Annotated in this window: 42 protein-coding genes, 3 tRNA genes and 2 rRNA genes (2 of these 47 running past the window's edge); 34 read left to right on the top strand and 13 right to left on the bottom strand. The window is 32.5% G+C overall.

Annotated elements, in window-relative coordinates; genetic code table 11:
- The 3 genes in view from PBN93_RS01735 to PBN93_RS01725 are tightly spaced (at most 20 nt apart) and all read left to right on the top strand, a layout consistent with a single transcriptional unit that may run on beyond the window.
- Window positions 1–433, top strand: partial view of a gluconate 2-dehydrogenase subunit 3 family protein gene (locus tag PBN93_RS01735; RefSeq protein ID WP_271081273.1) — the 3' portion only. It extends 128 nt beyond the left edge of the window; the window shows 433 of its 561 coding nt (coding positions 129–561); its start codon lies off the left edge, out of view; the stop codon is at window positions 431–433.
- Window positions 434–453: 20 nt separating this feature from the next.
- Window positions 454–1371 (top strand): hydroxypyruvate isomerase family protein, encoded by a 918-nt coding sequence (locus PBN93_RS01730; RefSeq protein ID WP_271081272.1) that lies wholly within the window; start codon window positions 454–456, stop codon window positions 1369–1371.
- A gap of 12 nt (window positions 1372–1383) precedes the next feature.
- Window positions 1384–2322 (top strand): sugar phosphate isomerase/epimerase family protein, encoded by a 939-nt coding sequence (locus PBN93_RS01725; protein WP_271081271.1) that lies wholly within the window; start codon window positions 1384–1386, stop codon window positions 2320–2322.
- Between the two features lie 43 nt (window positions 2323–2365).
- Here the strand turns inward: PBN93_RS01725 and PBN93_RS01720 are convergent, their stop codons facing one another.
- Window positions 2366–5098 (bottom strand): outer membrane beta-barrel protein, encoded by a 2733-nt coding sequence (locus tag PBN93_RS01720; protein ID WP_271081270.1) that lies wholly within the window; start codon window positions 5096–5098, stop codon window positions 2366–2368.
- A 222-nt stretch (window positions 5099–5320) separates the two neighbouring features.
- Here PBN93_RS01720 and PBN93_RS01715 point away from each other — a divergent pair, with 222 nt between their 5' ends.
- The 11 genes from PBN93_RS01715 (at window position 5321) to PBN93_RS01665 (ending at window position 24401) form a co-directional block, all read left to right on the top strand.
- Complete coding sequence (locus tag PBN93_RS01715) at window positions 5321–6661, top strand: glycoside hydrolase family protein (RefSeq protein ID WP_271081269.1); 1341 nt, start codon at window positions 5321–5323, stop codon at window positions 6659–6661.
- A gap of 103 nt (window positions 6662–6764) precedes the next feature.
- A complete protein-coding gene (locus tag PBN93_RS01710) occupies window positions 6765–8177 on the top strand; it encodes a sulfatase (RefSeq protein WP_271081268.1) in 1413 nt (470 codons plus the stop codon).
- A gap of 12 nt (window positions 8178–8189) precedes the next feature.
- The gene (locus PBN93_RS01705) at window positions 8190–9611 is read left to right on the top strand and encodes an arylsulfatase (protein WP_271081267.1); all 1422 of its coding nucleotides are present in this window, start codon (window positions 8190–8192) and stop codon (window positions 9609–9611) included.
- 4 nt (window positions 9612–9615) lie between these two features.
- Window positions 9616–11154: a sulfatase family protein gene (locus PBN93_RS01700; protein ID WP_271081266.1), complete on the top strand. Its 1539-nt coding sequence runs from the start codon at window positions 9616–9618 to the stop codon at window positions 11152–11154.
- Between the two features lie 12 nt (window positions 11155–11166).
- The gene (locus PBN93_RS01695) at window positions 11167–13512 is read left to right on the top strand and encodes a glycoside hydrolase family 2 protein (protein ID WP_271081265.1); all 2346 of its coding nucleotides are present in this window, start codon (window positions 11167–11169) and stop codon (window positions 13510–13512) included.
- 343 nt (window positions 13513–13855) lie between these two features.
- Complete coding sequence (locus PBN93_RS01690; protein ID WP_271081264.1) at window positions 13856–15760, top strand: alpha-1,3-galactosidase-related protein; 1905 nt, start codon at window positions 13856–13858, stop codon at window positions 15758–15760.
- An 82-nt stretch (window positions 15761–15842) separates the two neighbouring features.
- Window positions 15843–18956 (top strand): SusC/RagA family TonB-linked outer membrane protein, encoded by a 3114-nt coding sequence (locus PBN93_RS01685; RefSeq protein WP_271081263.1) that lies wholly within the window; start codon window positions 15843–15845, stop codon window positions 18954–18956.
- Window positions 18957–18966: 10 nt separating this feature from the next.
- Complete coding sequence (locus PBN93_RS01680) at window positions 18967–20715, top strand: RagB/SusD family nutrient uptake outer membrane protein (protein WP_271081262.1); 1749 nt, start codon at window positions 18967–18969, stop codon at window positions 20713–20715.
- A gap of 18 nt (window positions 20716–20733) precedes the next feature.
- A complete protein-coding gene (locus PBN93_RS01675) occupies window positions 20734–21216 on the top strand; it encodes a hypothetical protein (RefSeq protein ID WP_077402849.1) in 483 nt (160 codons plus the stop codon).
- Window positions 21217–21309: 93 nt separating this feature from the next.
- Complete coding sequence (locus tag PBN93_RS01670; protein ID WP_271081261.1) at window positions 21310–22875, top strand: sulfatase family protein; 1566 nt, start codon at window positions 21310–21312, stop codon at window positions 22873–22875.
- A gap of 29 nt (window positions 22876–22904) precedes the next feature.
- The gene (locus PBN93_RS01665) at window positions 22905–24401 is read left to right on the top strand and encodes an arylsulfatase (protein ID WP_271081260.1); all 1497 of its coding nucleotides are present in this window, start codon (window positions 22905–22907) and stop codon (window positions 24399–24401) included.
- 72 nt (window positions 24402–24473) lie between these two features.
- Here PBN93_RS01665 and PBN93_RS01660 read toward each other — a convergent pair whose 3' ends face one another.
- Window positions 24474–25487 carry a LacI family DNA-binding transcriptional regulator gene (locus PBN93_RS01660; protein WP_271081259.1) on the bottom strand — a complete coding sequence of 338 codons (1014 nt, stop codon included), beginning with the start codon at window positions 25485–25487 and terminating at the stop codon, window positions 24474–24476.
- A gap of 152 nt (window positions 25488–25639) precedes the next feature.
- Between PBN93_RS01660 and PBN93_RS01655 the strand changes: the two genes are divergently transcribed.
- From PBN93_RS01655 to PBN93_RS01640, 4 genes are all read left to right on the top strand, one after another.
- Window positions 25640–26662: a sugar kinase gene (locus PBN93_RS01655; protein WP_271081258.1), complete on the top strand. Its 1023-nt coding sequence runs from the start codon at window positions 25640–25642 to the stop codon at window positions 26660–26662.
- 33 nt (window positions 26663–26695) lie between these two features.
- The gene (locus PBN93_RS01650) at window positions 26696–27367 is read left to right on the top strand and encodes a bifunctional 4-hydroxy-2-oxoglutarate aldolase/2-dehydro-3-deoxy-phosphogluconate aldolase (protein ID WP_271081257.1); all 672 of its coding nucleotides are present in this window, start codon (window positions 26696–26698) and stop codon (window positions 27365–27367) included.
- Between the two features lie 293 nt (window positions 27368–27660).
- The gene (locus PBN93_RS01645) at window positions 27661–28032 is read left to right on the top strand and encodes a hypothetical protein (RefSeq protein ID WP_271081256.1); all 372 of its coding nucleotides are present in this window, start codon (window positions 27661–27663) and stop codon (window positions 28030–28032) included.
- A gap of 218 nt (window positions 28033–28250) precedes the next feature.
- Window positions 28251–30293, top strand: a complete 2043-nt coding sequence (locus PBN93_RS01640) for a hypothetical protein (protein ID WP_271081255.1) — start codon at window positions 28251–28253, stop codon at window positions 30291–30293.
- A 302-nt stretch (window positions 30294–30595) separates the two neighbouring features.
- Here PBN93_RS01640 and PBN93_RS01635 read toward each other — a convergent pair whose 3' ends face one another.
- Window positions 30596–31222 carry a LysE family translocator gene (locus PBN93_RS01635; protein WP_271081254.1) on the bottom strand — a complete coding sequence of 209 codons (627 nt, stop codon included), beginning with the start codon at window positions 31220–31222 and terminating at the stop codon, window positions 30596–30598.
- A 109-nt stretch (window positions 31223–31331) separates the two neighbouring features.
- Between PBN93_RS01635 and PBN93_RS01630 the strand changes: the two genes are divergently transcribed.
- From PBN93_RS01630 to PBN93_RS01605, 6 genes are all read left to right on the top strand, one after another.
- The gene (locus PBN93_RS01630) at window positions 31332–32204 is read left to right on the top strand and encodes a LysR substrate-binding domain-containing protein (protein ID WP_077402820.1); all 873 of its coding nucleotides are present in this window, start codon (window positions 31332–31334) and stop codon (window positions 32202–32204) included.
- A 189-nt stretch (window positions 32205–32393) separates the two neighbouring features.
- Window positions 32394–33095, top strand: a complete 702-nt coding sequence (locus tag PBN93_RS01625) for a hypothetical protein (RefSeq protein ID WP_271081253.1) — start codon at window positions 32394–32396, stop codon at window positions 33093–33095.
- Between the two features lie 56 nt (window positions 33096–33151).
- A complete protein-coding gene (locus tag PBN93_RS01620; RefSeq protein WP_271081252.1) occupies window positions 33152–34159 on the top strand; it encodes a hypothetical protein in 1008 nt (335 codons plus the stop codon).
- 190 nt (window positions 34160–34349) lie between these two features.
- Entirely contained in the window at window positions 34350–34847 is a 498-nt protein-coding gene (locus PBN93_RS01615) for a hypothetical protein (protein ID WP_271081251.1), read from the top strand.
- Between the two features lie 11 nt (window positions 34848–34858).
- The gene (locus PBN93_RS01610; protein WP_271081250.1) at window positions 34859–37378 is read left to right on the top strand and encodes a YARHG domain-containing protein; all 2520 of its coding nucleotides are present in this window, start codon (window positions 34859–34861) and stop codon (window positions 37376–37378) included.
- Window positions 37379–37426: 48 nt separating this feature from the next.
- Window positions 37427–38428: a tetratricopeptide repeat protein gene (locus PBN93_RS01605; RefSeq protein ID WP_271081249.1), complete on the top strand. Its 1002-nt coding sequence runs from the start codon at window positions 37427–37429 to the stop codon at window positions 38426–38428.
- Window positions 38429–38523: 95 nt separating this feature from the next.
- Here the strand turns inward: PBN93_RS01605 and PBN93_RS01600 are convergent.
- Window positions 38524–38597, bottom strand: a tRNA-Arg gene (locus PBN93_RS01600).
- Window positions 38598–38677: 80 nt separating this feature from the next.
- Here PBN93_RS01600 and PBN93_RS01595 point away from each other — a divergent pair.
- Window positions 38678–39190, top strand: coding sequence for an adenine phosphoribosyltransferase (locus tag PBN93_RS01595; RefSeq protein WP_077405412.1), 513 nt, complete (start codon window positions 38678–38680; stop codon window positions 39188–39190).
- Here the strand turns inward: PBN93_RS01595 and PBN93_RS01590 are convergent.
- Window positions 39187–39339, bottom strand: a complete 153-nt coding sequence (locus PBN93_RS01590; protein ID WP_013621954.1) for a hypothetical protein — start codon at window positions 39337–39339, stop codon at window positions 39187–39189. The genes PBN93_RS01595 and PBN93_RS01590 overlap by 4 nt on opposite strands.
- A 578-nt stretch (window positions 39340–39917) precedes the next feature.
- Here PBN93_RS01590 and PBN93_RS01585 point away from each other — a divergent pair.
- On the top strand, window positions 39918–40853 hold the full coding sequence (locus PBN93_RS01585) for a calcium/sodium antiporter (protein ID WP_077405410.1): 936 nt from the start codon (window positions 39918–39920) through the stop codon (window positions 40851–40853).
- A gap of 87 nt (window positions 40854–40940) precedes the next feature.
- Here PBN93_RS01585 and PBN93_RS01580 read toward each other — a convergent pair whose 3' ends face one another.
- Window positions 40941–41951, bottom strand: coding sequence for a glutamine synthetase beta-grasp domain-containing protein (locus PBN93_RS01580; RefSeq protein WP_077405407.1), 1011 nt, complete (start codon window positions 41949–41951; stop codon window positions 40941–40943).
- A gap of 205 nt (window positions 41952–42156) precedes the next feature.
- Here PBN93_RS01580 and PBN93_RS01575 point away from each other — a divergent pair, with 205 nt between their 5' ends.
- The 4 genes from PBN93_RS01575 (at window position 42157) to PBN93_RS01560 (ending at window position 48514) form a co-directional block, all read left to right on the top strand.
- Entirely contained in the window at window positions 42157–44343 is a 2187-nt protein-coding gene (locus PBN93_RS01575) for a glutamine synthetase III family protein (RefSeq protein WP_077405405.1), read from the top strand.
- Window positions 44344–44464: 121 nt separating this feature from the next.
- Complete coding sequence (locus PBN93_RS01570; protein WP_077405402.1) at window positions 44465–45418, top strand: acetyl-CoA carboxylase carboxyltransferase subunit alpha; 954 nt, start codon at window positions 44465–44467, stop codon at window positions 45416–45418.
- 168 nt (window positions 45419–45586) lie between these two features.
- Window positions 45587–47137 (top strand): replicative DNA helicase, encoded by a 1551-nt coding sequence (dnaB, locus tag PBN93_RS01565; RefSeq protein WP_077405399.1) that lies wholly within the window; start codon window positions 45587–45589, stop codon window positions 47135–47137.
- 117 nt (window positions 47138–47254) lie between these two features.
- Window positions 47255–48514, top strand: a complete 1260-nt coding sequence (locus PBN93_RS01560) for an asparagine synthetase B (RefSeq protein WP_077405396.1) — start codon at window positions 47255–47257, stop codon at window positions 48512–48514.
- A gap of 3 nt (window positions 48515–48517) precedes the next feature.
- Here the strand turns inward: PBN93_RS01560 and PBN93_RS01555 are convergent, their stop codons facing one another.
- From PBN93_RS01555 to thrS, 7 genes are all read right to left on the bottom strand, one after another.
- Window positions 48518–49315 carry a Cof-type HAD-IIB family hydrolase gene (locus PBN93_RS01555; RefSeq protein WP_077405393.1) on the bottom strand — a complete coding sequence of 266 codons (798 nt, stop codon included), beginning with the start codon at window positions 49313–49315 and terminating at the stop codon, window positions 48518–48520.
- A 105-nt stretch (window positions 49316–49420) separates the two neighbouring features.
- Complete coding sequence (locus PBN93_RS01550; protein WP_077405390.1) at window positions 49421–49807, bottom strand: DUF4870 domain-containing protein; 387 nt, start codon at window positions 49805–49807, stop codon at window positions 49421–49423.
- Window positions 49807–49950, bottom strand: a complete 144-nt coding sequence (locus PBN93_RS01545; RefSeq protein ID WP_171974514.1) for a hypothetical protein — start codon at window positions 49948–49950, stop codon at window positions 49807–49809. Before PBN93_RS01545 ends, PBN93_RS01550 begins: the two co-directional genes overlap by 1 nt.
- Window positions 49951–50155: 205 nt before the next feature.
- Entirely contained in the window at window positions 50156–50500 is a 345-nt protein-coding gene (rplT, locus tag PBN93_RS01540; protein WP_013621964.1) for a 50S ribosomal protein L20, read from the bottom strand.
- Between the two features lie 95 nt (window positions 50501–50595).
- Entirely contained in the window at window positions 50596–50793 is a 198-nt protein-coding gene (gene rpmI / locus PBN93_RS01535; protein WP_077405387.1) for a 50S ribosomal protein L35, read from the bottom strand.
- 106 nt (window positions 50794–50899) lie between these two features.
- Entirely contained in the window at window positions 50900–51448 is a 549-nt protein-coding gene (gene infC, locus PBN93_RS01530; protein WP_075695343.1) for a translation initiation factor IF-3, read from the bottom strand.
- 39 nt (window positions 51449–51487) lie between these two features.
- Complete coding sequence (thrS, locus tag PBN93_RS01525) at window positions 51488–53431, bottom strand: threonine--tRNA ligase (protein WP_271081248.1); 1944 nt, start codon at window positions 53429–53431, stop codon at window positions 51488–51490.
- Between the two features lie 809 nt (window positions 53432–54240).
- Between thrS and PBN93_RS01520 the strand changes: the two genes are divergently transcribed.
- From PBN93_RS01520 to PBN93_RS01505, 4 genes are all read left to right on the top strand, one after another.
- Window positions 54241–55760 (top strand): 16S ribosomal RNA (locus PBN93_RS01520).
- A gap of 115 nt (window positions 55761–55875) precedes the next feature.
- Window positions 55876–55949, top strand: a tRNA-Ile gene (locus PBN93_RS01515).
- A 181-nt stretch (window positions 55950–56130) separates the two neighbouring features.
- A tRNA-Ala gene (locus PBN93_RS01510) sits at window positions 56131–56207 on the top strand.
- A gap of 214 nt (window positions 56208–56421) precedes the next feature.
- Window positions 56422–57671 (top strand): 23S ribosomal RNA (locus tag PBN93_RS01505) (it continues 1578 nt past the right edge of the window).
- Together the 16S and 23S rRNA genes with 2 tRNA genes alongside form the textbook arrangement of a ribosomal RNA operon.

Here is a 57671-nt window from a genome sequence, read left to right as displayed (position 1 = left end):
TACAGCAGCGCAGGGTAGTACTTTGGTTTTTGTGGTAGATTCTATTTTACCAAAAACCGATACACCGTCTGCATCAGAAGTAAACGTACATGTGTTTTTAGATGGTTTTGTGGGGAATGTTATGGATACAAAACAACAAAAAGATTTTAAAAAGACCCTAGATGCAATGGCACAGAGTGCACTAACTAAGTCTAATAAAAAAGAAGAAGCAGAATTAACACAAGAAGATGTAGAACCTGTTGTGCGTGAGTTTTTAGAAGCTAAAGGAAAAGAAAATGCTTTTGCAAAAAAAATTAGAGAATTAACTATTTGGGGCTACAAATGCAATGAGTATGTGGGAGAAAAAGTATTAGCCTATTTACCTGTTCCAGGAGAATTTATAGCTTGTGATAGTGTAGAAAAATTAACTAAAGGCAAAGTTTGGTCTATTTAACCAATGCTAATTAAACTTATATGAAAAGAAGAAACTTTATACAAAAGTCTGCCTTGTCTGCTAGTGCATTAACATTAGGGAGTTCTGTTGTTTACGCGGCAACTAAGCAGCAGAAGATAGTAAAACCTACTTTTAATTTAAAGTATGCACCACACATAGGAATGTTTGAAAATAGTGCAGGGAAAGACCCAATAGACCAATTAAACTTTATTGCAGACCAAGGTTTTACGGCTTTTGAAGATAATACAATGCGTAAAAGAGATGTTGCCTTGCAAGAGAAAATGGCTAAAACAATGCAAAAAAGAGGCTTAGAAATGGGTGTTTTTGTAGCTGTTTTTTTAAAAGAAGGTAATGTAGCTTCTGGAGATAAAAATGCACAAGAAGCTTTTATAAAATACTGTAAAGAGTCTGTAGAGGTTGCAAAAAGGGTTAATGCTAAGTGGATGACAGTGGTGCCAGGAAATACAGCTAAAAAAGTAAAAGAAGGATATCAAGAAGCAAATGTAGTAGAGACCCTAAAACGTGCTTCTGCTATTTTTGAACCCCATAATTTAACAATGGTATTAGAGCCATTAAACTTTTTTAATCATCCTGGGGCATTTTTAACAGATTCTCCACAGGCATATAATATTTGTAAGGCTGTAGATTCTCCGTCTTGTAAAATTTTGTTTGACATTTACCATCAACAAATACAAGAAGGTAATTTAATACCAAATATGGAAGCTTGTTGGGATGAGATTGCATACCTGCAAATAGGAGATAATCCTGGGCGTAATGAGCCTACCACAGGAGAAATAAATTACACTAATGTGCTTAAGTTTATAAATGATAAAGAGTATACAGGTATTTTAGGAATGGAACACCGAAATTCTAAACCCGGAAAAGAAGGCGAAAAAGCGGTGATAGAAGCGTACAAAAAAGTAGATAGCTTTAAGTAAAAACAGTATAAAATGAAGAGAAGAAACTTTTTACAGAAATCTGTACAAACAGGAGCTTTACTTACCTTGGGTAGTTTATTGCCAAGTACAGTTTTAGGAATGCCTGTTACCAAAACAGAATCTGACTTATTTTTTAAATTGTCTTTAGCAGAGTGGTCTTTTCATAGGGCTATTAAATCTGGAGAAATGGATCATTTAGATTTTGCTGCCAAAGCGCAAAGTTTTGGTTGTACAGGTGTAGAGTACGTATCTAACTTATTTAAAACTAAAGCAAAAGATAAAGAGTACTTAAAGCAAATGAATTCTAGAGCAGCAGATGCTGGTGTAGAAAATGTTCTAATAATGATAGGTGGCGAAGGTGGTTTAGCTCATACAGAAACTAAAGAGCGATTAAAATCTATAGAAAAGCATTACAAATGGATTGATGCGGCTCATTTTTTAGGATGTAAAACGGTACGTGTAGACTTAAGAGGTGGAACAGATAAAACAGAAGCAGCAAAAGCATCTGCAGCTTCTTTAGCAACATTAGCAGATTTTGCCAAAGACGCTAACATAAATGTAGTTGTAGAAAATCACGGAGGTTTTTCATCAGATGGTGTATGGCTCGCTAATGTAATAAAGCAAGTAGCTTTAACTAACTGCGGAACGTTACCAGATTTTGGTAATTTTTGTATAAAAAAAGATAAAGATAAAAATTGTTTAGAGTCTTATGATCTATATAAAGGGATGAAAGAGTTATTGCCCTTTGCAAAAGGTGTAAGTGCTAAAAGTAGAAATTTTGCTGCCGATGGTACAGAGGCTGATATAGATTTTTATAAAATAATGAAATTGGTTAAAGAATCTGGATATACTGGTTTTGTTGGTATAGAGTATGAAGGTACCTTATTACCGGAAGAAGAAGGAGTACAAAAAACAAAAGATTTGTTGCTAAAAGTAGCAAAACAACTGTAAGATTATTGTTTGTTTTAAGTTTAAAAAGAAGGCTAGATACCTGTTATTTAGTCTTCTTTTTTGTTCCTCTTAGTTTATGCGTAAAGCTTAAAATAATATAACGTCCTAGGCTTTCAGATTCTGTTTCTTCAAAGTAGTTTATAGTACTTCTTCTTTCTATATTAATATTTTTATCTAATAAATCTATCAGTACTAATTTTAATATATTGCTTTTATTTTTAGAAAAAGCATAAGAGATAGTTGAGTTCCACAGGGGTAGTTTTTGGTTAGATTTAAATTTATCATCAACAAAAACAAGATAATCTAACTGTGTGTTAAAACTAAGCTTTTTGGTAAAGTCCTTATCAAACATTACAAAGTATTGCTGTTTTGTATATTTTCTGTCTAAGTTGTTTTCTATAGAAAAAGTGGTATTGTTAGTGCTGTATGTTGCACCAGCTTTAACATCTAAAGTACTTTTAGTATTGTTTTCTAAAAGTAGGCTTAACATAATATCTGTAGATTTTACTTTATTGGTTTGTAAATTAACAATAGAGTTGGCACTGGTGTAGGTGTTTTTGTTTTTAAAAGTATACCTAAGTCCAATATCTTTTAGTTTTTGACTAAAGCTTATGTTGCTATTAAAACGTTCTTTTTTGCCACTGTTTTGGTAACTAATAGTCCTTATATAATCGTCATCTATGGTAATACTCCTAATAATTGCATCTGCTGTGTTTTGGTAGTCAAACCGGGTGTTAAAACTTAAGTCAGATTTAAAGTTATGTACTACCGTATTTATAGTAAATGCATTTGTTTTTTCTGCATTTAAGTCAGGATTTCCTTTTCGTATATTATATGGGTTTATATCATTAATAACAGTAGAACTCTGAAAACTATTAGGGTTGCGCACCGTTTTTCTGTAATTCAGTCTATATTTTTGACCTCTAACTGGTTTGTAAACAATGTTTGCCATAGGGTTAACATACAATTTGCTAGAAACTATATCTGCTTCTGTTAGTACACCAAACGTTCTGCTTAGTTCTTGTAATTCTATTGCAGCATAGGTATTTAATTTGTCTGGGTTGTAGCTGTGTACCAGTCTTGTTTGCGTGCTATTTTCTATATGCTTGTACTTGTAAGCAAGCAACTCGTCTTTGGCAGTTGTACTTATTGTAGTTTTAGATTGATGGACATCTTCATTATTAGTTCTGTTTCTTACATATGTTTCTAGTTTAATATAGTTATTGTTGCCCAAAGGTTCTGTATATTTAAAGTTGAGGTTTACCATAGTGGTTGAAAAACCTTCATCTCTAATGGCATCAATATTACTAGTAGTTGGGCTATTTGTATTTTGTTTTCTGGTAATTAATGTTGTTTGGTTATTTAACCTGTTAGAGTTGTTAGCCGTGGTTCTTAATCCAACATTAAAACTACGACCAAGTTTAGCCAAACGTTGGTAAAAATTAATAGTAACGTCTGCAAGGCTTTTATCTCTTTTATTATTTGACGCCAGTATATTAGAGGTAGCTAATTCATTTAACTCGTTAAAATAAAAACCATCTCTATTGGTTGTATAGTCAATATTATCTTTGGTAAATTTGCCTTTAACTAACAAGCTATTGTTTTTGTTAGACTTGTTTTTATAATCAAAATTTAGATTGTAATTGTTAGAGCTGTTATTAAAAGTATTTTCTGTTCTAAAATCAAAATTAGAGTTATTAGAAAAATTTATTCGTTTTGTGTTAGAAACTCCTTCATTATCAGACAAGTTGTAAAAAAAATCTATGTTTAAAGATTCTTTGTCTTTAAACTCGTGTCCAATATTTATACCTGCAACACCAGTTTTTAAATACCCGCTTAAGCTTTTGTTTTGTTGGTTGTTATCTTCCTCATCTTCAGATTCATCTGCAATACCATTTGCATTCTTTAAAAAGCCCTGTATGTTAGAGCCAGTGATATTTATATTATTAAGTTTGCCTATTACAGAAAACTGAGTTTTAGAAGTAAATTTATTGTAATTAAGGTTACTAAAATACTTACTGTCTAAACCCATACCGGCAGATACTTTGCCAAAACCATTATTCTTTTTTGTTTTTTTAAGCGTAAAATTTATTACCATTTGCTTGTTGCCATCATCTACACCTGTAAGTTCTGCCTCATCACTTTTTTTATCTATAATTTCTATATTGGCAATAGCATCTGCAGATAAATTTTTTAAAACAATAGATGGGTCACCACCAAAAAACTCTTTACCATCTACCATTATTTTGGCAACTTCATTACCTTGAGCATTAATATTTCCGTCTGCATCAATTTCTAATCCAGGTAGTTTGGTTAGTAGTTCTTCTAAATTATCATCAGGATTTGTTTTAAAAGAGTTTGCGTTGTAGGCTATAGTGTCTTGCTTTATTTGTATGGGTACAACAGCAGTTAATGTTATACCGTCTAAAGCAAAGGACTCTTCTTTAAGTACAATTGTTTTAAGGTCTAGCAAATCTGTATTATAATTAATATTCTTAAAAAAAGACTCAAACCCCATAGATGAGATTTGTAAAATGTAGTTTCCTTCCTTTGCTTTATCTAAATTAAAATAACCAGTAGTATTTGTAATAGTATAATCTATATAAGTAGAATCTTTTGGGTTAAGTAATGTAACTGTTGCAGCTTCAATTGGTTGGTTGTTTTCTTCAAAAACTTTGCCTATTATTCCATTTTTAGTTTGTGCTAAGCTTACAAATGATGTAAAAAGTAATAATAAAACAATAAATGCTTTGGTATAAAAGACGTTAATTGTCATAATTGTTTTTGGTTGTAATTATGGTAAGGTTTGGTCAAATATATAGTGTTGTATGTAACAAAATGTAGTTAAAGGTAAATAGTATGTCTCAGTTAATTATAGTTTAGTTAAACTATGTAGGTTATAAAATTACGGTAAAATACAGTTTTTTTACTTGTGAGTACAATCTTACTAAATATTCAGTTTAGATTTGAGCAGTAATTAAACAACCTTAATTTTACTATGATGAAAAACAATAACAATGCAAACAAAAAATTAAATTTTAATGGTTTAAAAACAAACTACTTTATTTTAGGGCTTTTAGCAATAGCTCTAATTTCTTGCTCTAATGATGAAAAAGATACTTTTACAGACGAGTTAAGTATTTTAGAAGAGAACAGTACAGAGGTAAAAGTTTTAATGCTTAATGAGACTGATTTTTACACACCTCCTAATAATTATGCTGTTACTAAAAACTTGGTACAGGATTATGGTGTTGATAAAATTTTTGCCACAGATGATAGTAAAAAACTACAAGAAGCAATAAATGATGTGTCCTCTAAAGGAGGAGGCAAATTACTTATACCTAAAGGAGAGTATACAGTATCGGAAATAAAACTAAAGTCTAACGTACATATAGTTGTAAATAGCGAAGCTGTTTTTAGACCGTCTACAAGGCCTGATAACAAAAATTATGCAATGTTTACGTTTGGCAAAGAATCTGCGGTTGTTAAAAATGTAAGCATATCAAGTTCTAACGGAGATAAGTTTACTGTAGACCTAACCAAGGCTAATAACAGTAACGTAGCTGTATTTAACTTAAATAATATATCTAATTTTTTAATTTCAGATTTTAGGGTTAAAGATGCGCTTACAAAGTTTTCTGCGGTTACAATGGGTATTACCGAGTTTAACAATAAGTATATGTGGCCAACAAACGGTGTAGTAAAAAATGCAGTTACTTTAAACTCAGATTATGGGTATGGTTTGGTGCAAGTACAAGCTGCTAAAAATGTATTGTATAAAAATTTAAAAGGTACGGGTGGTGTAACGCTTCGTTTTGAAACTGGTTGGACATTTATGAACGACTTACAAATTGGTGGAGTACATGATATGTACGGTGAAAACATTTCATGTACAAATGGTAATGCAGCTGTAATGGTGTCTCCTCATGCTATGCATAATGGTAAAGTTTATGTAAATGGCATAACAGCAAACAGTTGTGGTTTTGCTGTACGTATAGAGGGAGGCTTTGTTTCTAAAAAATACAGTGCACCAGGTTTGGTAGATGGCACTTTTAGTAAAGTTACAATTAACAATGTTAATGCAACTTATGGTAATAAAGATGCTCAATTAAAACCAAAACATTACAAATTTATGCCGTGTGATTTAAGAGATTTAATAGATGAAAATCCAATTACAGCAGGAGGCGAGTCATACTGGGGGCCATCAATAAGTGCGGTACTAAATACACCAAATTACAAAGTTGTTTTAAATAAAAAGACTGTTTCTGGAACAGGATTTAAAAATGGTTTTATTGTACAAACAGAAGAAGATGCCGTGAGTGATACAGACTGTAACTAAATAACAATGTGCATTATAATTTACGGAAAAATACATTTTGTAAACCACCAGATACATTTACTGTACACATATTAAAGATATTTACAATAAACATTTTTAAATTTTGAAAAGAGCATACATTTACAAAAACTCATTACTTGCTGTAATGGGTTTTGTATTTGTTTTTACAGCATGTAAAAACAAACCAAAACAGACAGAAAATATAGTTGTTAAGCAACCAGAAATAACATCTAAAAAACCAAACATTGTATTGTTGTTTGTAGACGATTACGGTTGGTCTGATATTGGGTATAGAAATCAAACTTTTACTACACCTAACTTAGATAAATTTAAAAAAGAAAGTTTAGACTTTACAAGGGCATATATACCAACACCTACTTGCAGTCCAAGTAGGTTGTCTTTGCTTACCGGTAAAGAAGCTATTAGGCTTGGTATGCCTAGGCATATTTCATTAGATAAAGATAATCCAGAAGCAGAATATAATTTATGGCCTACAGACCCTGTACAAATGCCTTCTAGAAATTATTTGCCATTAAAGGAAATAACGTATGCAGAGCGTTTAAAAGAATTTGGGTATTATAACATGTTTATTGGTAAATGGCATTTAGGTCACCCAGGACGTTACCCAAAAGATCAAGGTTTTGATGCAGAATATGGTACAACCAATGCAGGACACCCCAAAAGCTATTACTACCCATTTTTTAAGGCAGAAGATGATCCAAGAGGGTTTTTAAAATCAGGAGTTAAAAAAGGAGATTATTTAACGGATGTGCTAACAGATGGTGCGGTTAACTTTATAAAAGAGTATGATAAAGACCAGCCTTTTATGCTATCTTTTTGGTATTATTCTGTTCACGGGCCATCTATAGGTCGTAAAGACTTGCTAAAAAAATACCAAGATGCTGGCCTAAAAGGAAAATATGCGCACCACGCTGCAATGGTAGAGGCTATGGATGAGTCTGTTGGCCGTGTACGCAAAGCATTAGAAGATAAAGGAATTGCAGATAATACAGTAATCATAGTATTATCAGACCAAGGAGGTGCTTATACCAACGCGCCGTTAAGTGGCGGTAAAAAGGGCGGAAATACGTTGGGTGAAGGTGGTGCACGTGTACCATTATTAATAAATTATCCGGGTGTTACTACAGCAAATACAGAAACAAATGTACCAGTACAATCTATAGATATTTATCCTACTTTAATAGAAATAGCCTCTGGTAAAAAATGCGAAGACACTCAAATTAACGGTGTTAGTTTATTGCCAATTTTAAAAGGTGAAACTCTAGAAAAAAGAAATTTATACTTTTTTAGAAGTTATGAAGATCAATATGCTGCTGTAATGGCAGGCGATTATAAATTGATTAAATATCACAGTGGTACCTACCAATTATTTAATGTAGCTAAAGATATAAGCGAGCAAGATGATTTAATGGGTAAAGGTCTTCAAATAGAAGAAGAGCTTAAAAATGACCTTGCAAATTGGGAAAAGGAAGCTGTTCCTGTTTATACAAAATAGAATATTAAATTTATGAAAAATATTATTTTATCAACCTTAGTACTTGCAATTTGTATTTCTTGCGGTTCTAAAGATAAAAAAGACCTTGCTTTAACTGATAGTGAGCAAAAGGAAAAACCTCAAACTAAAAAGCCAAATATTATTTTTTTATTGGCAGATGATATGGGTTATGGAGAGCTGGGTTCATACGGACAAAAAGTAATTAAAACCCCGTTTTTAGATAGTTTGGCTTCTGTAGGTATGCGTTTTACAGAATTTTATGCGGGTACATCTGTATGTTCGCCTTCTAGAGCTGTATTAATGACAGGCTTACACACAGGCCACGTTAGTATTAGAGGTAATAAAGGAGAGTACCCTAACAAATATGATAGGGTTCCTTTAAAAAAATCAGAAAAAACTATTGGAGAAATGCTACAGCAATCTGGCTACCAAACAGCTATGATTGGTAAATGGCATTTGGGTGTACCAGAAGATGTATCTACCTGGGCAAAAGGCAGAGGGTTTACCTATGCCGTACAGGAACAATGGGGAGAAGATGCCAATGGTAATGAAATAGATGAGCGTGTACATTGGGTAAATAATAACCAAGATTCTATTTTTTACAACTATAATAATTACAGTTGCTTAGATGAGTTTAGAACCAATTTTGCACTAGAGTATTTAGATAAAAAGGATGCTAGTAAGCCGTTTTTCTTATACATGTCTTATAGAACGCCACACGCACACGAGTTCTTTTTAAGTAAAAATGATTTGTACAGTGATAAAATACAAGAGTGGCCAGAGATAGAGCGCAGACACGCAGCTAGCATTACAATGTTAGACACACAAATAAAGCGCTTATTTATTAAACTTAAAGAAAGCCGTGAGTTAGAAAATACGTTAATTGTATTTTCTAGTGATAACGGACCAACCAATGAAAACCATCATGATTATACTTTTTTTAATAGCTCTGGCAATTTACACGGTTACAAGCGAGATTTGTATGAAGGAGGTATAAGAGTGCCAATGATAGCCTACTGGAAAGGAAAAATAAAAGGAGGAGTAACCACTAATCATCCCAGTACTTTTTATGATGTTATGCCAACATTGGCAGAAGTAGCAGATGCAAAAGTACCTAATAAAACAGACGGTATTTCTTTTTTACCAGAACTTTTAGGCAACAAACAGCCTAAACATGATTTTTTATATTGGGAAATTCAGGAAGGTAAATCTGTAAAAGGATTTAAGCAGGCTACACGTTTTGGTCACTGGAAAGCAGTACGTTATAAAGATAATTACCAAACAGAATTGTACAATTTAGAAACAGATTTGTATGAGAAAGAAGATGTATCTACCAAGCATCCAGAAATAGTAGCCAAAGCAAATAAAATTTTAAAGGAGCAGAGTGTGCCAATAGCGCATTATCCATTTTCTGGAGGCGTATTTAAAAATTAAGATTATGATTAAAGTAAAAGAAATTTTATGGTGTATGGCCTTGGCTTTAATGCTAATGGCTTGTGGAGGTAAAACCGATAAAAAAGCAACTGCTGTAAAAACACCTACAGAAACTAAAAAGCCAAATATTATTTGGATTATGGCAGAAGATATGAGCACAGATTTAGCGTGCTATGGTATGCCAGATGTTAAAACCCCGTTTTTAGATAAAATGGCAAAAGAAGGTGTGCTTTTTACCAATGCCTTTGTTACAAACCCTATATGTTCTCCTAGTAGATCTGCTATGATGGTGGGTACACATCAAGTTAAAACAAATACGCATAATCACCGTAGTAATAGAGAAGTTCCTTTAAATGCACAGTTTACACCTTTTACTAAGTTGTTAAGAGATGCTGGCTATACAACCATTTTAGGTAATCACGCTGTTTTAAATAAAGGAAGAAAAATAGATGTAAATTTTAAGCATGAAGCTATTGGTGAGTGGGATGGAAAAACTCAATTTGGTTTGTTTGATAAATATGATACTATTAAAAAAACTGATGAACCATTTTTTGCTCAAATACAATTACAAGTAACACACAGAGGAGATTGGTGGGACCAAATAAGAGAAGAATCTAAACACCCAGTAAATCCAGAAACACTTACACTACCTCCATATATGGCAGATCATCCTGCGGTAAGACTAGATTGGGCTAAATATTTAGACCAAATAGAGTATATGGATAATGAGGTGGGTATGTTGTTTAAAGAATTAGAGGATAAAGGTTTGGCAGACAATACTATTGTTATTTTTATTGGTGATAATGGGCGTTGCAATATTCGTGGTAAAGGGTATTTGCAAGATCCAGGTTTGCGTATTCCTTTGTTAGTGCATTACCCAGCTAAATTTAAAGGAAACCAAGTTAGAGAAGATGTTGTTAGCGCAACAGATATTACAGCTAGTATTGTAGATTTTGCAGGTATAGATGTGCCAAGTTATATGACAGGGAAACCTATTTTTAGTGAAAATTTTAATAGAGAATACAATTATGGAGCAAGAGATTTGTGGGATGAAATAGAGGAGAAATCTAGGTCTGTAACCACAACAGAATGGTCTTATATACGTAATGATATGCCAGAGGTTCCTTATGATGCTCACCAAGCATATTTAGAATTTTACAGACCAGCTGTACATGTTATGCGTACCCTTTATAAAGATGGGAAATTAAACAAAAATCAGGCTCCGTTTTTTGCTTCTACAAAACCAAAAGAAGAGCTGTACAATTTAAAAGAAGACCCTTATGAGTTGGTAAATTTAGCAGAAAACCCTAAGTACAAAGATGTATTGCAAAAGCTACGCAATAAAACGGCTCTTTTAGATGAAGAAATGAAACCAGTTAGTGACATCTACAATCCTGTTATTACTAATGGACCAGAACTAATAGAGTGGGTTAAAAAGGAAAAACCAGAAGAGTATAAAAAAATGCTTGCCGGCGTAGAAATTGGACATAGTAAATTAAATAAAGAGTATAAGCAGGCATTAAAAAAAGAAACTAATAAATAAGAAATACCAAAAATGAATTACCTGAAAACTAAAACAGCTTATACTTTTTTTATTTTAGTATTAAGTTTAACAATACAGTCTTATGCTCAAGATAAACCCACTACAACTAACATTAATAAAAATTGGAAATTTAAAATAGTAGACGAGTCTAAAGTTGCTACTAAAGAATTACTTACAGCAGATTTTAACGATAAAGATTGGCAAAATGTACAATTACCGCATACTGCAAACATAGAGCCGTTGGTTGTTAACAACCAATGGCAAGGCATTTGTTGGTACAGAAAAGTAGTAAATATTTCTAAAGCAGATGCAGCAAAAAAAGTATTTTTTGAGCTAGAGGCTGCTATGAATTTTTCAAAAATTTGGGTGAATGGAAAATTAGTTTCTGAGCATCATGGCGGTTATTTACCTATAGCATTAGATTTATCAAACTATATAAAAGCAGGTGAAAATACTATTGCTATTAGATTAGATAATACTGATAACGAAATTACAGGTCCTAAACCATTAAAAAGGTTAGACTTTAATATGTATGGTGGTTTGTATAGAAACGCAAAACTATCAGTAAAAGAAAACGTATATATTTCTGATGCTGTATTAGCAAATAAAGTAGCTGGTGGAGGTATTTTTATAACATATCCTAAGGTAAGTAAAGCATTATCTACAATTAAAATAAAAACAAATATTGCTAATGATAGTAATAAAGAGCAGAATGTAACTGTTGTGCAAAACATTATCAATAATGGTAAGGTTATAAAAACGTACACGTCACCAATACTAAAAATTGAAGCTACTAAAAATGTAGATAATATTGCAGAATTAAGTTTAAACAATCCTAATTTATGGTCTCCAGACACACCTAATTTGTATGTTTTAGAAACTAAAATACAAGTTGATGGTAAAACGGTAGATTCGCAAAAAACAAAATTTGGTATTCGTGTTTTTGAATTTAAAGAAAACCAACTATATGTTAACGGCGAAAAAACATTTTTACGTGGTGTAAACAGGCATCAAGAGTATCCGTTTATTGGTTATGCGTTATCTGATAATGCGCAGTATCGTGATGCTAAAAAAATAAAGGAAGCAGGTTTTAATTATATAAGATTGTCACACTACCCACAATCACCAGCTTTTATGGATGCTTGTGATGAGCTTGGGTTAGTAGTTATTGATGCAATAATGGGCTGGCAATATTATAATGACACAGATGCTTTTAGAGAATATTGCTACCGTTCTGCATCAGAATTAATACGTAGAGATAGGAATAGACCTTCTGTTTTAGCATGGGAAGTATCGTTAAACGAAACTAAAATGCCTATCTTTTTTATGGAGGAATTGCACAAAATAGTACATGCAGAATATCCTGGAGACAATGTATATTCTTGTGGTTGGATGGATGATGTGTATGATATTTATTTACAAGCTCGCCAACACAGAATTTTACATCCGCATGAGTTAAAAAACAAACCATACTCTGTTTCAGAATACGGAGATTGGGAGTATTACTCTAACAATGCAGGCTTAAATCAGCATAAATTACCAAAAGATATTAGACTAGAAAAAAGTAGTAGACAATTAAGAGCAGACGGAGAGGTTAGGTTGTTGCAACAAGCATATAATGTGCAAGAATCTCATAATGACAATTTAAATACTCCTGCATATTCAGATAGTTATTGGGTTATGTATGATTATAACCGCGGTTACCATGATAACATTGAAGCATCAGGAATAATGGATATTTTTAGATTGCCAAAATTTGCGTATTACTTTTATCAAAGTCAACAAAGTGCGGAGCAAAATAAGATACTAAAAATTGCAACTTATTGGAACCAAGATTCTCCTACAGACGTAACAGTTTTTTCTAATGTAGATGAGGTAAAGTTATATGTAAACAATAAATTAATTGCAACTCAAAAGCCAGACGTAAATAATATTTCTACTAATTTAAAACACCCACCTTTTACGTTTAAGTTAAATTCGTTTACACCCGGTACGCTTGTAGCTAAAGGGTTTATTAACGGTAAACAAGTAGCAGAAGATAAAGTATCAACTCCAGAAAAAGCTACAAAATTAAAAATTTGGGTAGATGAAAGCGGAAAACCTGCTACCGCAAATGTAAACGATGTATTGTTTGTTTACATAGCTGCAGTAGATAAAAACGGTACTATAGATCCTAATTTTAAAGGAGAAATTGCCGTTAATTTGGGTAATGGCTTAGAGTTAGTAAATGTTGGTGCTGTTATTGCCGAAGCAGGTATTGCTACAGCAGTAGTAAGAGTTGGTAATGTATCTGGAACCGTACCAATTAAAGTAACCTCTGGTAATTTGCAAACCACTTACAATTTTAAGATAAAATAGACTGTTTGGGGAACAATCTGTTAACAAAAGACAGTTTCTATGGGCTTAAAAACCTAATAGAGGCTGTTTTTTTTTGTAGAAGTTTAAAGTTATTAAGGTTCTACTTATTTATAGTTGTTTTTTAAAGCCGTTTTCTGTTTTAAATAAACAAATTTTTAATCTTTTTACGTGTTTTATAGAACTTAAATATTATTAATGTATAATAATTTTATAGTGTAAACAATTGTTTTTTAGATGTTTATGTGTTGTTTTACGGAAAGATACATTTCTTTTACGCGTGTAGACAATACTATTGTATAGAATTATCAATTTTATAAAACATTTAACAAATTAATAGTAAATAATGAACAAGCATTCTAAAAATAATACAAGTCTTAGGTTAGCGCTACTTTTTATCTTAGTTACTTTTGTAACTAGTTTTAATTATGGGCAAGTAGGAGCATTAGACAAAGTACTATTTAAATTAGATATAGCTAAAGATGCAACACCAAATGTTTTAGCAAGAATTTTAAAGGCCGATAAATTACCAATATCAGAAATTAGTTTTGAAAAAGGTACATATCATTTTTATCCGGACCTAGGTTTAGAAAAATATGTACATATATCTAACCATAATGATGTAATTATAAAAACTGCTTTTCCTATCCAAAATTTTAAAAATTTAACAATAGATGGGCAAGGATCTACTTTTATTTTTCACGGAAGAATGATACCTTTTTTAATAGATAATTCTACAAATATTACAGTTAAAAATGTAACGGTAGACTGGGCAGTGCCCTTCCATAGTGAAGCTACTATAATTGCTAATAATAAGGAAGAGCATACTTTTGATATTAAAATATCTGATGAGTATCCTTATGAAATTAGAAATCAGCAATTAATTTTTGTTAAAGAATATTATGAGCATGATTTTGGACAAGCAATTTTGTTTGACCCAAAACGTAAAGCAATTTCTTTTAATACAGAAGCGTATACTTCTTTGGCATTGTATAAAAAGGTAAGTGTAAGTAGAAATTTAGATAAAATAAACTATAAATATCCTACAGATAAGTTAGATCCAGATAAAAGAATTATTAGTCGTGAGTCTAATTTAATTTTTAAAGAAATAAAACCGGGTATTGTACGCATTTACAACCATAAAAAGAAACTGCCAGAGGTTGGTAAAATTATAGTTAGTAAAGGAGAACAACAGCATAATAGATTAGCACCAGCATTTAGAGTGTCTAACGTTATTGGTTTTTTTGCTACTAATGTAAATGTACACCACGCTGGTGGTATGGGATTAATTGCAGAAAACTCAGAAAACTTAATTTTAGATGGTTTTAATGTAACAGCTTCTAACGGGCGTATGGTATCTACAAGTGCAGATGCTACACATTTTGTAGGTTGTAGAGGTAAAGTGGTATTAAAAAATTCTACTTTTTCTAATCAGTTAGATGATGCTACAAATGTACACGGTACGTACCAAATTGTACAGGATATTAAAGATGAATATACCTTGGGTATTAGAATGGGACATTTTCAGCAGCAAGGTTTTGTAATAGGTAGAGCTAATGATAAAATAGGTTTTTTACGTTTAAGTAATTCTTTTTTCCCTTATGCAGAAAATTCTATAAAGAGTATTCAAAAAATAAATAGTAGGTATCAAATTATCACTTTTAATAAAAAATTACCAGAAAATCTTAACGTAGGAGATTTAATAGAAAATTTAGATGCGTATCCAGAGTTAACAGTAGAAAACTGTACAATAAAAAATAACAGAGCACGTGGTTTATTAATATCTACACCTAAAAAAACAGTTATAAAAAATAACTTTTTTAGTACAGAAATGGAAGCTGTTTTAATTCCTGTAGAAAGCGGACATTGGTATGAGTCTGGCAGTGCTAATGATTTGTTAATTACAGGAAACACTTTTCAAGATTGCCAACACAGTGGTTTTAATAGAGGAGTAATTAGGTTTGATACAGATGATGATAACGCTAATATTGCTTTTAAAAATGTAACCATAGAAAACAATACTTTTAACCAGTTTGATAATTTAATACTTCAGGTTAAAAATACAGATGGGTTGTTGTTTACAAAAAACATAATTACCAATTCGGGTACTTTTCCTCAGTTGCACACAAATAATCCTGCAATACGTATAAGTCATTCAAAAAACATTCAGTTTAAAAAAAATATTTACAAGGGTAAAGCATCTAAAATATTAGAAACAGATGCATCTGTAGGTAAATTAACATTTAAATAAGTAGTAACTAAAACAAAAAAATATGAATTAAAAATGCATTGATAATAAAACTAACAAAACTAAAAAACTAAACTTAAAGGAAATGAAAAACAAAACAAAAACAATAAAACCAAGTAAGGCTATTGGTTTAAAAATGCTACCAACGGTATTGTTGTTGTTCTTCACATTTACAGCAATTGCACAAAATATTGAGGTAAAAGGAACAATTACAAGTTCTGATGATGGCTTACCAATTGCAGGAGTATCTGTAGTAGAAAAAGGAACTACTAATGGTGTAGCAGCAGATTTTGATGGTAATTATGCTATAAATACTAAAATAGGAGCCATTTTAGAATTTAGTTTTATAGGTATGGAGCCAAAATCTATAAAGGTAACTAGCAGTAAATTAAACGTTGTTTTAGACACAGATTTAGAAACTTTAGATGAAGTAGTTGTTATTGGCTACGGTACTGTTAAAAAGAAAGAACTTACTGGTGCTGTAGCACAAATAAAATCAGAAGCGGTAGAACAATTTATAACACCAGATTTAGCTTCTGCTTTACAAGGCCAAGTAGCAGGTGTTAATATTACTGCAAACTCTGGGGAACCAGGAGAACAGTCTAGCATACAAATTAGAGGTATAACATCTTTATCTGGTAGTAATACACCATTATTTGTAGTAGATGGTATACCACAACAAGGAGACCCTAGGTTAAGTGCTAATGAAATAGAAACTATAGATGTACTTAAAGATGCCGCTTCTGCCGCTGTTTACGGTACACGTGGTGCTGCAGGTGTAATATTAATTACAACTAAAAAAGGTAAAGAAGGTGCAATGCGTGTAGAGTTTAATCACTCTTACGGAATACAAGATTTAGGTAAAAACATACCGTTACTTAACACTAAAGAACAGGTGTATTTTGAAACTCAAATAAAAAGATACTATCCGCAAGCTTTTGATCCGGGACCAAACAGACCAGAATGGTTAAATAATGATAACGATTTAAGAGATATTGTATTAATAGATAATACAGAAAGTAAAACATACAATTTAAATATCTCTGGCGGTACAGATAAGTTTACGTACAACGTAGTAGGTGGTTATTTTGATGCCGATGGTGTTTTGGTAGGTTCTTCTTTTAAAAGGTACAATGGTAGAGCAAATACTACATACAATACAAAAAACTGGAAAATAGATACAAGTATTGGTTACATTTTAGAGGACCGTAACAGAGCAACAAATAGTTTGTTAACCAATGCAATACGTTACAAACCCTATTTTCCTATAATAGATAGGGACTCTGATGTATTTTTTACAGAATCTGGACAAGGTGGTGTAGAAACACCGTTAAATACACTTGCACAAAACCTTAAAAGAAAGGATAACCAAAAAACAGATAAAATAAATGTAAGCTTAAGTGTAAACAGAAGAATTACAGACGAATTAGATTTTACTACTAGAATTGGTGCCAATATAAATAACTCTGTAAGAAACATTTTTAGACCTAGGTTTGAACTTTTTGATGTTACTACAGAGACTTCAGAAGTAGACCCATTAAAAAGTGGTGTATCTGCAGAATCATCTAGATTAAGCGTTTTTAGTTGGGATGGTAGTTTAAACTATAAAAAATCTTTTGGAGATCATACAGTAACTGCACTTGCAAGTACTTCTTTTGATGAAAGAAATTTTCAATCTTTTATAGCATCAAGAAACGGTGTTATTTCTAATGAAGTAGAAGTTATAAATAACGCTGGGCAAGATCCATTAGCAGAATCTGGTATTAATTATGTTAGAAAAAACATAGGTTTAATAGGAAGGGTACAATACAACTACAAGGGCAAATACTTATTATCTGGTTTAATAAGACGAGATGGGTCTAGTAAGTTTGGAGAAAATTACCGTTGGGGTAACTTTCCTTCTATTTCTGGTGCTTGGAACGTTTCTAGTGAAAATTTTTGGAAATCTTTAAAGGCAACAGTTAACAATTTTAAAATAAGAGCCAGTCACGGTACCGTTGGTAATGATAGTTTTAACGATTACCAATTTGCATCTGTAATAGCAGGTGAAAGAGACTATATTTTTGATCCTAATGATGCGGTTGTAAATTTAGGTTCTGCTGTAGTTGCTTACTCTAATCCTCAAGTAAAGTGGGAAACATCAATATCAGACAATATTGGTATAGATTTAGGTTTCTTTAAAAATAAATTTACCTTATCTGCAGATTATTACGTTACAAAAAAGGAAGATATGTTGTTTCCTGTTAGGTTACCTGGTTCTACAGGTGTAGTATCTGGTCAACCACAAAATGTAATTTTAAATATTGGTAATATGACCAATAAAGGTTTAGAAATAGGAGCACAGTACAATGAGAAGATAGGAAAAAGTAAAATTACTATTGGCGCTACATTTACTAAAAACTCTAATGAAATTACACATATTGTAGATGGTGTAGATATTATTTACAATTCTAATTCACAAGTATTACTATCTCCAGTAACCGTTTTTAAGGTGGGTAGAGAAGCTGCCTCTTTTTGGCTGCACCAAACACAAGGAACTATTAAAACCGAAGAGCAATTATTGGCCTACCAAGAATTAGACGCTAATGCTAGACTGGGAGATTTAATTTACACAGACCAAAAAACTGTAGATACAGATAATGATGGTATTGCAGATGCTGGTGATGGCAAAATTACAGATGATGACAGAGTGTACTCTGGTAGTGGATTACCAGATTTTGAAGCTGGTTTAAATTTAACTTGGGCTTATAAAAACTTTGATTTTTCAATGAACTGGTATGCTTCTGTAGGTGCAGAAATTATTAACGGTACCAAAGCAGATGCTTTTACAAGAGGGCGTCATAGAGATTTGTATAATATGTGGACACCAGACAACCCTACGTCTAATATTCCTTTTTATATAGATCGTAATGGTAGGCACCCAAATTATGATGGTGATACAGATTTATGGGTAGAAAACGGAGATTATTTAAGACTAAAACAAGTTTCTTTAGGCTATAGCTTAGATAAAGATATGCTAATGAAAAATGGAATTTCTAAATTAAGACTTTATTTTTCTGCGCAAAACCCATTAACAATTACTGGTTATGATGGTTATGACCCCGAGGTAGGTGGGGGCAATGTAGCACAAAGAGGACTAGATTTATCTAGGTTTCCTTTAACGTCTTTGTATTCACTTGGTATTAATATAAGCTTCTAAACACAATATTATGAAAAAATATATAATTATAATCGTATTAATTGCGGCAGGACTTTTTCAATCTTGCTCAAATTACCTAGAAGAAACCAACCCTAACTTTTTGTCTTCAGATACTTATTGGAGAACATTAGAGGAATCAGAATCTAACCTAACATCAATATATGGCGGTATGTTAGATCATTATATATTAGATTTAGAAGAAGAGTTTTACCGTACAGATTTGGCACATCCAGGACCAAGAAACAACCCAACAGGAGCATATTTACCTTGGTACCAACACCGTTTAACTTTTGATAATCTTGTAGTGCAAAAACGTTGGGATTCTAAATACCGTATAATTTGGAGAGCTAACCAAGTTATAGAGGGTTTAAATTCTATGACAGATGATTTAAAGTCTAAACAAAGATGGACAGAACAAATGGCACAAGCGCGTTTTTTTAGAGGTTTAATGCATTTTTACCTGCACTCAACTTTTAATGAAGGAAAAATAATAATAAGAGAATCTGTTCCAAAATCTACGGCAGACTACTCTAAGCCTTTATCTACATCTGAAGAAGTAATAGCTTTTTTTACAGAAGATTTAGAATATGCCTACAATAATTTACCATTACAAATGGAGCCTAAATCTAGAGTAGATGCAGGTGCCGCAGCTACTATTTTAGGTACTAGTTATTTGTATAGAGGTGAGTATGACAAAGCCAGTACTTATTTTAATGATATTATAAATAATGTTAGAGGAGATTATGGGTATGAGTTAGAACAAGATGTATCTAAAATGTTTACAACAGCAGGTGAGTTTAACTCAGAGTCTATTTTTGAAATTAACTATGCTAATGACCAACAATTAGAAGATGGCTTTTTTGATGAAGAGTCTTTTGCAAACAGACTAGCTCGTAGATGTGCGCCAACTGCAAAACACGCAGAAGAAAAATTAGCAATAGGTGGACAAGCGCAGTTATTGCCATCTGCTTGGCTAACGTATGAGTATACTACAGAACCTATGGATACCCAAGATCCTAGAAATTATATAGATGGTGATATTACCGGGGAATTAAGAACTATACCATTAAGAGCAGCACAAACTATTGCTGTTGTTAATGATGAAATTTCTGAGTATTACAAATATACAGCACCACAAACTACAACGTTTGGTAACACAAGATTTTCTAATTATAAAAAATATACCAACCATATTGGGCATATAACCGAGTTTGAAACCTCTACATCTCCTTGGAAATCTGGAAGAAATGTGGTTGTTAATCGTCTCTCTGGCGTGTATTTAATGCAAGCCGAATGCTTTTTACAAGCCGGTAATGTAAGTGGAGCCTTAAAACTAATAAACCAAATACGTAGTCGTTGGGGATTGCAATTGTTAGGTATGCCAGATGGTAGCGCACACGATTTTGATGGTGTTACGTATTCATCATCATCTTTAATGGAGCATTTAATGTATAAAGAATATCCACTAGAGCTTTCCTTAGAAGGGTTTTCTACAAGAACTATAGATTTACGTCGTTGGGGAGTTACGTTAGAAAGATTTCAAGATTTAAGCACGCAAGTATTTTCTGTAGCAGATTATACGTATACTAGAACTAATGGAAAAGAGGGTGTGCGTAAGCAAAGCTTGTTACAAAAAGGGAATGGTCCTAAAAAGTTTTCTGAGTATATAGATGCAGCAGCAGCTTGGTCTGCTGGGCAAACGGGTTATTTTGATATTCCTCAAGGAGAAAGGTTAAATAACAATAGAATTGATGATTAATTTTTAAAACATAAATCAATGAAAAATATACAAAAAATAGTAAAAATTACTCTGTTACTAATGTTTTTTTGCTTGGCATTTAGCTGTTCAGAAGAAGATGATTATGAACCACCATACGGAGACTTTTCTAGTTTAACAGTTTGGACCTCTTTTGATCTTGATGAAGATGAACAAGAAAAAAGAGTTATCGGTTTAAATAAGTACGTTGCGTTTAACGACCTCTCTAGGGGCTTAGTTAGCCATCAATGGGAAATAGAAGACGGTATGCACTTTATAAGTGGTAATTTTACCGCTGCAGATACTTTAAATTATGCGCGTTTTATAAAACCCAACGCAGGTAAAATATCTACAGATAATTTAGTTTACGTATTATTTACAGAACTTGGAGAAAAAGATATAAAACTTGTAAATATCTTTAAAGACTCTGTGGCAGAATCTGTTAAAAGTGGTGATGTCTGGAAAGTAGATAAAACCATAACAGTTACAGTTTTAGAAGAGTAAATTATAAGAATTCCGTTTTAGTTTTATAGTAAAGTGGAATTCTTTTTTTTATGCCCAACAAATAAGTTTATTTAAAATTAGAACAATCACTTTATGAAAAAAATACTTAACCTAACAGTACTATTTCTTATACTAGTAAGCTTTAGTTGTAAAGAAAAACCTAAAGAAACCAAAGTCGTTGCAACTGCAGAAAAGAAAAATACTAAGCCCAATATTGTTGTCATTTATTTAGATGATTTAGGATACGGTGATATTAGTTCTTATGGAGCAACAGAATTAAACACCCCAAATATAGACGCCTTAGCCACTGGAGGCTTAAAGTTTACAAATGGTTATGCAACTTCTGCAACCTGTACACCTAGTAGGTATGCGTTGCTAACAGGTGTGTATCCTTGGCGCAATAAAGATGCTAAAATACTGCCTGGTACAGCACCATTATTAATTAGTACAGAACAACAAACATTACCTAAAATGCTTAAAAGCCAAGGGTACCAAACTGCAATTGTTGGCAAGTGGCATTTAGGTTTGGGAACAGGAAATGTAAATTGGAATGAGCGTGTTTCTCCAGGTCCTAATGAGGTTGGTTTTGATGATGCTTATATACTTGCTGCAACGCAAGACCGCGTACCAACGGTATACATAGACAATGGTAATGTTGTAGGCTTAGATCCTAATGATCCTATAGAGGTAAACTATAAAACTAATTTTGTGGGCGAACCAACTGCTGTAGATAACCCAGAAATGGTAGATATGAAATGGCATCACGGCCATAACAATAGTATTGTAAATGGTATTGGTAGAATTGGTTTTATGAAAGGTGGTGAGGCTGCTAAATGGAGTGATGTAGATATGGCAGATCATTTTTTAGCTAAAGCACAAGACTACGTAAAAACACATAAAAACGCTCCGTTCTTTTTATACTATGCAATGCAACAACCACACGTACCGCGTACTCCGCACCCAAGGTTTGCAGGTAAATCTGGTTTAGGCCCAAGAGGTGATGTTATTTTAGAAGCAGATTGGTGTATTGGCGAGTTTGTAAAAACATTAAAGGAAGAAGGTATTTTAGAGAATACTTTAATTGTTTTTTCTAGTGATAATGGCCCTGTTTTAAACGATGGGTATTATGATGATGCTGTAGAAAAATTAGGAAAACACGATCCTAAAGGAGGTTTAAGAGGTGGTAAGTACAGTTTGTTTGAGGCTGGCACACGTGTACCTTTTATTACCTACTGGAAAGATCATATTACGCCTGGGGAATCTGACGCTATTGTGTGCCAAGTAGATTTATTAGCTTCTATAGCAAATTTAGTAGGTACACAAGAAAGTTCTACAGATAGTAAAAATATTTTAAAAACATTTTTGGGTGAAGAAAAAACGGGAAGAGATAATTTAATTATAGAGGCAACCTCAAGAACAGCATTACGCAGTGGAGATTGGTTAATGATACCGCCTTACAAAGGCAAAGCATACCAAGAAAAAGTAGATATAGAAACAGGTAGTAGTCCAGATTTTCAGTTGTATAATTTAAAAGAAGATAAGGCACAACAAAATAATCTGGCAAAAGCTAAACCAGAAAAGTTACGGGAAATGATTACTGAGTTTGAGGCTATACGTGGTAAAAACTACAATAATATTCAGCAACTAAAACTTAGATAATTACAATAAACTTATTAAATTTTAATAAAATGAAATTGAATAAATTAAGCTATTCTAGTTTTGTTTTTGTGGCAACATTGCTTTTGTTTTTAGCTTGTAAAGAGACCAAAAAGGAAGCCATATCTGCAGTTAATACAAACAAAAAAGAAAAAGTAAAAGTAAAACAAAGACCTAATATAATTTATATTTTGGCAGATGATTTAGGTTATGGTGACTTAAGTAGTTACGGTCAGGTAAATTTTAAAACACCAAATATAGATGCACTTGCTGCAAACGGAATAAAATTTACACAACATTATACAGGTTCTGCTGTATGTGCACCGTCTAGATCTTCTTTAATGACAGGTCTGCATACTGGGCACACACCTATTAGAGGTAACAGAGAATTAAAGGGGCAAGAAGGGCAGGAGCCCATACCAGCTTCTAGTGTTACTATAGCAGAAGTGTTAAAAGAAGCAGGCTATGTAAATGGAGCTTTTGGTAAATGGGGCTTGGGTTATATTGGTTCTACTGGAGATCCAATAAACCAAGGTTTTGACGAATTTTATGGTTACAATTGTCAAAGACAAGCACACCGTTATTACCCAACGCATTTATGGAAAAATGATAAAAAAGTGCTTTTAAAGGGTAATGATTATACTAATATGGTAACCTACGCACCAGATCTTATACAAGATGAAACTTTAAAGTTTATAGAAAAGAATAAGGATACAACTTTTTTTGCTTATGTACCATTGGTCCTTCCACACGCAGAGCTAATGGCACCTAAAGATTCTATTTTTAAAAAGTACGTTGGTAAGTTTAAAGAAGTACCGCATACCACTAAAGAACGTTATACATCAGACTACGGACCACATATTAACCCAACAGAATATAGTTCTCAAGACAAACCATATGCAATGTATGCATCTATGGTAGATAGGTTAGATGTGTACGTAGGGCAAATTGTTGCAAAGGTTAAAGAATTAGGCATTGCAGATAATACTATTATAATGTTTGCTAGTGATAATGGTCCACATAAAGAGGGTGGCGCAAACCCTGCATATTTTAATAGTGGAGGCGGATTAAGAGGAGAAAAAAGAGACTTGTATGAGGGTGGTATACGTACACCATTTATAACAGTATGGCCTAACAAAATTAAAGCAGGTACAACCACAAATATGGTATCTGCTTTTTGGGATATTTTACCAACCGTAGCAGATATTACAGAAACTACAATTCCGGCTGAGGTAGATGGTGTTTCTTTAGTGCCAACATTAGTAAACCAAGGTGAGCAAAAACAACATAAGTATTTGTATTGGGAATTTAATATACAAAAAGGCAGAAAAGCAGTAAGAAAAGGCGATTGGAAAGGTGTATGGTATAAAATAAATGCAGAAAAGCAAGGTAAGTTTGAGCTGTATAACTTAGCTACAGACCCTAAAGAAGAATACAATGTTGCTTCTACAAACTTAAATATAGTAGCAGAGTTAAAACAAATAATGAAAGATTCTCATACAGAGTCTAAGTTATTTCCGTTTAAGTAAACTTACTATTTTACTACATATAAAAGTCGTGCTACAAAGCACGACTTTTTGTATTTACAGCACTAAGTTTTTTTAGGACGATTCTCTAACAATAAGCTTAGCCTCTAATATCTTTTTATTTAATTGCTGTGTAGTTGTTTTTTGGTCTGCATACTCTAAAAAAGTCTCAGCCGCTATTTTACCAATTTCAGCACTGTGTTGGTCTATTGTGGTAATAGTTGGTGTAACCATTGTGGTAAAAGGTTCGTTACCAAAACCAACAAGCGCAATAGTTTTAGGTACCGCTATTTTTTCTTCTTTTAAAACTTGCAAAGCACCCAATGCAGCATAATCACTAGCAGCATATACAGCATCTGGTGGGTTTTTAAGCGCTAACAATTTTTTCATTTGTGCTCTACCATCTTCAATAGTAAGATTGCTTTCACTTACATAATCATCAAACAAAGTAAGTTTGTGTTTTTGCAACGCATCAATATAACCTCTAATTCTGTTGTTAAAAATACGTGTGTGTTTAAATCCGCCTATATGAGCAATATTTTTACGACCTTCTTGTACCAAATGGTCAACAATCATATGGCTACTGTCATAATCGTTAATACCAATATAATCTACATTTAGGTTGTTCTCACCTCTATCAAACAAAATAAGTGGTATACCTTTAGACTTAATTTTTTCAAAGTAATTTAAATCTATCGTTTCATTTGCCATAGATGCTATAATGCCATCTACTTGTGTAAAAAGTAAGGTGTCTATATTGTTACATTCTTTAGTGTAAGACTCGTTAGACTGTGTTACAATAACGTTATAGCCTTTACTGTTTAAAACCTCTTCTATATTTTGTAAAACCGATGAAAAATAAGAGCTATTTGTGCTTGGTACCATAACACCCACCAAGTTGCTTTTACCACTACGCAAAGCACTAGCAAGGTTATTTGGTTGGTAATCTAAATCTTTAGCTATTTTTTTTACAGCCTCTTTTGTCTTTTTACTAATTCTAGAATCGTTACGTAAAGCCTTACTAACAGCAGCCGTAGATATGTTTAGCTTAACAGCAATATCTTTTAGAGTGGTTTTTTTGTTTGACAATTTTTAATATATTTGCTTAATCGATTAACCAAAAGTATTGAAAATACACATACAATCAAAGCTACTATAGTGTAACAAGGTGGTTTTGATTTTATTTTAGCCCAATGCTTAATCGATTAACCATATGTAAATTTTAATTAAAAAATATAAAAATGAGTAAAGTTGTCACCTTTGGAGAAATTATGTTGCGTTTGTCTACACAAAGACATTTGCGCTTTTCACAAGCAAATAACTTTACGGCTACCTATGGTGGTGGCGAGTTTAATGTTGCAGTATCTATTGCAAATTATGGTTTAGAGGCTGAGTTTGTTACACGTTTACCAGAGAATGATTTGGGCCAAACGGCCCTAATGGAAATAAAAAAACGTAATGTACAAGCTAAAAATATTGCTTTTGGTGGTGATAGGTTAGGGGTATATTTTTTAGAAACCGGTGCAGGTACAAGAGGTAGTAAGGTGGTGTATGACAGAGCTAATAGTGCAATGGCAACTATAACTCCTGGTACTATAAATTGGGAAGAAGTTTTTAAAGACGCTATCGTTTTTCATTGGAGTGGTGTAACGCCAGCAGTATCGCAAACGGCAGCAGATGTGTGTTTAGAGGCTGTAAAAGCTGCTAGTAAAATGGGAGTTTTTATAACATCAGACCTTAATTATAGAGCAAAATTGTGGCAATATGGTAAAGAACCAAAAGATATTATGCCAGAGCTATTATCTTACAGCAATGTAATTTTGGGAGATTTAGACACCGCATTTTTTATGTCTGGATTGGCACAAGAAAATCCAGATTACAATAACAAAGAGTCTTTACCAAGCTTGTATAATAAATTATTTACATTGTATCCTAATTTAGAAAAAGTAGCTACAACATTACGCTACTCTATAAGTGCATCTCACCAGCAAATTGGTGGTATTTTGTATGATAATGGAGAGCTTTATAGCGCCGCAATTAAAGATGTTACGCCTGTTGTAGACAGGGTAGGTAGTGGAGATGCTTTTATGGGAGGTTTAATTTATGGCTTATTAAATAAAGAATATAACGCACAACAAGCAGTAGATTTTGCAGTGGCAGCCTGTTGTTTAAAACATACTGTATCCGGAGATATTAATTTGGTTACTGTAGATGAAGTAGAAAAATTAATGAGTGGCGATGCCTCTGGTAAAGTAGCACGCTAACACTTTAAAATAATAAAAACACAGCACATAATTATGGCACAATATAGCAGAATAGAAGTTTTTAATATAATGAATGAAACCGGTTTGGTACCCTTATTTTACCATTCTGATGTAGATTTAGCAAAAAACATTTTAAAAGCTTGTTACAATGGAGGCGCACGTTTAATGGAATTTACCGCACGCGGCGATTTTGCTTTTGAAGTATTTTCTGAGTTAAACAAATACGCCATAAAAGAATTGCCAGGTATGGTACTAGGTGTAGGCTCTGTAACAGATGCAGCAGCAGCCTCTTTGTATATGCAAATGGGAGCCAATTTTATAGTAACACCTTCTTTTAGAGAAGACATTGCTATAGCGTGTAACAGGCGTAAAGTAATGTGGTCTCCTGGATGTGGTTCTTTAAAAGAAATAAACACTGCAGAAGAGTTGGGCTGTGAGGTTGTAAAACTATTTCCTGGTGCAACCTACGGAGCAGATTTTGTAAAAGCTATAAAAGGCCCACAACCGTGGACAAACGTAATGCCAACAGGTGGTGTAACCACAGAAGAAGATAATTTAACAGCTTGGTTTAATGCAGGTGTTACTTGCGTTGGTATAGGCTCTAAATTAATAAGTAAAGACATTATAGCTAATAAAGATTATAAAGGTTTAGAAGCTACCGTAAAACAAACTATAGCAGTAATAAAAAAGCTAAAGAAAAAATAAATTATTCCCATTTTAGGGTTATACTAAACACAAACCATAAAACCATACTTGCACTAAAGTATGGTTTTTTTATGCCAAAAAGTTAAAAATATTTTACATTTTAAGTTACTACAACTACCATTTATAATTAATTCTGATACAATTACACATATCTGTATTTGTACTACAAAAAATGTTTTTATATTGTGAGAAAATTAAGCGCTAAAAGTAAAAATGTGCGTTTATTACACCAATATGGGTGAATAAACGCAATTAATTGCGTTTATATGTAGTTAGCAAATATTAGAAACCAAATGAGTTATTACTGGATTATCCTTTTTGTTTTGGTCGCAATTCCAATCCAACTTTTTATAAAATGGACTTCTGACAAATCAAAGGACTTTAAAGAACTTATAGAGATGGAATTGAAAAAAAATGGATTGAAATATGTAGACTCAAAATATCCAGGACTTTTCAAAGTTGGGCCCTTTAAAAAATTTGAAATAACAATCGGAAAACCGACGATTAACGATGGGGCAATTCAATACGAACACACTTACTATCGGATAGTTGTACTCGAAACTAAAAGAAAACGGAAGGAAAGGATTTGGGCTAAAATCGAAACTAGTTGGTTTAAAGACACACGAATTGAGTTTAAACCAAAATTGTCGGATATAAAAAAATAACATTTGCTAACAACGGCTATAATTAATGGCGGTGTTTAGGCTTAAACGTAAAGTTTGGGTATATTTATAAAGTCCGCCAAATCTTTTGGGATTTGGCTTTTGATATAAAAAATAAAAACAAAATAAAAAGCTTTGGCTAATTGCATTGCGGAAAATACACTCTCTGTTTGTACCGCCACTAACCATAGCCAAGGCCGTTGTGCAACATTTGACAAAAAATGACGAAAAAAAGAGAATTTCATACAAACATTGCAGGTAAAGTTAGAAATACAAAATTGCCAAAAAGAAAAGCCTTATGGCCTTTATTTGAAGCGATAAGTAATTCTATACACGCAATTGAAGAAAAAGGAAATCTTGATTCTGGACAAATTATTATTGATATAATACGAAATGGGAAAAAAGAGGCATATGAAAATCTGAAAATAGTAGATATATATCCTGTAAATAGCTTTTTAATACACGATAATGGCTCAGGTTTTAATGACAATAATTTAAACTCTTTTTTAACAGCTGAATCTGATTATAAAATTGAAAAAGGAGCTAAAGGAATTGGAAGATTTGTTGCGTTAAAAGCATTTAACCACGTTAATTACAATAGTTCTTTTCAATCAAATGGAAGTTATTTAACACGTAGCTTCACGTTTAAGCAAATCGGCAATGGTATTTTTGACTTTAAAGAAGAATCTAATTCAGAAAGTAAATCTTGGACTAAGGTTGAATTAAATCATTACAGAGAAGAATATCAAAAATTTTGTCCAAAACCTTTAGAAGATATTGCAGAAAAAATAGTAGAACATTTTCTTATTTATTTTTTACAAAACAAATGTCCTTATATAACATTAAGAGAACAAAATGGACAAAAAGTATTACTACAAGATTATTATAAAAATACTTTTAAAGGCTCTATAAAAGAGTCAGAATTAACAATAAATGATAATACATTTCATTTATATCTTTTAAGAGTATTTAATACAAGAATGAGCCATCAAATTCATTATTGTGCTAATAACAGAGAAGTAAAATTCGAATTGTTAAATAAATATATCTCAGATTTAGGAAGAAGAATTAATGATGAAGATGGTAATCATTTTGTTTATCACGCCTATTTGACAAGTACAGTTTTTGACGAAGCTGTAGATAGTGAAAGAATCGATTTTAACATTTTAGAACAAAACGAAGATGAAGAAGAAGACGATTCTAATGAAATAACAATTAAAAATATTAGAAATAATGCGGTAGAAGAAATAGAAAAGCTTCTTGAACCATATTTATCAAGTGTAAGAGAGGAAAAATTTGAAAATTATCAATCTCATATTTATAATTCTTCACCTCAGTATAAAACAATTTTAAAATATCATCCTGAAACTATAAAAAAATTACCACCAAACTTAAAAGGTAATAAACTTGATATTGAACTTTTTAAAGCGCAGAATGAACTCGAATCAGAAATCAAAGAATTAGGAGAAGAAGTTCTAAATGCAGATGAGGATATACAAAATACAGAAGAGTATCAAGAAAAATATGCTGAGTATATAGAAAAATTTAATGATATTGGAAAGGCAAACCTTGCGAAACACATAGTTCATAGAAAAGCTGTTATTGAACTATTAGATAAGTTCTTAGGAATAGATGATAATAAATTTCAAACAGAAGAAACTATACATAATATCTTCTTCCCTATTCGCTCGGAATCTGACGAGATTAGTTACGACAAACAGAATTTATGGTTAATAGATGAAAGATTATCTTACCATAATTATCTTTCCTCAGATAAATCTTTTAAAAGTATAAAAGTATCAGATAGTGAAGATTTACAAAGACCAGATTTATTAATATTTAATGATAGTTTTGCTTTCGTAAATGACGAAGCACCACATCACTCATTTACAATAATTGAGTTCAAAAGACCGGAAAGACAAGGCTACACAACTGAATCTTATAAAAAAAATCCTGTTGACCAAGTTTTACAATATATAAGAACAATTAGAGATAATAAAGGCGTTGATAGAAAAGGGAAAAAAATTGATTTTATAAACGCAAACACACCATTTTATGCTTATATCGTTTTAGATTTTAACGAAAATTTAAAACAAGTATTAGATGATAAAGATTTTAAAAAGACACCTGATTCAATGGGTTATTTTAAATTTCACGATAAATACAATGCATATATTGAAGTAATATCTTATCAAAAACTATTGAAAGATGCCAAAATGAGAAACCGAATTCTATTCGAAAAACTAGGATTACCTACGAATTAAAAAAACGTTGCCTAACACCGTATAAAATTAATTGCTGGTTTTAGCCTACTTACGAAAATCCTCGCGGATTTTCTATTCGGTTTTTATTTGCTAAATTTAGTACTTAAACCACGCAACAAACCATATACAAACACGTTAGTATAATATCTCAAAATCAATTAAAGAAGTAAAAACCTAAATGAAACTTGGTTAAAATTAAAACGGTAAATGGTTACTATCAACTTGAATTTAATAATGACTAAATTGTACATTTAGAACTGTTTTATGGATCTTTCTTTAAAGTAATTTAATTGAATACAGCATTAGTTATTAGCCAATACTATAGAAATTCCCATAAGTATAAACGCAATACCGCTTAGCCTGTTTAACCACAAATTAAAATTTGGGTTATTATTAATTTTCTGTGTAAAACTACTTGCAAAAAATGTTAGTGCTACGTACCAAATTGTACCTAGTATGGCAAAAGTTGTTCCTAGTATTATAAACGGTAATGGATTTTTAATTTGTGTTGGGTTTATAAACTGAGGAAAAAAAGCTAAAATAAATAATGCAACTTTTGGGTTTAATGTGTTTGTGATAAAGCCAGACCAAAAATCACTTTTTTGTTTCTTTGGCTTCTTATGTTCTTCAAGTTTTAATGCTTTATTACTGTTTTTTAGTTTGGTAATTCCTAAAAATAGTAAATAAATAAAACCAGCATATTTTATTGTAGTAAAAGCATAATTAGTCTTAGATAACAATACAGATAATCCCAAAGCTGCAAAAATGGTATGTACTAAAATTCCAGTATTTATGCCTACTGTAGCGCGTATTCCAGACTTTTTACCTTGAGTAATAGATTTGTTTAGTACAAAAATAGTATCTAAGCCAGGGGTTGCTATAAAAATAAAAGCAGTAAATAAAAATGTTATAAAATTTTCTACACCCATTATTTCTTCAATTTTAATAATTAAATTAATTTCTAATGCAAAAGAACTATTATGCTGTAGACTATAAAATACTTATTTTTGGTTTATTAATGCATAAAACGCATTAGATATGACAATTCAGCAAATAAAATACTTTTTAGTACTCTCTAACGAACTCCATTTTTGGAGAACGGCAGAGAAGGTGTTTATATCTCAGTCGGCACTAAGTAGGCAAATACAGTCCTTAGAAGAAGAAATGGGCCTGCAACTTTTTGAAAGAGACAAAAGAAATGTAAAGCTTACCGATGCTGGCAAGTTTTTACAAGCAAAATGGTCTGTTTTAATTAATGATTTTGATCTTGTTACGCAGCAAGCTAAAAAAATAGATGAAGGCACCTCTGGTTTTGTGTCTATAAGTTACCCTGGTTCTATAGCATTTAAATTTTTGCCCAATTTTCTAGAGGCTTTAAATTTAAATTTGCCCAACTTAAAATTAGAACTAGTAGAGCCAACAGATGAAAATCACGAGCAATTATTGCTAAATTATACTACAGATATAGCATTTAGTAGAGATAAAATAAAAAATACCAACATAGTTTCAATACAACTATTTTCAGAGCCAATAGCATTAGTTGTACCCAACAATCATTGGATAAATAAAAAATCTTTTAATGGTTTAAATGAGTTAAAAGATGAGCGGTTTATTATATCTGGTTTGCATAATAAAACTTTTTTTGCATCGCTTTTAAGAAACATTTTTGAGAAAAATAATTTTCAGCCCAAAACAATAATTGAGTCAGACTTTGGAGGTATGATTTTAAGTTTAGTATCTAAAGAACTTGGGGTATCCATTTTGCCTTCATCATTTAAATTTTCTAAATCTAAAAATGTTAGGTTTATAGATTTAGACGAGCAAATTTCTTTGTTTATCAATTTTAGAAAAAACGATCCAAATAAAATTATAAGTAAAGTTGTAGATTATGCCAAGTCTTTAGAATATTAATATCTTTTAATTACAATTACATTAGGTGATAAATATGGTTTGTTTTTCTTAGATTAAATTACATTTTTTTTGAGTTGGTTATTCTATATTTTGATACAAATAAGCGCTAAACCCTTACAAATATAAATTACTACTTATTTTATTGCTTAGTTGTAGGTATTATTGATAGGAAATTAAACATCAATTCTAATGAAAAAAATTATAATACTTCCTGTAATGTTATTTTTTATAGGTTGTACAGCTCCTATTGATAAACAATATGATGATGCAAGTGAAACTGAAGATTTACTGGCAATTAGGAAAGAGATAACAGTTTATGATTATAAAGTACTTAAATGGCAGCTGGCATTTTTAAAGCAAAATAACCAAGATTTATCTGGTAAAAGATATCATGAAATGTTGACTACAGGTCAGCAAAGATGGAAAGATACATTAAAGATGCGCGAAGTTGTACTTGAAGAGAAAAAGCAACGAGAAGAAGAGGTTCGTATAAAACAAAAAATGCAGCTTTTTTGTAATACTAAATGGGGTATGTATTACTATAAACCAGATTATTTAGACGTTAATCCAGATGTTGTAGAATCTAATCCAGAATTAGCAGCAAAAGCCTTTAAGTTAGACCCAAACAATAGTTGGATAATTTTTTATGAAGACGGAACGTGTGAAGTTAAATTTAATGATCCAGATAAAACAGCTATACAAAAATGGTCTTTTGTTGATGATGAAATTGTTTTTTCTTATGGATGGAAAGATGAAAAAGGTGTTTTGTCAAGAAATAAAACTAGGTTTAAAATTCTAGATTTAGAAGACGAAATTTTTAATGTAAGTGAGATTGAAGAATCTATTAATTTAGTTTTAAAGAGTACAATTAAGATGAGAAAAATTGAATAGTTGTTACGTACTTAACTAGAGTCATAACCCAATATTAGCAGATAAAATATACGTATATGAAAAAACTAATTGCGCTCTTTGTATTGTTTGCTGTAAGTGCAGGCTTCTGTCAACCTCCAAATCTAGAGTTAAATCAATTTCCTCTTTCAACATATTTAGAGGCAGAAAAAAACTTTCCTGGAGGTCAAATATTAAATTCTGATTACTATACCGTTTCAAATGATTTGGGGCTGATTTCATTTATAAGAAAAGATAATTTAATTACAGACGTAGATGTAATAGCTAGATATGTTTATTTTAAAAAAGATAGTCTTATTCTTGAAATTATTAATGAATGGGATGTAGCCAATCACAACCAAAAATTGAATAATAAAAAGGACTTAGAGTTTAGAAAAAAGATGCTTAGTTTTTACCTAAAAGGAGAAAAAGAAATGATTGCTTCTATGGGTGATGGTAAGGCAGAAGGAAGTATTCCTTTAGAAATTAATGATAGCACTAGTTATTACAAAAGTACAGCGTGGAATTTAGAAAACACATTGGTTAAAATAAGTATTACTATGTCTAACATCTACAATAAAGCAAAAGGCGAGTTTCCTACGCATAAGGTTGTTGTGAGTATGAAAGCAACAAATATAACAGATAGGCCAACTTACGCAAAAAATGAGTTGATTAAAAGAGATAGAAAAGAAATTCCGCTTATTGAGCATCCTGTTAAAGGTAATAAAGACCCCATTTACCCGGGTTGCGAAAACAGTGTTGACAAAGGAATTTGTTTGCGTAATAGTGTTAGAAAAAGAATACTTAAAGAATTAGAGCTTGAAGATGTAGTAATTAAAAATGCCACTTTAAAATTAAAATTTTTGATTACAACAGACGGTAGTGTAAAACCTTTTCCGAGTAATATAAAGTCTAATAATAGTAAATTAGAAGAAATAGGAATAAAAACAATTAATGAGCTACCAAGGATGACACCCGCTTATTCTAAAAGTATGGACCAAAATGTTACTATTGGTAGTAGTTTTTATTTGGTTATAAAAGAAGGTAAAATAGCTAACTTGGAGTAGTAAATTGGTTTTTTATTTAAAGTATAAAATACAAATTAGTAATAGTTTCTATAATTTATACTTATGTAATTGCAAATATGTACTGTACACTATCAAATATTAACTGCTGCTTTGTGCTTTAGGTAATTACATTTACTATTGTTTAAGTGTTTGGCGTTAATATAAGTAATGTAACTTTTAAATATTTAATATGCAATTAGATAAACTCATTTTAGTATTAGTAATAACAATTACTTTGGGTATAGTTAAAACTCAAGCTCAAAAAATTTGGAAGGGAGACTTGGCAATAGAAAATTTAGAAGATTTTACTTCAGGGGAGTATACAGAAGTTGATGGTAATATTATTATTGAAGAGTACCAAGGTACAGATTTAACAGTGCTTACAAAACTTGAAAAGTGTTCTGGTAATATTGTTATAAGTGATAATGAGAAGTTAGAATCTTTAAAAGGCTTAGAGAATTTAAAAGCAGTGGGCGGTAGTTTTTCATTAATAAACAACCCTGAATTATATAGTTATTGCGCTCTTCAAAAAGAGCTTATTACAACAGGAATAAAAGGAATAGAGATAACAAAAGGAATTATTGAAAAAATTGAAACCCAGGATAATGGCTATAACCCATCTATAATGAGTTTACAAAATAATAAATGTTCAGCAGTAAAATTTAGAGACTTCTGTTTCTCTTGTTAAAATTCTAACTCATGAAAAATAGTTTAATATTAGTATTAGCATATGTCGTATGTATATTTAATCTAAATGCTCAAGAGTCTGGTGTTTGGGAAGGAGAATTATTTCCAAAAGATTTTGATAAGTTTAAATCTGGCGCATACACGTCCTTACATGGAGATCTAAAAGTGTATGGTTCAAAAATTACAGACCTAGCACAACTCAAGTCCTTAACATCTGTAAATGGTAACGTATATATTGGTATTGATAATTATAAAATTAATTTAAACGAGGGTAATAAGTACATTACTTCTTTAAATGGTTTAAACAACTTAAAAGAAATTTCTGGCGAACTAGAAATTAATGACAATAAATTACTAATTGATATAACAGCCTTAAAAAAGTTAAAAAAGGTTGATAAATTAAATGTTTCATACAACCCAGCACTTACAAGTTTAGAAGGGTTAAATAGCCTTTTAGGAAGTATACCTAATGGATTGGAGATTAGTAAAAATAAAAGATTGCAAGATATTTCTCAATTGTCTGGTATTAATAGCGTAGGAGAATATATAGCAATTACTTCTAATTTATCACTACAAAGTTTAGAGGGGCTCCATAATATTAAGGCTACAATAAATGGTCATTTACAAATTGTTAGTAACAATTACCTTAAAGATTTAAAAGGGTTACGTAGTTTAAGTAAGGTAGATGGCGAAGTTCAAATACGACTAAACCCTGATTTAGAAAATTTTAAAGGCTTAGAAAAACTTACAGAGATTAAAAATTTTCTACACATAAAAAATAACGATAAACTAAAAAACTTAGAGGGTTTAATATCTTTAAAAAGTGTAGGAGAAGACTTTTCTATTACAGGAAATAAATCGCTAAATAGTTTAACTGGTTTAAAAAAATTAATAACAATAAAAGGAGATTTAAGCATATCAGAAAATCCTTTGCTAACTAATATTAACGGCGTTAATACAGTAAAAGATTCAATAACTAGAATTGCAATTTATAGAAATGAATCTTTAACAGAGCTAACTGGTTTAAATAATATTACAGTAGTAAAAGAAGATGTATTGCTTTCTATAGATGTTTTACAGAAAGGAACAGGATTTAATAATATTAAGTATATAGGAGGAAATTTAAGTATAAACTTAAATCAAGTTAAAGAAATGAATATGTTTAACAACCTTGTGAAGGTTGGTAAAAATATGGGAATTGGCACAAAATTGACTGTGGTAGACTTAACTAACTCTTTTAAAAAACTTACACATATAAATAATAATTTTTATCTGCGTAGCACAGAAACACTAGAGCATTTTAGTGGCCCCAATGAATTAGTGGATATAGAAAATATTGTTGTTACAGGAAATGAAAAGTTAATTTCTTTGCAGGGTTTTAATGGTCTTAAAACAATAAGAGGAGGTATAAAAATAGAAGACAATATTACGCTTACTGGTGTAGAAGGTTTTAATAGTTTAAAAACAATAAATGAAAGATTTTCTATAGAAGACAATCCTGTTCTGGTAAGTATTAATGGATTTAAAAGTTTAGAGTATATAAACTATCTGTGGGTAGATGAAAATGATAAGTTAGCAGACTTAAGTGGTTTTAATAACATAAAGAGTGCTAATAAAATATATTTAAGAGGTAATCATGCATTAGAAGACTTAACAGGATTTGGTAGTTTAGAGACCGTTAATGACGAATTAGACCTGCATAATAATAGTGAACTAAAATCTTTAAAAGGATTAGAGAATTTAGCGGATGTTAAAAAATTATTAGATATCACAGGTAACAGCAAACTTGTAAATTACAATGCTTTAAGTGAGCAGTTTATTAATTCTAAGACAGACAGAGAGTTGTGGTTTTCTAATAATGCATACAACCCTAATAAAAATGAACTTCTTATACATAATAAACTAGATACTAAAATAATACCAGAGTCTTATTTAAAACCTAAAAGTAGATGGTGGCTTTCATTATTACGTAATGAGATTTTTGCAAGAAAAGGTTTTATTTTTAAGGATGGAGATACAAAAGATTATTTTGATAAAGAAGGTTGGTATAAACCTCAAAAAGATGTAGAGATTATTTTAAATGATATAGAAGAAGAAAATGTACGTCTAATAAAAATGTATGAGCAACAACACATTGATAGGGCTGTTGGAGCTATAAATAGTTTAAAAAATAAATACCATAACAATCTTAATTTTCCGGAAGATTATAAAAAATATTCTCCAATATTTAAAAAATTTATTAAGTATATAAAAATTAATGATGTTGCTAAATCTAATAAGCTTACTTATTCTGTGCCAGCAGATTTAGAAGACCTTTCTATGTATGATGAAACAGCAGGTATGAGAAATGAAGATGTAGATAGGTTATCTATTGTCATTAATAATAAAACACTAATTATTAGTATTAATGACAATAGATTGGTAGAGGATGAGTATGAAAGCTGGGAGGTTAATGAGGTTATTAATTTTGAGTTTAATATTAATGATGACTTTTCCGTAGAGTTTGCTAATGTAACTAGTGATTATAATTAGCCTTTTTAAAAAAAACAACTATGCTTAATTCATTATAAATTAGTACAAATGAAAACAGAAGAAAACCTCTCAGAAGAGCTAATAAAAAAGTTAAATGATTGGCATAACACCGGCAATCATTTAAAAGTAGTGCTAGAGTTAAAGTCTTTTCCAGAAACAAGTAACTCTTATATATTAACAAGCCTTTTGGCTAGAGCATTAAATAATCTTAATCTTTATGAAGAAGCGTTAGGTTTGTTACAAAATGTTAGCCAGCAAGGTAAAGAAGATAAAGACTGGTATTTTAGAGTAGGTTACTCGTTATTTTATTTAGACGGTAGAGAAACAGAAGCTATTCCTTATTTTGAAAAAGCTATTGAGTTAGGTGATGATTATCCTTCAACTTATGAATTGCTATTAGAGGCCAAATCCTTTTTAGTGGAAGAAGAGGAAAATGATGAAGTAATTGAAGAAGAATTTGTTTTTGAACCTATGGCCTATGCTCAATTGTCTTTAAATATGAAACTTCAACCACAACATCGTGGTCATATAGAAGATTCTTTAGATTATATGCTTCGTAAAAAAAAGTGGGGATCTGTTAGTGGTGGGGGCACTTTAATTGGTAAAAATGGAGAGCCAGAATCCTGCGATATAGAAATTGATTTAGTATCGTATTCTCAAGAAATGAAAGAAAATATAATTTTTGTTGCAAAAAATATTGAAGTAGCAAATGGTTCCAAGTTAAAATATTATGCAAAAGACAAAAATGCTAATTCAAGTTTTGATGTGGAATATCCAATTGGTAAATTGGTTGGTTTAGGAGTATATGTAAAAACAAAGTTTTTGCAAGAAAAAGATATTAGTATAGACACAGTTATAGAGTTATATAATTCTCTTATTAAAATTCTTGGTAATAATGGAGCTTTAATACCTAGTTATAGTGAAAATGAAAATGAAATTGCATTGTATTTTTATGCAGAAAGAGATTATGACTATTTGGTAAATAAAATTACTTCATTTCTTAAAAATAATTTAGTAGGTAAAGAATGTGTTGTTAAGCAAATAGCATAAATTTATACTAAAATTTTATAGTATTGTGCTTAATAATTAAGTATAGTAGTAAAAAGAAAAAAGCTTGCTAAATATAAGATTTAGCAAGCTTTTAGTGACCTCGACAGGATTCAAACCTGTAACCTTCTGAGCCGTAATCAGATGCGCTATTCAGTTGCGCCACGAGGCCGTTTTTGTTTAAATTCCTTTAAACGAGGGTGCAAATATATTTCTTTTTACTTTTACCACAAAATAACTAAAGAAAAATATATGAATTTTAAAGAATATATTAGAGATGTAAAAGATTTTCCTAAGCAAGGTATTGTTTTTAAGGATATTACGCCTTTGTTAAATAATGCAGAAATTTTAGAAAAAACTGCTAATGCACTCTTAAATTTAGTAAAAGAACAAAAAATAGACAAAGTTGTGGGTATGGAAAGCCGTGGTTTCTTCTTTGCTACACTTTTGGCAACTAAGTTAAGCGCAGGTTTTGTTCCGGTACGCAAAAAAGGAAAATTACCTTTTAATGTGCTTTCTAAGCCATATTCTTTAGAGTATGGTGAAGATGCATTAGAAATACATACAGATGCCATTAAAAAAGGAGATAAAGTATTAATACATGATGATGTGCTGGCTACTGGTGGTACAGCAAAAGCTGTTTGTGAATTAATTGAAGAATTAGGTGGTGAGGTAGTACAGTGTAACTTTTTAATAGAATTAGATTTTTTAAATGGTAAAGATAAAATAGCAAATTATAATGTTACTTCTTTACTACATTATTAGTCTATAGCATTTGTAGTTACATAATAACGCCAACCAATAATTGCTAACTGTAACTTACTAGCTTTAGATAAGTCTAACTGTTTTTTACTGTAAGATGGTAATAGTAAACGGTTAATTTTAGCAAGAAATCTAAAAAGTGCTTTTTTCATAAAAGTATTTTTTGCAAATATATGGTAATACTAAAAAAGAATAAAGGTTGCAATATAGCAACCTTTATTGGTATATAGGCCTATATGATTTTTCTTAAAATAGTATTACAATAACTGTGATAATATAGCTAAATAAAATTTCTGATAGAATAATCATAATTTGTGGTTTTTTAAGGTTAATAATTAGTTGTAAATAATCGATTATTTACTTAAGATATATAGAAAATATACTCACTTGCAAATAATTTAACTACTATTAATACAAGTGAATACACTATTTGTAACTATATAACAATGTTTGTTTTAATATTTTAATTGTACTCTTTATTTAAGTTTTTATTTGTAAGTTTTTTTAGTGATTAATGTTTAAATGTGTAATTTTTGTAGAGGCTTATTTATGTTCACTTAAAAAACCAAGAGGCCTTTCATTTTGTATTTGTTCAAATTAAGCTGTTTCATTCCTGTAGGTTATTGTTTTTGCTAGTGTTTACAGCAATTTTTATTCATTTAAAAATATAGTTTTTAAAAGAAAAATGTAGCATTCTAATTGTTATATTTGCCCCAAAAAAAAGTAGTAGATGCTTAATATTGTTTACATAATTATTGGTTTGGTTTTTTTAATAATGGGAGGTAATTGGTTATTAAAATCCTCTGTAGCACTATCATTAAGGTTGCAAATACCAAAAATTGTTGTTGGTATGACGGTGGTTTCTTTTGCTACATCTGCACCAGAATTAATAGTTAGTATTAAGGCAGCTTTGGAAGGTTCGCCAGATTTAGCTTTAGGTAATGTGGTAGGTTCTAATATTGCCAATCTAGGTCTAGTTTTGGGTGTAATAGTAATGTTGGGCAGTATAGATGTTCGTAAAAGTTTTTATACTACAGATTGGCCTATTTTAATGTTAGCCTCATTAGTGTTTTTTGTTTTTATTTATTTTGATGGCATTATAGAGTTTTATGAGGGGCTAATTATGGTAGCGCTTTTAATAGTATATATTGTGTACCTCATTAAGTTTCAGAAAACAGCAGTAGAAGATGAGGCTCCAGAAGATGATGTGCCTTTACCAACCTTTAAAATGTTATTGTTTTTAGCTCTGGGTGGTTTAGGGCTTTGGGGAGGATCAGAACTATTAGTAAGTGGTGCAACTGGTTTAGCTAGGTTTTACAATGTTAGTGAAAGAGTAATAGGAGTAACTGTAGTTTCTGTGGGTACAAGCATACCAGAGCTTGCTGCTTCTATAATAGCTGTAATTAAAAAAGAGAAAGCAATATCATTAGGTAATTTAATAGGATCTAATATCTTTAATATTTTTGCCGTTCTAGGTATTACAGCGCTAATTACACCTTTAACTGTAGTAGATAATACATTGTTAAGTAATGATATTTTATGGATGCTAGGTTTTGCATTTATTTTATTACCTCTAGTTTTTTTTCCAAAAGGATTGCGCTTAGGATGGCGAGACGGAATTGTATTGTTAGCGGGTTATATAGCTTTTGTATACTTTACTATTTAAAAATATAATGTCACTAAATAATAGCGTACAAAAAACGCCTAAGAATAAGCTTAGGCGTTTTTTAAAACAATTAATTTAATTATATACTTAAACCTTTGCAGATTTTACAGTTTTAATAATTCTTCCAGCAATTTTATAAGGATCTCCGTTAGATGCTGGTCTTCTGTCTTCTAACCAACCTTTCCAGCCTTTTTCAACTGTAATAATAGGAATTCTAATTGAAGCTCCTCTGTCAGATATACCGTAGCTAAAATCAGTAATTGCAGCAGTTTCATGTAATCCCGTTAAACGTTGGTCGTTAAACTCTCCATAAACAGCAATATGTTCTTTTGTAACAGGTCTAAACGCTTCACATATTTTTTCGTAAACTTCTTTAGAACCACAAGTTCTTAAAGTAGTATTAGAGAAGTTAGCGTGCATACCAGATCCATTCCAATCACCTTTAACTGGTTTTGGGTGGTACTCAATATAGTAACCATATTGCTCTGTTAATCTATCTAGTAAATAGCGAGCTATCCAAATTTCATCTCCAGCTTTTTTAGCTCCTTTTGCAAACAATTGAAATTCCCATTGTCCGCTAGCAACTTCTTGGTTAATTCCTTCAAAATTTAAACCAGCTGCAATACAAAGGTCTGCGTGCTCTTCAACAAAATCTCTTCCGTGTGTGTTTTTACCACCTACAGAACAGTAGTACATACCTTGCGGGCCAGGGTAACCACCAACAGGGAAACCTAATGGTAATTGTGTATTCTTGTCCATAATAAAGTACTCTTGTTCAAATCCAAACCAGAAATCGTTATCTTCATCATCAATACCAGCTCTAGAGTTAGATACGTGTGGAGTTCCGTCAGCATTTAAAACTTCTGTCATTACCAAGTATCCATTGTTACGTGCTGGGTCTGGGTAAATAGCTACTGGCTTCAATAAACAGTCAGATGATCCTCCTTCTGCTTGTTGTGTAGAACTTCCATCAAAAGACCAAATTGGGCAATCTTCTAATTTACCGCTAAAGTCATCTTCTACTTTTGTTTTACTTCTTAAATTGGCAGTTGGTGTATAACCATCTAACCAAATGTACTCTAATTTTGATTTGCTCATAATGTTGATTGTTGTAATTTCATTAAAGATGAAGCAAAAATAATTTTTTTCACTGTATCTCCATAATTTTTATAGGGGTAATTGCTAAAATATTAGATGTAATTCTTAATACCCTTGTTTTTTTAGGGGTAAATTAAAAAATTTATATTTTTATTCGGTTTAATTAGTAATTTTGTAATTCACACCACTTTTAAATATATATATAATGTCTATAGTTAGGTTTAATGCTGTTAGAGAAAGTTTGTCTAGAGAAAACTTTGTGATAAATGAAAAAGGTAGCCGATCTAAAAAGTTTGGTAACCACGTTTTTAATGAAGAACGTATGTTGCAATTTTTAACTAAAGATGCTTTGGCTACTGTTAAAGATGCTATTTTTTCAGGAGCTAAAATTGACAGAAAAATTGCAGATCAGGTAGCAGAAGGTATAAAGTCATGGGCAATTACAATGGGTGCTACACATTACACGCATTGGTTTCAGCCACTAACAGGTACAACTGCAGAAAAACATGATGCTTTTTTTGATGTTTTAAGTGATGGTAGAGCATTAGAAAAATTTGGAGGTGGGCAATTGGTACAACAAGAGCCAGATGCATCTAGTTTTCCTAGTGGAGGAATAAGAAACACTTTTGAGGCAAGAGGCTATACCGCGTGGGACCCTACTTCTGCAGCTTTTATATATGATAAAACATTATGCATACCTACCATATTTGTATCCTACACTGGTGAGGCTTTAGATAATAAAGCACCACTTTTACGTGCTTTATCTGCGGTAGATGAAGCGGCAACTGCAGTAGCTAAATATTTTGATAAAAATGTAACCAAAGTAAATGCAACATTAGGTTGGGAGCAAGAGTACTTTGTTATAGATAAGGCTTTAGCATATTCTAGACCAGATATTGTGCTTACAGGCAGAACTTTAGTAGGGCATCATGCAGCTAAAGGTCAACAGTTAGATGATCATTACTTTGGAGTAATACCTAGTAGAGTACTTAATTTTATGAAAGAACTTGAAGTAGAGTGTATTAAATTGGGTATACCTGTAAAAACAAGGCATAATGAGGTTGCTCCTAATCAGTTTGAGTTAGCTCCAGTTTTTGAAGAAGCAAACCTAGCCGTAGACCATAACCTATTATTAATGGACGTTATGGATAAAATTGCAGACAAGCACAATTTAAAAGTATTGTTTCATGAAAAACCATTTGCACATATAAATGGGTCTGGTAAACATAATAATTGGTCATTAGCAACAGATACGGGTACTAATTTGTTAAGTCCTGGTTCTACACCAATGAAAAATCTTCAGTTTTTAACATTCTTTATCAATACTATAAAAGCAGTAGATACGTATGAGGAGTTATTAAGATCTTCAATAGCATCTGCAAGTAACGATCACAGGCTAGGTGCTAATGAAGCGCCACCAGCTATTTTTTCAATATTTATAGGTACACAATTAAGCAGTGTGTTAGATGAGTTAGAGGGCGTATCTAAAGGTAAATTATCACCAGAAGAAAAAACAGAGCTGAAATTAAATGTAGTTGGTAAAATACCAGAAATTCTTTTGGACAATACAGACCGTAACCGAACTTCTCCTTTTGCATTTACAGGTAATAAGTTTGAGATGCGTGGTGTTGGTTCTAAAACAAACTGCTCTAAACCAATGACCGTTTTAAATACTATTGTAGCCAAGCAGTTAATAGATTTTAAAAAAGAGGTAGATGAACTAATAGATAATAAAAACCTTAAAAAAGACGAGGCTGTTTTTAATGTATTAAGAGAATATATAAAAACGTCTAAAAGAATTAGGTTTGATGGCGATGGCTATAGTAAAGAATGGGAAAAAGAGGCCAAAAAGAGAAAACTAAGCAATAATAAAACTACTCCAGAAGCTTTAAAGGTTTTAACATCTAAACAAAGTTTAGACTTGTTTAAATCTATGAATGTAATGAGCGAAGTAGAAGTTTCTGCCAGACAAGAAATTGAACTAGAATCATACATTATGCACGTACAAATAGAAGGTCGTGTGTTTAATGAATTGGTATACAGCCATATTGTTCCTGCGGCTTTAGCATATCAAAATAAACTACTAAAAACTGTTCTTGGTTTAAAAGAAATTTATGGCAATAATTACAAGTCAATGGCGGCAGCACAATTAACCATTTTAGAGCAAATAGCAGAACATATAAATGAGATAAAAACAAAGACAGATGCAATGACGCAAGCTCGTAGAGATGCCAATAACTTAAAAGATTTAAGTAAAAAGGCATTTGCTTATTGTGATAATGTAAAGCCATTTTTTGATGAAATTAGATATCATAGTGATAAGTTAGAGCAATTGATAGAGAACGAGTTATGGCCGTTAACTAAGTATAGAGAACTGCTATTTGCAAAGTAAAAAGGAATAGTAAAAAGCAATTGCTTTTAGTTATTTTTAGGATTTTTTTAGATGTCTAATGGGGGAATTACATTAATATCATATATTTGTTTCTTGATATAAATCAAACCTATTTTAAAATATGGAATATTTAGACTTTGAACTCCCTATCAAAGAACTAGAAGAGCAGTTAGATAAGTGTCAGATTATTGGCAAGGAGAGTGATGTTGATGTATCTGAAACTTGTAAGCAGATAGAGAAAAAATTAACAGAGACTAGAAAAGATATATATAAGAATCTTACACCATGGCAAAGGGTGCAACTTTCTAGACACCCTAACAGACCTTATACATTAGATTATATTAATGCAATCTGCGGAGATACTTTTTTGGAGCTTCACGGAGACCGTAATGTAAAAGATGATAAAGCAATGATTGGTGGTCTTGGCAAAATTGGTGACCAAAGCTTTATGTTTATTGGCCAGCAAAAAGGATTCAACACTAAAACAAGACAATACCGTAACTTTGGTATGGCTAACCCAGAGGGTTACCGTAAAGCTTTACGTTTAATGAAGTCTGCAGAAAAATTTAATGTTCCTGTGGTGTGTTTTATAGATACTCCAGGTGCATACCCAGGTATTGAAGCAGAAGAACGCGGACAAGGAGAAGCTATTGCTCGTAATATATTAGAAATGACACGTCTTAAAGTGCCAATTATAGTTGTTATAATAGGTGAAGGTGCTTCTGGTGGAGCATTAGGTATAGGTGTGGGAGACAAAGTATTAATGTTAGAAAATACGTGGTATTCTGTAATATCTCCAGAATCTTGTTCTTCTATTTTATGGAGAAGTTGGGAGTATAAAGAGCAAGCTGCAGAGGCATTAAAACTTACAGCTACAGATATGAAGAAATTAAAACTTATTGATGAAATTGTACGCGAACCAGCTGGTGGAGCTCATGCAAATAGAGATAAGAATTTTACAATTGTAAAAAACAAAATTATTTCTCATTTTGAAGATTTAAAAAAGTTATCACCAAAAGAATTGGTAGAAAACAGAATGGATAAATATGCTAGTATGGGAGTCTTTAACGGCTAACAGGCATTTTTATTCAAAATAATAGAAATCCAAAGACTTAGGCTTTGGATTTTTTTTGGTTATGAACACAAATTCGTAACTTATCAACAGGTCAATTGTTAATCAATAGTGAATATAACTATACCTATTATAAAGTTAACTAAACGTTAATTGCATACTTTAGCAGATATGGATAAGCCAAGCCCAGTAGTAGGACATAAGATAGATAAATCTACAATTATAAATTTAGAGAGAGGAAAAATACCGCCACAAGCTGTTGATTTAGAGGAGGTTGTGATTGGTGCAATGATGATAGATAAAAAAGGTGTAGATGAGGTTATAGATATTCTGCACCCAGATGTTTTTTATAAAGATGCGCACAAACACATTTATGAAGCAATTTTTAAGTTGTTTGAGTCTTCTGAGCCAATAGACTTATTAACCGTTTCTACTCAATTAAAGCAAGACGGTAAGTTAGAAGCTGTTGGAGGAGATTTTTATTTAATCAAACTAACCCAAAAAGTAACATCTTCAGCTCATATAGAGTTTCACGCAAGAATTATTCTTCAGAAATTTATACAAAGAAGTTTAATTAAAATATCTAATGAAATTATACAAGAGGCTTATGATGAAGCTACAGATGTATTTGATTTGTTAGACACAGCAGAATCTAAATTATACGATGTTACACAGGGTAATTTAAAACGTTCTGCGGAAACAGCACAAAATTTAGTAATACAGGCTAAAAAGAGAATAGAAGAAATATCGGGCAAGGAAGGATTAAGTGGTGTTCCATCTGGTTTTCATAAATTAGATGAGTTAACATCTGGTTGGCAGCCCAGTGATTTAATTATTGTTGCAGCACGTCCAGGTATGGGTAAAACAGCCTTTACTTTGTCTATGGCTCGTAATATGGCAGTACAATCTCAAATGCCAGTTGCCTTTTTCTCTTTAGAGATGTCATCCGTACAGTTAATTACAAGGCTAATTTCTTCAGAAACCGGATTGTCATCGGAAAAATTACGTACTGGTAAATTAGAAAAACACGAGTGGGAACAGTTAAACGTTAAAGTAAAAACCTTAGAGTCTGCTCCCTTATTTATAGATGATACTCCTTCACTTTCTATTTTTGATTTAAGGGCAAAATGTAGAAGATTGGCTTCACAACACGGTATAAAAATGATTATGATTGATTATTTGCAACTTATGACCGCAGGTGGAACGCAAAAAGGAGGTAACCGTGAACAGGAGATTTCTACAATTTCTAGGAACTTAAAAGCATTAGCAAAAGAACTTAACGTTCCGGTTATTGCACTTTCTCAGTTATCAAGGGCTGTAGAAACACGTGGGGGGAGTAAAAGGCCAGTTTTATCAGATTTACGTGAATCTGGTGCAATTGAGCAGGATGCGGATATTGTATCATTTATCTATAGACCCGAGTACTATAAAATTGATGAATGGGATGATGACGAGCACTCACCAACCCAAGGACAAGGTGAGTTTATTGTGGCAAAACACAGAAACGGTGGTTTAGAAAATATTAGGCTTAAGTTTATTGGTAGTCAAGGTAAGTTTGATAACCTTGATGATTTTGATTCTCCTTTTGAGTATCAATCTAAAATGAATGAAAACGAAGAAAATCCATTTTTAACGCAAGGATTACCAAGTGCAAATGAAGCTTTTGGTAGTTCTATGAACGATGGTTTGCCGCCAGAAGATGATAATGATGTACCTTTTTAAAAAAAAATAAATATTAAAAAATACACAAAAGCTAGTCTAAATAAATAATTTTAGACTAGCTTTTGTGTTTTAAATGGCTAATTAAGTACCTTTAATAAAGTAAAAATTACCAAACAAATGCGTAAGTATATTTTATTTGTATCAGTTTTATTTATTTCTTTTAATGCATTGGCTTCAAATATCTTAATTCCTATGGATGCTGAAAGTCAAAAAAATCATTTAAAAGCATATGGTATTACATATTGGGTACTAGCCAAACAGCAAAAAGTGCATTGGTTACTAAATTATAGAGGTGGTTCTTTTCTACTGCCAGATGGAGATTCTATACGTAAAGAGTGTCAAATTAGAGGAGTATCTTTTGAGATTTTGTCAACCGCTCAGGCCGAAAGTATTTTAGATGAAATAAGTAGCCCGTCTAAAAATCAGGATGCAGTTATCTTAGAAAAAGCACCCAAAATTGCTGTTTATTCACCTAAAGGTAATCAACCGTGGGATGATGCTGTTACTATGGTGTTAACCTATGCAGAAATACCTTATGTAACTATTTATGATGAAGAGGTTTTAGGTGATAAATTAGCATTGTATGATTGGCTACATTTGCATCATGAAGATTTTACCGGGCAATACGGTAAATTTTATGGCAGTTATAAAGCTGCGCCTTGGTATATAGATAATAAACAAAAATCTGAAGAGTTAGCAAATAAATTAGGATACTCTAAAGTGTCTGAGGAAAAAAGAGATGTAGCTTTAAAAATTAAAAATTATGTTATTGGTGGAGGGTTTATGTTTGCTATGTGCTCTGCCACAGATAGTTTTGATATTGCTTTGTCTGCAGAAGGGGTAGATATTTGTGAGCCTATGTTTGATGGTGATGCTTCAGATCCTAGCTATCAATCTCAAATTGATTATAAAAAAACCTTTGCTTTTACAGATTTTACCTTAGAACGTAACCCATCTATTTACGAGTTTTCAACTATAGATATGACAAGAAAAAGGCAAGTGGCCAAAGAGACAGACTATTTTTCTTTAATGGATTTTTCTGCTAAATGGGATCCTGTGCCAACTATGCTTTGTCAAAACCATACTTCATTAGTTAAAGGTTTTATGGGGCAAACAACCTCGTTTAATAGATCTCAAATAAAACCTACAGTGTTAATTTTAGGAGAAAATAAAATTAATAACGAAGCTAGATATATTCACGGTATTAAAGGCAAAGGTTTTTTTACCTTTTATGGAGGTCACGACCCAGAAGATTATCAGCATAGAGTAGGTGATCCAAAAACCGAATTAGAATTGCACCCTACTTCACCAGGTTATAGGTTAATATTAAATAATGTATTGTTTCCTGCGGCTCGTAAAAAAAAGAAGAAAACTTAATTGTTAACTTTCTAAAAGCTTATCTAATATTGTCTCTACTCCAAATTCATCATTGCTTTTTGTGCGGTAGTTAGCTGCTTTGGTAACATTTGGGTGAGCATTAGCCATTGCAAAACTAAAATCTGCGAGTGCTAACATTTCTAAGTCGTTATTAAAATCTCCAAAAGCCATTGTTTCTGATGATGTGATGTTAAACATATCTTGTAATTTTTGCAATGCATAGCCCTTGTGGGCATCATTATGTGATAAGTCTAACCAGTTTTCACCAGATATTTTTACCTTAAGCTTAGTTTCTAAGTGTTTTACTTTTGGGTAGATATAGTTTTCAGAGCTCTCAAAATGGTAAATAGCAATTTTTAAAATATCATCTTTATAGTTGCGTAAGCTATCTAAAACTTCGTACTCTGCATAATACTCTTTAAACTTTTCTTTAAACTCTTCAGAGTCTGATGCTATATAAGCCTTTTTTTTACCGCATAATACTGGGTAAATATCATCAATAGTATCAATTAAATTTAGGAGCTCTGTAATTGTAGTGTGGTCTAGGCCTGTCTGCAATAGTTCTTTGTTTTTGTTTTTAGCAATAGCACCATTTTCTGCTATAACTAAAATATCATCTTTAATGCTATGCAACTTATCAATTATACTGTGGTATTGTCTTCCGCTTGCAGCTACAAAAAGAATATTATTCTCTTTTAATTTTTTAAATTGATTAAAAAACTTTGCACTAACCTCGTGCTTAGAGTTTAGTAGTGTACCATCCATATCGGTAACTACCATTTTCACTTTTGATAAGTCCATATTTTAAGCTAATTGTAAACTACAAAGATATCTTTAACTCTTTATAATTATATAAAATTTAGTTAAACATTTTGTAAATGAAAACTAAAAATGAGGTTAATGGGTTTAAATAAATTTAATACTTAGTGGGTATTTGTATAGTCTTTTTTCAGAAGCAGCCATACCACCCATTATTGGAGTTATTATCATTAATAAAGCTAGTGCAATACCAACAAAAAATAGTATGAACATAAATAAAATACCTATAATGAATAATGATAAAAACATAGATATTAGTAATAATACAAAAAATACAACGGAATATATTAGTACACTAATTTGAAAATTAATTACAGCTCTTCCATGAGCGTCCATATCTTTAATTTCACTTTTTTTAGAAGACCACATTATTATGGGTACAATAATTCCAAACGGACCTAAAAAGTTTAGGAGCTGTGAGTAATGCATTAAAGATATGTTGCTATAATCTTCTGGTAGCTCGGTGGTATTCATTAGCTTTTTTTATGTCTTATTTTACGTATTTCATAAAACGTTAAAAAAGCTACTATTAGTATGCAAATTGTAATAAAAGTATAGGGTTTTTGTTCGGTAAGGTTAATTAAGAAATCTGTCATTTCTGCAAATTCTCCTGTCATAATCGTTTCTTATTTTAAAATTTAAGTCATATATAAGATGTAAAACAGCTAATATGGTTGCTTGTAAAAGGTAAAAAATATTAGTTATAATATAAAACTTTTCATTTAGGTAAATGTTGTGTTACTAAGATTAAAGTTTTCTTTAAAAAAAAACCTGCTCTAATAAAGAGCAGGTTTTATTCACCTAAGCGAGATGAATTATTTTTTATTTTACCTTGTTTACAATAGCTTTAAAAGCCTCTGGGTGGTTCATAGCTAAATCAGCTAAAACCTTACGGTTAAGCTCAATGTTGTTAGCTTTTACTTTACCCATAAATTGAGAATAAGACATTCCATGTAATCTGGCACCTGCATTAATACGGGTAATCCATAAAGCACGGAAATTTCTTTTCTTAACTCTACGGTCTCTATAAGCATATTGCATTGCTTTTTCAACCGCATTTTTGGCTACTGTCCAAACGTTTTTACGTCTTCCAAAATAACCTTTGGCTTGCTTCATCACCTTTTTTCTTCTAGCTCTTGAAGCAACTGAATTTACTGATCTTGGCATAAATTTTAATTTTTTTGTAGTAGGCGGTCTAAATTAAGACACTTTGTTTTTAAGCCTAACTCCATGGTTAATACTAATTACCGTAAAGAATCTAATTACTTTAAACGTAATTGTTCTTTAATACTATTTACATCAGACTCATGTACTAAAGCACTGTGAGTTAATGCAAGCTTACGCTTTTTAGATTTTTTTGTCAAAATGTGACTCTTAAAAGCGTGCTTTCTTTTTATTTTACCAGAACCTGTAAGCTTAAAACGCTTTTTAGCACTGGATTTTGTTTTCATTTTAGGCATTTGTCTCCTATTTAATAAATTAAATACCGAAAAATTTCGGCATCTCTCGCTTAGTAACCAAACTTTTACATTCGGTTTATTTTACAAATACTTATAAAAAGCATTCTTATTTCTTTGTTTTAGGAGCTAAAAACATTGTCATTCTTTTGCCTTCTAATTTTGGCATTTGCTCCACTTTTCCTAGTTCTTCTAGTTCTTGTGCAAGACGTAACAACAATATTTCTCCTTGATCTTTATAGACAATAGATCTACCTTTAAAAAATACATATGCTTTTAATTTAGCACCATCTTTTAAAAATTTCTCTGCGTGTTTTTTCTTAAACTCATAATCATGATCATCAGTTTGTGGTCCAAAACGTATTTCTTTTACAACAACTTTAGACGCTTTGGCTTTCATAACCTTTTCGCGCTTCTTTTGCTCGTATAAGAATTTCTTGTAGTCTATAATTTTACACACAGGAGGATCTGCTTTTGGTGAGATTTCTACCAAATCTAATTCTAACTCCTCTGCTTTTGCTAAAGCCACTTTTGTTGAGTATACACCAACCTCTACATTATCACCAACTAAACGTACGTTAGGTACCTTAATATCGTTGTTGATATTGTGTGGATTCTTGTTTTCTCTTCTCGGCTGCGGCCTAAATCTCTTTCTAATTGCTATAACTAATAATTTTTAGATTAAACTTCTATTTTTTTAAAACGACTTTAAGGTACTATTTATTTCGCTAGTTACCAAGTCACTAAAATCTTTTATTGAGATAGAGCCTAAATCTTCACCTCCGTGTTTACGCACAGATATAGTGTTTGTAGCCTCTTCATTCTCGCCAATGATAATCATAAAAGGGATTTTATTCATCTCTGCTTCCCTAATTTTCTTACCTACCGTTTCGTTTCTGTTGTCTAGCAGGGCGCGAATTTCGTCATTTTCTAATGAATTTAAAACTTTTTTCGCATATTTCTCATATTTCTCGCTAACTGGCAACACTATTGCTTGGTCTGGTATTAGCCATAATGGAAAATTACCGCCAGTATGCTCAAGTAGTAATGCTATAAAACGCTCCATACTGCCAAATGGTGCACGGTGTATCATTACTGGTCTATGATCTTCATTGTCACTTCCTTTATAGGTAAGGTCAAAACGTTCTGGTAAGTTGTAATCTACCTGTATTGTACCTAATTGCCAGTTTCTGCCAAGTGCATCTTTCACCATAAAGTCTAGCTTTGGGCCGTAAAAAGCAGCTTCACCGCTTTCAATTACGTAATCTAAACCTTTTTCCTTAGCAGCATTAATAATTGCATTTTCTGCTTTTTCCCAGTTTTCAACACTGCCTATATATTTGTCGGGATTATCTAAATCCCTTACAGATACTTGGGCCTTAAAGTTGTTAAACCCTAAAGAGTTTAAAACATATAAAGATAAGTCTATAACATTTTTAAATTCTTGATCTAATTGATCTGGAGTACAAAAAATATGGGCATCATCTTGTGTAAATCCTCTAACTCGTGTTAAACCGTGTAGTTCTCCACTTTGTTCGTATCTATACACTGTGCCAAATTCAGCAAAACGTTTAGGTAAATCTTTATAAGAGTGTGGTTTAAAATTAAACACTTCGCAATGGTGCGGACAATTCATAGGCTTCAGTAAAAACTCTTCATCCATTTTAGGAGTCTTTATTGGTTGAAAACTATCTTCTCCATACTTAGCATAATGTCCAGATGTTACATAAAGTTCTTTTTGTCCTATATGTGGTGTAACTACCATTTCGTAACCAGCTTTCTTCTGTGCTTTCTTCAAAAAATTCTCCAATCTTTCTCTTAAAGCAGCCCCTTTGGGTAGCCATAACGGTAAACCGGCACCTACTTTCTGAGAAAAAGTAAAAAGCTCTAGTTCTTTTCCTAGTTTTCTGTGGTCTCTTTGTTTTGCTTGCTCTAGCAGCTCTAGATATTCAGTTAATTCTTTTTGCTTAGGAAAAGATATACCATATATACGTGTAAGTTGAGTTTTGTTTTCATCACCTCTCCAGTATGCACCTGCAACACTTAATATTTTTATAGCTTTTACTATACCAGTATTTGGTATGTGGCCACCTCTACACAAATCAGTAAAAGTATCGTGGTCGCAAAAAGTTATTGTGCCATCTTCAAGGTTTTCAATTAATTCAGTTTTGTACTCGTTACCTTGCTCTTTGTAAAGGGCTAGTGCTTCCTTTTTTGTTACAGATCGCATTTTAAAATCATGCTTTCCTCTAGCAATTTCAATTGCTTTCTTTTCAATTTTAGGAAAATCTTTGTCAGATATAGATCTGTCATCACCTAAATCAACATCATAGTAAAATCCATTCTCTATAGATGGTCCAATAGTAAGTTTTACACCTGGGTATAACTCTTCAATCGCCTGTGCAACTATGTGAGAAGATGAGTGCCAAAAAGCTTGTTTGCCTTCGGTGTCATTCCATGTATATAAAACCAAGCTGCCATCTTCGTTTAAGGGTGTTGTGGTTTCTACCGTGGTATCATTAAATTTAGCAGAAATAACATTTCTTGCAAATCCTTCGCTAATGCTTTTAGCAACGTCCATAGGAGTGCTTCCTTCAGAAAATTCTTTTAAAGTACCGTCTGGTAAAGTAATTTTAATCATACCTAATATTAATATAAGGATACAAAGATAATATGTTGTTGTCACCCTAACAATAATAAAGTAGATATTTTATATTAATAAAACGCTATATATGTTAATTGAGTAACGCCACTGTATAATTTATATATAATAAGGTATTGGTTTTGGTATATTGCTTTTCATTTTTTCAGGTCGATAACCCAAACATTAAACACAAACTACCATATATTAAGGTATGGTTTTAGGAGTTTGTTGTGGATCAATAAAAAATCTAAAAAAAACTTAAGCTTTAAAGAATTGAATTGCAGTAAGTTATTTGTGTTTTTAAAAATACTTTTAAAAAAGATGTAAAAAAGGCTTGTGGTGTTTAAAAATGGGAGTATATTTGCAGCCGCTAACGGACAAACGAGCAGTTAAAAAGTTAGCAAAGTTCATTGATTAGGTTGTAAAATTAGTATTGTAAAAAGGTTAAAAAATAAGTTTACAAAAGCTTGTTTAGTAGCAATTAAAAATACTATTTTTGCATTCCCAATTTGTTAGGGTTGTTAAAGCGAAAATAAGCATTAAAATAATTTAATTTTTTATTTTGTCAGTTTAAAAAAACGTTATACATTTGCAACCGCTTTCAGAGAGGGTAAGAGTTAAGAAATTTTGGAATGATTGTATTGTTAATCAACTAGTTCGAGTCTAGTATTTCTACAAGAATTAAAAGTTCATTTGACATATTGAAGAGACAGCAAAATAATGCTACTTAGTAGTATTATTGAATTAAAAAAGAGAATGAGTTTGGTTTTAGACGATTTTAGGTTGTTAAGAATATTTACAAAACAACGATGAAGAGTTTGATCCTGGCTCAGGATGAACGCTAGCGGCAGGCTTAACACATGCAAGTCGAGGGGTAACAGAGGAGCTTGCTCTTGCTGACGACCGGCGCACGGGTGCGTAACGCGTATACAATCTGCCTTGCACTAAGGGATAGCCCAGAGAAATTTGGATTAATATCTTATGGTTTATAATTATGGCATCATATTTATAATAAAGGTTACGGTGTAAGATGAGTATGCGTCCCATTAGTTTGTTGGTAAGGTAACGGCTTACCAAGACTACGATGGGTAGGGGCCCTGAGAGGGGGATCCCCCACACTGGTACTGAGACACGGACCAGACTCCTACGGGAGGCAGCAGTGAGGAATATTGGACAATGGAGGAGACTCTGATCCAGCCATGCCGCGTGCAGGAAGACGGTCCTATGGATTGTAAACTGCTTTTATACAGGAAGAATAAGGACTACGTGTAGTCTGGTGACGGTACTGTAAGAATAAGGACCGGCTAACTCCGTGCCAGCAGCCGCGGTAATACGGAGGGTCCGAGCGTTATCCGGAATTATTGGGTTTAAAGGGTCCGTAGGCGGGCTGTTAAGTCAGGGGTGAAAGTTTGCAGCTCAACTGTAGAATTGCCTTTGATACTGACGGTCTTGAATTATTGTGAAGTGGTTAGAATATGTAGTGTAGCGGTGAAATGCATAGATATTACATAGAATACCGATTGCGAAGGCAGATCACTAACAATTGATTGACGCTGATGGACGAAAGCGTGGGTAGCGAACAGGATTAGATACCCTGGTAGTCCACGCCGTAAACGATGGATACTAGCTGTTTGGATTTCGATCTGAGCGGCCAAGCGAAAGTGATAAGTATCCCACCTGGGGAGTACGTTCGCAAGAATGAAACTCAAAGGAATTGACGGGGGCCCGCACAAGCGGTGGAGCATGTGGTTTAATTCGATGATACGCGAGGAACCTTACCAGGGCTTAAATGTAGATTGACAGGTTTAGAGATAGACTTTCCTTCGGGCAATTTACAAGGTGCTGCATGGTTGTCGTCAGCTCGTGCCGTGAGGTGTCAGGTTAAGTCCTATAACGAGCGCAACCCCTGTTGTTAGTTACCAGCACATTATGGTGGGGACTCTAGCAAGACTGCCGGTGCAAACCGTGAGGAAGGTGGGGATGACGTCAAATCATCACGGCCCTTACGTCCTGGGCCACACACGTGCTACAATGGTAGGTACAGAGAGCAGCCACTTAGCGATAAGGAGCGAATCTATAAAACCTATCACAGTTCGGATCGGAGTCTGCAACTCGACTCCGTGAAGCTGGAATCGCTAGTAATCGGATATCAGCTATGATCCGGTGAATACGTTCCCGGGCCTTGTACACACCGCCCGTCAAGCCATGGAAGCTGGGGGTACCTGAAGTTCGTCACCGCAAGGAGCGACCTAGGGTAAAACTGGTAACTAGGGCTAAGTCGTAACAAGGTAGCCGTACCGGAAGGTGCGGCTGGAACACCTCCTTTCTAGAGAAATACGACCGTTACATATTAGTTTATGTAGTAAGAATTTAGTTGTAACTAGATTTATTTTCTTTTTTCGCTGTCACTTCAAAATATTAAGATACAACAACTAAGATTGAGTCCCATAGCTCAGCTGGTTAGAGCGCTACACTGATAATGTAGAGGTCGGCAGTTCGAGTCTGCCTGGGACTACTAAGTAAAGCTTATCAATAGTAAGTGTTACAGAAGTAGTCAAGGTAAAACAAGAGGCTATAATTGATTAGTTTGGTTGTATTGAGATAACATTATAAACGTAATGTAGAAGGAAATTCTGGAAGTTGAGTAGTAGTTGGCAGTACTAACTACAAGCTACTATATACTACTTTTAGTATATGGGGGATTAGCTCAGCTGGCTAGAGCGCCTGCCTTGCACGCAGGAGGTCATCGGTTCGACTCCGATATTCTCCACCAGGCAATGCTTGGAGATAATTAAGATTATTTTCAGAGTATTGTAGTTAGGAGCATAGATCATTAAATTATCTATTGCGACTTACAATAACGTTCATTGACATATTGGGACATTGTGTATAATTACCACAGGGGTAATTATCACGATAAGAAATAAAAAGAATACGAAATAGAGAAGAGCAAGAGGCTATTAAATGGTATGTAAAACATTTAATAGTGACAAGTTACAAAAGGGCGTATGGGGAATGCCTAGGCTCTCAGAGGCGAAGAAGGACGCGATAAGCTGCGAAAATCTGTGGGGATCAGCACATATGATATGATCCGCAGGTATCCGAATGGGGCAACCCGGCATATTGAAGATATGTCATCTCGTAAGAGAAGCAAACCCGGAGAACTGAAACATCTAAGTACCCGGAGGAGGAGAAAACAAAAGTGATTCCGTTAGTAGTGGCGAGCGAACGCGGATTAGCCCAAACCAATATTGTTTCGGCAATATTGGGGTTGTAGGACCACGACATTTGGTGTGTTATGAATTAGAATACGTTGGAAAGCGTGGCCATAGCAGGTGATAGCCCTGTATAAGTAAAGACCATTACCGATAGTGGTATCCTGAGTAGCACGGGGCACGTGAAACCTTGTGTGAATTTGGCGGGACCATCCGTTAAGGCTAAATACTCCTGAGAGACCGATAGTGAACCAGTACCGTGAGGGAAAGGTGAAAAGAACCCTGAACAAGGGAGTGAAAAAGATCCTGAAACCATACGCTTACAAGCGGTCGGAGCCTTTAGGGGTGACGGCGTGCCTTTTGCATAATGAGCCTACGAGTTACTTTTACCAGCAAGGTTAAGGTTTTCTGGACCGGAGCCGTAGCGAAAGCGAGTCTGAATAGGGCGACCATAGTTGGTAGTAGTAGACGCGAAACCGTGTGATCTACCCATGGGCAGGTTGAAGCTTTGTTAACCCAAAGTGGAGGACCGAACCCGTTGACGTTGAAAAGTCTTGGGATGACCTGTGGGTAGGGGTGAAAGGCCAATCAAACTCGGAAATAGCTCGTACTCCCCGAAATGCATTTAGGTGCAGCGTGCATATAGTTTTATAGAGGTAGAGCTACTGATTGGATGCGGGGGCTTCACCGCCTACCAATTCCTGACAAACTCCGAATGCTATAAAATGATTATGCGCAGTGAGGGCATGGGTGCTAAGGTCCATGTCCGAGAGGGAAAGAACCCAGATCATCAGCTAAGGTCCCAAAGTATATACTAAGTTGAAAAAACGAGGTCCAACTGCACAGACAGCCAGGATGTTGGCTTGGAAGCAGCCATTCATTTAAAGAGTGCGTAACAGCTCACTGGTCGAGCGGTTGGGCATGGATAATAATCGGGCATAAGTATATCACCGAAGCTATGACTTCTATTAATAGAGGGGTAGGGGAGCATTGTAGCGCCATAGAAGGTTTACTGTAAGGTA

It is taken from the genome of Cellulophaga omnivescoria (assembly GCF_027915275.1).
GTDB classification, from domain to species: Bacteria; Bacteroidota; Bacteroidia; order Flavobacteriales; family Flavobacteriaceae; genus Cellulophaga; species Cellulophaga omnivescoria.
This window is presented reverse-complemented; position numbering and strand designations above follow the sequence as displayed.

What these genes read in the sequence shown, in the direction of transcription:
- PBN93_RS01730 (WP_271081272.1), top strand. Translation starts at nt 454, where the DNA reads ATGAAAAGAAGAAACTTTATACAAAAGTCTGCCTTGTCTGCTAGTGCA.
- PBN93_RS01725 (WP_271081271.1), top strand. Translation starts at nt 1,384, where the DNA reads ATGAAGAGAAGAAACTTTTTACAGAAATCTGTACAAACAGGAGCTTTA.
- PBN93_RS01720 (WP_271081270.1), bottom strand. Translation starts at nt 5,098, where the DNA reads ATGACAATTAACGTCTTTTATACCAAAGCATTTATTGTTTTATTATTA.
- PBN93_RS01715 (WP_271081269.1), top strand. Translation starts at nt 5,321, where the DNA reads ATGATGAAAAACAATAACAATGCAAACAAAAAATTAAATTTTAATGGT.
- PBN93_RS01705 (WP_271081267.1), top strand. Translation starts at nt 8,190, where the DNA reads ATGAAAAATATTATTTTATCAACCTTAGTACTTGCAATTTGTATTTCT.
- PBN93_RS01700 (WP_271081266.1), top strand. Translation starts at nt 9,616, where the DNA reads ATGATTAAAGTAAAAGAAATTTTATGGTGTATGGCCTTGGCTTTAATG.
- PBN93_RS01695 (WP_271081265.1), top strand. Translation starts at nt 11,167, where the DNA reads ATGAATTACCTGAAAACTAAAACAGCTTATACTTTTTTTATTTTAGTA.
- PBN93_RS01690 (WP_271081264.1), top strand. Translation starts at nt 13,856, where the DNA reads ATGAACAAGCATTCTAAAAATAATACAAGTCTTAGGTTAGCGCTACTT.
- PBN93_RS01685 (WP_271081263.1), top strand. Translation starts at nt 15,843, where the DNA reads ATGAAAAACAAAACAAAAACAATAAAACCAAGTAAGGCTATTGGTTTA.
- PBN93_RS01680 (WP_271081262.1), top strand. Translation starts at nt 18,967, where the DNA reads ATGAAAAAATATATAATTATAATCGTATTAATTGCGGCAGGACTTTTT.
- PBN93_RS01675 (WP_077402849.1), top strand. Translation starts at nt 20,734, where the DNA reads ATGAAAAATATACAAAAAATAGTAAAAATTACTCTGTTACTAATGTTT.
- PBN93_RS01670 (WP_271081261.1), top strand. Translation starts at nt 21,310, where the DNA reads ATGAAAAAAATACTTAACCTAACAGTACTATTTCTTATACTAGTAAGC.
- PBN93_RS01665 (WP_271081260.1), top strand. Translation starts at nt 22,905, where the DNA reads ATGAAATTGAATAAATTAAGCTATTCTAGTTTTGTTTTTGTGGCAACA.
- PBN93_RS01655 (WP_271081258.1), top strand. Translation starts at nt 25,640, where the DNA reads ATGAGTAAAGTTGTCACCTTTGGAGAAATTATGTTGCGTTTGTCTACA.
- PBN93_RS01650 (WP_271081257.1), top strand. Translation starts at nt 26,696, where the DNA reads ATGGCACAATATAGCAGAATAGAAGTTTTTAATATAATGAATGAAACC.
- PBN93_RS01645 (WP_271081256.1), top strand. Translation starts at nt 27,661, where the DNA reads ATGAGTTATTACTGGATTATCCTTTTTGTTTTGGTCGCAATTCCAATC.
- PBN93_RS01640 (WP_271081255.1), top strand. Translation starts at nt 28,251, where the DNA reads ATGACGAAAAAAAGAGAATTTCATACAAACATTGCAGGTAAAGTTAGA.
- PBN93_RS01635 (WP_271081254.1), bottom strand. Translation starts at nt 31,222, where the DNA reads ATGGGTGTAGAAAATTTTATAACATTTTTATTTACTGCTTTTATTTTT.
- PBN93_RS01630 (WP_077402820.1), top strand. Translation starts at nt 31,332, where the DNA reads ATGACAATTCAGCAAATAAAATACTTTTTAGTACTCTCTAACGAACTC.
- PBN93_RS01625 (WP_271081253.1), top strand. Translation starts at nt 32,394, where the DNA reads ATGAAAAAAATTATAATACTTCCTGTAATGTTATTTTTTATAGGTTGT.
- PBN93_RS01620 (WP_271081252.1), top strand. Translation starts at nt 33,152, where the DNA reads ATGAAAAAACTAATTGCGCTCTTTGTATTGTTTGCTGTAAGTGCAGGC.
- PBN93_RS01615 (WP_271081251.1), top strand. Translation starts at nt 34,350, where the DNA reads ATGCAATTAGATAAACTCATTTTAGTATTAGTAATAACAATTACTTTG.
- PBN93_RS01610 (WP_271081250.1), top strand. Translation starts at nt 34,859, where the DNA reads ATGAAAAATAGTTTAATATTAGTATTAGCATATGTCGTATGTATATTT.
- PBN93_RS01605 (WP_271081249.1), top strand. Translation starts at nt 37,427, where the DNA reads ATGAAAACAGAAGAAAACCTCTCAGAAGAGCTAATAAAAAAGTTAAAT.
- PBN93_RS01595 (WP_077405412.1), top strand. Translation starts at nt 38,678, where the DNA reads ATGAATTTTAAAGAATATATTAGAGATGTAAAAGATTTTCCTAAGCAA.
- PBN93_RS01590 (WP_013621954.1), bottom strand. Translation starts at nt 39,339, where the DNA reads ATGAAAAAAGCACTTTTTAGATTTCTTGCTAAAATTAACCGTTTACTA.
- PBN93_RS01585 (WP_077405410.1), top strand. Translation starts at nt 39,918, where the DNA reads ATGCTTAATATTGTTTACATAATTATTGGTTTGGTTTTTTTAATAATG.
- PBN93_RS01580 (WP_077405407.1), bottom strand. Translation starts at nt 41,951, where the DNA reads ATGAGCAAATCAAAATTAGAGTACATTTGGTTAGATGGTTATACACCA.
- PBN93_RS01575 (WP_077405405.1), top strand. Translation starts at nt 42,157, where the DNA reads ATGTCTATAGTTAGGTTTAATGCTGTTAGAGAAAGTTTGTCTAGAGAA.
- PBN93_RS01570 (WP_077405402.1), top strand. Translation starts at nt 44,465, where the DNA reads ATGGAATATTTAGACTTTGAACTCCCTATCAAAGAACTAGAAGAGCAG.
- dnaB (WP_077405399.1), top strand. Translation starts at nt 45,587, where the DNA reads ATGGATAAGCCAAGCCCAGTAGTAGGACATAAGATAGATAAATCTACA.
- PBN93_RS01560 (WP_077405396.1), top strand. Translation starts at nt 47,255, where the DNA reads ATGCGTAAGTATATTTTATTTGTATCAGTTTTATTTATTTCTTTTAAT.
- PBN93_RS01555 (WP_077405393.1), bottom strand. Translation starts at nt 49,315, where the DNA reads ATGGACTTATCAAAAGTGAAAATGGTAGTTACCGATATGGATGGTACA.
- PBN93_RS01550 (WP_077405390.1), bottom strand. Translation starts at nt 49,807, where the DNA reads ATGAATACCACCGAGCTACCAGAAGATTATAGCAACATATCTTTAATG.
- PBN93_RS01545 (WP_171974514.1), bottom strand. Translation starts at nt 49,950, where the DNA reads ATGACAGGAGAATTTGCAGAAATGACAGATTTCTTAATTAACCTTACC.
- rplT (WP_013621964.1), bottom strand. Translation starts at nt 50,500, where the DNA reads ATGCCAAGATCAGTAAATTCAGTTGCTTCAAGAGCTAGAAGAAAAAAG.
- rpmI (WP_077405387.1), bottom strand. Translation starts at nt 50,793, where the DNA reads ATGCCTAAAATGAAAACAAAATCCAGTGCTAAAAAGCGTTTTAAGCTT.
- thrS (WP_271081248.1), bottom strand. Translation starts at nt 53,431, where the DNA reads ATGATTAAAATTACTTTACCAGACGGTACTTTAAAAGAATTTTCTGAA.